The organism is Eubacterium multiforme (genome assembly GCF_030813415.1).
Lineage (GTDB): Bacteria > Bacillota > Clostridia > Clostridiales > Clostridiaceae > Clostridium > Clostridium multiforme.
In genome coordinates this window covers 57672-106193 of the sequence record NZ_JAUSUF010000011.1, presented here as the reverse complement: position 1 = coordinate 106193, position 48522 = coordinate 57672, and the positions used below count along the sequence as shown (strand labels likewise).

Genomic DNA, 48522 nt, shown 5'->3' with positions numbered 1-48522 from the left:
CCTGAGCCAGGATCAAACTCTCAATAAAAAGTTTAATCATACTCATAAAACTTACTTTAATAAAAAGAATTGCTGGTTCTAAATGTATTCTATATTCTGTTCATTTTTCAAAGATCAAATTAATCAATCGCTCTCAAGCGACTTTCTTATCTTATCATCTACTTGAATTTATGTCAACATGTTTTTATGTTTTTTTACATATTTTCATGTTTTCAATCAATCTCCCGTGACGACATGAACTATTCTATCATAGTATTAAATATAAATATAATTACAGAATAACATAATATTATATTATGTTTATTTTTCTCCATTTTATTCGATATTTCTCTATTTTTGTTATATAGATACACTTGGAAAGGTTTTTCTTGTTTTTTTATGCTTTTTATACTATTTTCAGGAGCCTTATATGTAAATAACCTTATTATTTGTCTTTAATATATTCTCTAGGAGTATATCCTGTATACTTTTTAAAATTTAAAGAGAAATTTCTATAATCAGTATATCCAACTTTTTCTGAAACAGTCTTTATACTTTTTTCCTCCTTTAATAATTTTATTGCTTTTTCTATTCTAAGTTTTGTTACATATTCATTAAAACCTACACCTATAGTCTTTTTAAATATTCTACTAAAATAACTTTCATTTAAAAATAGTTCTTTAGCTACATCTTTAAGTAAAATATTATTCATATAGTTTTCCTCTATTATACTTATAGCCTTTAATATGCTTCTATCCTCTATCACTCCATTATATTCTCTCTTTAAGTCTAAACATTTATTAATATACGTTTCTACTATAGCTTTTAAATTTTCTATTGTAATACCTTCATCTTTAATGTTTATCTCTTCAATTAAAGTATTATTTGAATTTAAATAGTCAATCTTATTTTTAAGTCTTAATAATATGTCTAAAGTTATTCCTTCACATTTTTTTCTGTCTACTCTAAATTCTTTAAGTTCTTTATAAAGCTCATCAACACTTTCTAATATTATTTTATAATTTTTGCTATTTATAAACATATCAATATTATTTATAATTTTAATAACTTCTTTATCACCACATTTATTTCTCTCTTTACAGTTTAATATTATGCTGTTATATCCTACATAAAATTTTTCCATCAAAAGATTTTTTCCCTCTTCATAACATCTATGAATATCATAAACATTAGAAGTATTTGTAATAGCTATAGAAGTTTCTTCTCCTATATTTTTCAATACAGCCCTTTGAATTTCTTCTACTATACCTAAATCATCTTTAAAGTTTCCTTCTCTAACAATTCCAATTCTATTATTATGAGGCTTAACTATATAATATTTTTTTATTTTACTCTTTTCCAACAAATACTTTACTTCACTAATTACACTTTCTATTAAAACCTCATCTTTTCTATTTATATCTAGTAATAATATAGATATATCCTCTTTTGAAAAATAATTTTTTATATCATTAGAGTCTGTTTCACCTCTCATAATATCCAATAATTTTCTTTCTGTTTTTACTACATTATTATGTACTTCTAAATTTGATATTGCTTTCTTTACAGCACTTATAAGCTCCTCTTCATTAACAGGCTTTAATATAAAATCAATTACATTTAATTTTATAGCTCTTATTGCATATTTAAAATCATCATACCCTGTTATTACTATTCCTTGAGCCTTTGGAACATCTTCTCTTATTTTTTCTATCATATCAAGACCATTTATTCCTGGCATATTAATATCTGTTACTATAATATTTGGCTGTTCTTTTTTTGCAATATTTATAGCTTCAACTGAATCACTTGCAACTCCACATATTAAGCAATTTAATTTTTCCCATGGGATAAGAACTTCCATTCCCCTTAGAGAATAAATCTCATCATCTACTAGAAGAACCTTCTTCATCTTTTGCCTCCTCTATTGGAATATTTATTTTAAATATAGTAAATCCATCTTCTTCATAATTAAAAATACCATAGTTTTTCCCATATTGAATCTTTATTCTCTCCTCTACATTTGATACTCCAATACCTTCTCCACTATGATTGCTATTTCCAACTCCAACTCCATTATCTTTTATTTCAAAAATAACTTCTGAACCTTTAATGTAACCTTTTATTATCAAAACCCACTCCCCTAATTTATTAGATAATCCATGGATTATTGCATTTTCTACAATAGGTTGTAATATTAGTTTTATAATCTTTTTATTTTCTATATCCTTATTAATATCTAAAGTTACCTTTAATTTTCCATCATATCTACATTCTTGTATTATTAAATAATTTTTTATTTCGTTAATTTCGTCTCTTATTAACACAGTATCATTATTATTTTTACAAGAATATCTAAATAATTTAGATAATGCATCTATCATTTTTATTACTTTTTCTTTTTCTCCAAGTTTAACCATCCAATTTATAGTTGCAAGGGAATTATATAAAAAATGTGGATTTACTTGAGATTTTAATGCTTTAAACTCAGCTTGTCTTATTAATAATCTCTTATTATAATCCTCTTCAATAAGTCTATTTATTTCTAAAATCATATTATTAAACTTATTACAAAGCTCTCCAAGTTCGTCATTTCCAATGTACTCAACCTTTACATCCCGATTACCATTTTCAACTTCTTTCATGGCTACACTCATCTCATGAATTGGTTCTGATATTTTCTTACTTAAAAAGTATATTACTATAATAGCTAAAATTATCGTTACTAAAAAAACTATCATAAATACTTTTATATTTTTATATAATTCTCCATAGAGACTTATCTTTGGAATTGTTGAAATAATTTCAAACCTTCCTGCTGTATCACTTGAATAATAAAGACTTTCTTTTTCAATACTATTTAAAACTTTATTTATATTTTTTCCTGTATCACTTTTATTTAATTTATCCGTTATTATATTTCCACTAAATTCAGTTATGTACACATTAGTTTCCTTAAAAAAACTAATATTATTTATGTACTGATCAAAGTATTTATCTAATATTTCTATAATTACATATCCAACTACATTTTTGTTTTTATCTAAAACTGCCTTTCCTAGTATAAAAACAACATCCCCACCTAATGTTTGATCATATCTTCTATAAATCTTTTGATGTACACTGTCTGGTTCTTTATTTAATATTTTATAAAAATCTTCCTTTGTATCTTCATATATAGGCTTATAATATTTAGTTGAGGAATATCTGCTAATTCCATTTTTATCCACAATATGTATTGGCATTTTTAAGGGCATTGTAGATATTAAGCTTGAAGTTACACTATATAGTTTTTGAGTATCTTCAAATCTTTCACTTTTTTTAACCTTATTATCTTTATTTAATATTTTTATAATTTCTTTATTTGTTGAAACTACATCCACCATATTACTAAAACCTATCATAGATTTATTAATATTTCTTATGCTTGTTTCCATGTTACTTACAGTAAATTCTCTTATTTCTTTTTCTGTAGATTTATAAACATAAATTATATTATATATACCAAATATTAAGAGTGGACATATGCCAACTAATATAAATGCTAGTGTTAATCTTTTTTTGAATGTGTGATATCGTTTACTCAAATTATAAATTTCACCTCATTTTCAGTTTAATTATATCAAAAAGTTAATAAATTTAATTATTTGTAAGTATTTGTTCATATTTATTTCACAATATACTAAAATAAGCAGCTAGAAATTTTTCTAGCTACTTATTTTATTCATCTATTAATTCTGTACTTACTATGTAATTACTTAAGGATAATCTACTTACTAAATTACTTAAATCTATGGATTTTGGTACTGAAACTGTATAAAGACAGTTTTCTAGTTCCTCTTCATCTTCTTCATTTTCTTTTATAGCAAATTCTATATTTTTAATTTTTATCCCATTTTGAAACATACATTGATTAACATATTTAAGCGCCTCTTCTTTATCTATATAAGTTATCTCAAACTTTGCAATTCCAGCTTGAGTTATAAACTTACTTTGAAACTTTTTCAAAACTCCAAGAACTAAAACTATAGTAACTCCACCAATTATACTTATTTCATAATAGCCCATTCCAATAGCTAGTCCAACACAGGCAACTACCCATATGGATGCTGCTGTTGTAAGTCCTCTTATGGCACCTTTATTATGAATGATTGTACCTGCTCCTAAAAATCCAACTCCTGTTATAACCTGAGCTCCAAGTCTTGCATAATCTACTTTTAGTACATTTGCAAGTTCTGGATGAAGAAATACATTATTTAATGCTGTATTTGCCATTTGTTGTTGAATAAGAGAGATTACTGTCGCCCCAATGCAAACTAAAATATGAGTTCTAAATCCAGCCGGTCTATTTTTAAATTCTCTTTCGTATCCAATTGCGCCTCCAATTAAAACAGCAAGGAGAATTCTTATTACTATATCATAAACTGGCATTATAATTCTCTTTAGAAATTATACTAAATGTAATATCTCTGGGTTGAAGTTTAACATAGCCTCTTCACCCTCTTCAAATTGTTCCTTTGCCTTTGGATTAGTAACCTCTATGCATATTTTTTCTCCATGAACATCAACAACATAATCTTGATATGATCCCATAAAAGTAGAACTAACAACCTTTCCTTTTAGTATTCCTTCTCTTCCAAGAGTTATTGCTTCAGGTCTTAATACAACAAATGCTTCTTCACCTTCACTCTTTTCTCCACTATATCCTAAAAGGAATTCTTCTTTTCCAATTTTAACTCTTGCTTTTCCATTTTCTATCTTTTCAACTTTTGTCTTTAAGAAATTTACATTACCTATAAATTCAGCAACAAACTTTGTTTTTGGTCTTTGATAAATTTCTTCTGGTGTTCCAACTTGTTCTATTACTCCATCTTTCATTATTATTATTCTATCTGAAAGACTCATAGCTTCTGACTGATCATGAGTTACATATAAAGCTGTTATTCCAGTCTTTTTTTGTATCTTTCTAATTTCAGTTCTCATATATACTCTAAGTTTTGCATCAAGATTTGATAAAGGTTCATCAAATAATAACACTCCAGGTTCCATAACTAAAGCTCTTGCAAGGGCAACTCTTTGTTGTTGTCCTCCTGATAATTGATTTGGATATCTATTTTCCATTCCTTTAAGTCCAACAAGTTCAATTATATTTTTACCCTTTTCTTCAATTTCACTTTTGCTCATCTTTTTAAGCTTTAATCCATAAACTATATTATCAAATATATTTAAATGAGGGAATAATGCATAACTTTGGAAAACCATAGCCGTATCTCTCTTATCTGGAGTTAAATCATTTATTCTATCTCCACCTAAATAAATATCTCCATCTGTTGGTATTTCAAATCCTGCAACCATTCTAAGAGTAGTTGTCTTTCCACAACCTGATGGTCCTAAAAGAGTAACAAATTCTCCAGCCTTTATTTCAACTGATATATCATCTACTGCTTTAAATTCTGAATTATTACTATGACTTAAATATATTTTTGTTAAATTCTTTATGTTTACGCCTTTGCTTCTATTCATATTAATACAACTCCTAACTATTAAATACCATTATCGCTTGATTTACTTACACCCATTTTGCTAAGTCCAAAATACATAAGTGCAATTGCTATATATACAATTACTATAAGTACTGTTGAATATGCAGCTGCAACTCCAAATCTTCCTGTATCAACTTGTGATAATATTGATGCTGTTAATAATTGATACTTAGGAGTTACTAAGAATACTACTGCACTTACTGCTGTCATACTTCTAACAAATGTGTAAACTAAACCACTAAAGAATGCAGATTTTATTAAAGGAAGTGTTACTGATGTAAATACCTTTTGTGAGTTTGCCCCTAAATCTTGTGCTGCTTCTTCAATAGCTGGATCAATTTGACCTAAAGAAGTAATTCCTGCTCTTATACCAACTGGTAAACTTCTAACAACAAAAGCTATTACAATAATTAAAGCTGTTCCTGTTAATAAAAGTGGTTTTGTATTAAAGGCATTTATATATCCAAGACCTAAAACTGTTCCTGGAACTGCCATTGCAAGTAATGATACAAATTCAATATATCCTCTACCAATAAATTTCTTTCTGGCAACTAAGAATGCAATTACCATTCCAAGTATTCCTGTTATTGGTGTTGCCCATAATGAAAGTATTGCTGTATCCTTTACTGCCTCAAATCCTAAATTAAATACATACTTAAAGTGATCTAAAGTTAACCTATAGTCAATTCCCATTACTTTAAAGAATCCACCAAGTGGTATTAATATATAAAATGCTAAAACAATTACTGTTATTATTAAACAGAATATATCTATTGGCCATACTATATGACTATCTTCTATTGGAATTCTATTTTTTGAAGCCTTTCCTGTTACAGTTACATAGGACTTCTTTTCTATCCAGCACTTTTCAAGTATAAATAATAATATTGAAAGTACTAAAAGTATAACTGCAATTGCAGCTCCTCCACCCATATCATAGTTACCAATTGCTTGCATATAAATCTTTGTTGCAAGAGTTGAATAGCTTCCTCCTATAACCATAGGATTTGAAAAGTCTGCAACTACTTCTATAAATGTAAGTAAAAATGCATTTGCAATACCTGGTAACATAAGTGGTAAAGTTACTGTTTTAAATGTTGTCCATCTTGATGCTCCCATACTTCTTGAAGCTTCCTCTAATGCTGGATCTATCTTTTGAAGTAATCCTATAAGTAAAAGATAAGCTATTGGGAAGAATGTCATAGTTTGAACTATTACAATCCCTTTAAATCCATAAATATTTGCATTTGTAATTCCAAGTAACTGTCTTGTTACTAAACCAAATTGTCCAAAAAGCATAATAGCTGATAATGCTAGAACAAAAGGTGGTGATATAATTGGTAATATTGATACTAATTTAAATAATTTCTTAAAATGTGATTTTAAATATGCATCTGCATATGCAAAAATAAATCCTATAATTGTTGATAATGCACCAACTGTTACACCTAATTTAATTGTATTCCAAAATGTTTCCCTAAAATCTAAATCATTAAGAACCTTTGTGTATGCATCTAGTGAAAAACTTCTTCCAGTGTCTATGAAACTTACCTTAAGTACTGAAAAAAGAGGATATAATATAAAAATTGATAAGGCAACAATTAAAAATATTATTGTTGTCATTAATATAGGGTCTCTCCATATTTTTTTCATATCTCTTAATTCATGTTGTAACTTTAATTTTCTTGTAGAAATTGCCATATAAGTAGAGTCTCCTTTCTAAGTCAGAATTAAATTAAAGAGAAAATCCTTAAAGAAGTTTTATTAAATATTACTTTCTAAAAGGATTTTCCTCCTTAAATATATTTACATATTAAAATTATTTCTTTATTGCTTTATTCCATTCTTCAACTAATTTACCTCTGTTGCTTCCTGCCCACTCTAAGTTGTAGTTGATAAGTTTTGTATCTTTAATTTCTTCTGCTTGTTTTGGTGTTCTAGCTTGTGGGTTAGTTAAGAATTGGTATGAACCAACTGTTTGTCCTATTTCTTCACCCTTCTTTGAAAGAACAAAATCTACAAACTTCTTAGCTGCTTCTTGATTTGGAGAATTCTTTATAATTCCAACAGCTCCAACTTCATAACCAGTTCCTTCTTTTGGTGTAGTTAAAACTAAATCGTTCATTCCTTCTTCTTTATATTTAATTGCATCATGTAAGAATGATATACCAACCATTACTTCTCCTTGACCTGCCATTCTAGCTGGAGCAGTACCTGATTTTTCATATGACTTAACATTTTTATTTAGCTTAGCCATATATTCCATTCCTTTTTTCTCTCCCATTATTTGAACTATTGTTGCAAGCATTGTATATGCTGTTCCTGATGAACCTGGATTTGCAACTGAGATTTGTCCCTTAAATTCTGGTTTTAATAAATCTTCCCAGCTAGTAGGTGCTTTAATTCCCTTTTCATCTAATAGTTTTTTATTTGAAGCAAAACCTAAATATCCAACATATATTCCTGTCCATAATCCATTTTTATCTTTATATTTTGCTGGAATTTCCTTAGCTTCTGGTGAAACATACTTTTCTAATAATCCTTCATCACCTGCTTGTACAAAAGCATCTGCTGGGCCCCCAAACCAAACTGAAGCCTTAGGATTTTCTTTTTCTGCTCTTATTCTTCCAAGTATTTCCCCTGATGACATTCTTACTGCTTGAGCATCAATTCCTGTTTCCTTTTTAAATTGTTCAACAGCCTTTACCATGTGATCTTCCATTAAGCCACAATAAATAGTTAATGAACCTTTTGATGCACTTTCCTCTTTTTTCTCTGCTCCTCCACAACCTGTGAATAATCCAATAGCCATTACAGCTGATAGTGTTAATGCAATTAAACTTTTCTTTTTCATTACTATTTCCCTCCTAAACTCTTATGAATTTATGATAACGTATTCAGAATTATTTGTGACAAAATAGGTAAAAAATCATTACTTAAGTGGTAAATTTTTATTACATTTAAAGTTATAATAAAAAAATCACTAAAATTTATACAAATGAATTAAGTATTTCAAAATAGTATTTTTCTTAAAATAAAAAAGCCCTCTGTTTTTACAGAAAGCTTTTTATAAAGTCATAATAGACTAAAATTAATTTCTTATAGCTTTAATTAATTCCATTTTATCTTCTACACTAAAGACTTTTTCATTATTTTTATCTATTTTATCTTCATCATTTTCCTTATCCTTATTTTGATTCTTATCCTTTAATTCCATTAAACTAACTAAATATTTATACCATTTTATTTTAACCATATATAAATAAGCTACCATATATGAAATTATTATTATTGATATACCTTCAAAAAGATAGGGTACCTTATCATTAAATACTGTAATAAAAGCAATAAATAACATTGCAATTGCAAATTGTACATCAAGAAAAAATATTATCTTAATTGTTGATATAACATTACATTTCAATATTAATATACTCTTTTTTATAGCTTTAATTATTCCTATATTTTCATCATCTATAAATATATACATTATTGAAAAAAATAATACTCTAAGTATGAAAAAATATAATAAACAACAAACAAGTATAAAAATAACTGTTCTTATTCTTTGAGGTGTATCATCAAAAGTTGTACCACTAAATAATTCTGCCATAATGTATGCTTTAGCCATTACCACAGGAATAAATACTACAGCCCAATATAATATATTAAACACCAATGCTTTACAATATACCTTAAATGTTATCTTACTATTTCTTAATCTAACTGGCTTATTTTCTTTTTCTGAAACTATATATAACTTTATTAACATAGTCATTAAAAATAAGCTAATTAAAGCATTTAAAGTATTTATACAATAAAATAAAATATAATTTTTAGGTAAAAATATTTTAATACTAAATATACTGTAGCCAAAAAACTTAAAATTATAATCATTATTTAGCAATACCGTTATAACAAAAATTAATAACAGAAAAATCGTTGTTCTCCATAAAAATCCCCATTTATTACTAAATATTAATTTTCTACTATCATAAAATGTTTTTTTTATTTGCTTTTTTCTGTTAGATTCCATTGTTTCCTCCTGAGTTTATGTTAAACATATTTATATTAACTTATATAAATTGCTTAATTCCCCTATAAAATCTTAAATATTCTAAATAAAGCAAAACCCTAACCTTATCCAGACTATAAAAATTATATCTTAATATTAAAAACTTAATTTTAATATTATATGTACTTTATTTTAAATAGTTAGTGCTTTTATAATCTAAATACTTGCTTTGACTAATATTTTTTTATATTAAAATATTATATATATTTCTTTAAAAGTATAATAATAAGCACTATCAAAACATTTAATTTTGATAGTGCTTAATAAAAAAACTTATTCTTCATTTTTTATATATCCTTATAAAATTTCTTTTAAAACTTATTCTACAACATCCTCTGCATCATAATCTGGAGATCTTCTTTTAACATCTCTAGTCTTAAAGCTTGTCCAACTATAAAATATTATTCCAAGACATGCCCAGCCTATAATTATCATCCATTCATATGGCCACCTAAGTCCAGATGGGAAACCTGGAAGATACATAATAAACATATCTAATGATAATAATACAGCTAATGTACCTACAATTTTAGGGTGTTTAACTTTATACGGCCTTTTCATATTTGGCTCTTTCTTTCTTAAAACTAAAAAAGAAATTGAAACTGTCATATAAGCTATAACTATAGTAAATCCACCTGCATTACTTAACCACACTAGCATATTTCTTCCAAGTAAAGGAGCTAATGTTGAAATTACTCCTATTAATATTATAGCGTTAGTAGGTGTTTTATATTTTGGATGTAGCTTACCTAAAAATTTAGGTAACATATCACATTGAGCCATTGAATATATTGCTCTACTACCACCCATAAAAAATGAATTCCAGCTTGTTAGTATTCCACCTAATCCTGCTAAAATTAATATTTTTGCAGCTAACTCACTATTTCCAAATACCTTTTTCATAGCATCTGCTGCTGTTAAAGTAGAATTTGCAATTTCAGTTGAATTTAATGCCCTTGAAGTTGCAAATATTATTATTGCATACCAAACTATTGCCATTACTACTGATAAAATTATTATTTTACCTATCTTTTTAAAGGGTACATTTATCTCTTCAGCAGCTTGTGGAAGTACATCAAATCCTACGTACATAAAAGGTGTCATTACTGTTACTGTTAAAACACCTGTAGCTCCATCAACAAAAGTTGGATCCATATTTTGAATATTTCCATTTACTAAACTTCCTCCAAATAAAGCTATTCCAACACAAGCTATGAAAAATGTAACTACACCCTGCATAACAGCTGCTGGTTTTACTCCAAAATAATTTATTATAGTTATTATTATAGAACTTACAGAACCTAGTATTACCCAAGAAAAATAAACTTGATATCCTGCAATAGAGTACATGTATCCCTTTAAGTAAGATCCTGAAAAGAAATACTCTAAAACTGTTGGAAAAGCAACAGATTCAAATGCTACTACTGAAACATATCCTAAAATAATTGCCCAAGTACATACAAAAGATGCATTCCTACCTAAAGCTCTATAGCTAAATACTTGTTCTCCACCGCATTTAGGCATTGCAGCTGTTAATTCAGCATATGTTAAACCAACAAAAAGTATCATTATTCCACCCATAATAAAAGCTAATATGGAACCTACACTTCCAGCCTTTTTAATCCAGTTACCAGTTAAAACAACCCAGCCCCAACCAATCATTGCACCAAAAGCTAAAGCAAAAACATCCTTTTTAGATAATACACGTTCAAATCCCTCATTATTAGAACTACTCTCCGAAGACATATATATTCCCCCTTTTTATACTAATATTTTTTAATTATATAAACACTGTCTTTAATTACTTTAGAAACTATCAATAAAAACCATTTTAAATATTACTTTCTAAAAAATAATAAAAACAATGAATAAAACAATTTATAATGCCTTCATTGCTATAAAAACTATATATTTATCTTTTACATATGGATACTAAAAATAATTATACAAATATTAATTCACTTAAACTAAAAACTAAACTGCTTAGCTATAATAACAAAATACTGACAACTTATACTCTTTAATTAAGTTGTTACTTTATTATATATTTTTTTATATTTTTTTGTCAATTTTATAAATACATATATTTAATTATTAAAACAATTAATTTAATAAAATATCTTCATTTTTCAGCTCTTTATTTCAAATTTTATAAATATATGTATTTTTTTCTACTATTTTACTATATTTTTCATATTTTTTAATAAACAAAAAAATATTACTGAAATTTAAACTTTTCAGTAATATTAAACTAATAAATATAAAACAAGTATATTAAAAACTCCATATTTTTATTTTGGTAAATTAGCATTTATTGAATTAATCTCCAAGTTTACATTAAGTAAACTTGTATCAATTGATTCTATTGATTTTCTAATTTCTAAAACTTCCTTTTTTAGATTACAATAATCCTCTTTAGCGTTGGAAACCTTTTCATTCATCTCATTAAGTTTTAAATAAATCTTTTCTAATAGTTCTACTGTTTCGTCATAATTTTGCCCTCCCTAATAATATACTTATAATATTCTATAAAACATATTAAATTCCTTTTTCTAAGTTACTATTAATTAAAGAATTTATTCTAATAAAAAATTAAGGATTGCAATAAAATTGCAATCCTCTTTATTGGTGCATCTAGCAGGAATTGAACCCGCGACCTTTGGAAACGAAAACTATCATTTTAATATTTTTTACATTATACTTAAACCTTGTTATATAGCCATTCTTATTTTAATTATTTTTAGTATTTTTTAAATAATCTTATTTTATAAGGGGTAAAAAAGGTGGTAAATATTAAACATTAATATATTTCATTTAGATTTTTTCCCACTGGTAACATCATAGTTTTATAAAAATAACACTATACCTTATTATTTTAATAGTATTTTGATAGTGTTTTTTATATTTCACTCTAATTTTACCACTTCTGCAGAGAAAATATATAAAACATAGGACTTTTTATTATATTAAAATCCTATGTTTTTCAAATTATATTATTATCATTTTAAGAGTTACCGAACTTTGCTAAAAAAGGCATCACATCTTTCATTTCTATTTTATGATTATTTGCCCCTCTTCTTTCATAATAATTATCATCATATAATATTGCTTCATCACAATCTTCTAGTTTCAGTATTATTACTAATTTACCATAATAATTTAAATATTTAATCTTACTAAGTATTTTAGACTTATATTTCTCCTCTATCGGTTCTTTTTCTATTTTTTGTGTTATTTTTTGATAATATCTATCATCATTTGTATTTAATATTTTAATATCATGGTTAACTCCAGTTATAAAATAATTATTAAACTTTAAACTTCTTTCACATGTTATAGCTTCCATTTTCTTTGCATCATCCTCTTTATCCGCAACACCAACTACTATATACCCCACTTCACCTTTTCCTCTATTAACCATTGCAGTTAATGTTTTTATTGCTTTACTAAATGTACTTTCTAAAAATTCTCCTTTATCTGGATTACAAAATCCAATTTTAAAATCAAATGATGCTTGTTCGGTAGTTGACTGATTTAAAATATTTTCTAATTCCATGCTCCATTGATAGATAGCTGGATCTTCTTTATTCTCTACAAAATTTTTCTTAATAATGCCGTAAACAGAACAAACATTATTTTCTCTTTCTCCTGCTGCCCATGTTCCGCCACCTTGACTTATATTAATATTTGATGCAATCCCTTTTAAACTATTTATTAGCCCATCCATTGAAGCAACTTTTTTATTTTCTACTACTAATAATTCGTGTAAAGCTAAAAACACTATTTGAAAATATCTTGGTATTTTATCTTTCGTATTTCCATTAAATATTAATTCATTAAATTTTTTATTTGATTTAGATAAAACAATCTTAATTACTTCTAATACATTATAGAATTGTTCTTTAATATTTTCTTTACCCCTCTTAGTTATTTCTTGTTCTATTTCTGCATGCCTTTTGCTTTTACTACCAGTAACTCCATATAATTCATTTAGCATCTTACTACTTGAAATTGGTTTATCTTTTAAAACCATATAAGCTATAAGATCAGCAATTATTTCCTCATCTTTTGATTCTCGAACCTGCTCTCTTCTTATTATTGTATTTTTAACCCAAAATACATCATCAACATTTATTCCATAATTAAGCTCTTTATTTGTAATACTAATTTTTTTCATGTCATTTAATAACAACTGATCTTTTAACGATGTATCACCTCTTACCTCACTGGATATAACTCTTACCAAACTAGCAAATGAACTTGTTGCTCCTGCTTGTCTTATCTCCTGTTTAGATAAATGTTTCCCATTTGAATTGATTCTTCTAAATATTTCATCAATTTGATCAGTTGTTTCCATTTTATATATAGATAACGGTAGCACATATGAAGCAATATTAGTACATTTTTCTCTATTTAAAGTTGGTTCTTTCTGTTGTAATTTTCCATCATCATATAGTAATTTACTTTCCGCCATTGCATTTAAGTCAAAGTATTCTCCTTGCACTGAAAATTCACCTTCTATAAACGACATTATTGCATTTAACCTCTGCATTCCATCAATTATTTCAAATGTACTCTTATTATTTTCATTAATCTCAGCTAATAATATTAATGGAACTGGATATCCTTTAATTAATGAGTCTATGAATGCTGACTTTTCTTCTATACTCCATACTAACTTTCTCTGATATCTTCTATTAACTAATAATCTATTCTCTATATAATATCTAAAAACTCTCTGTATATTTTCTGACCTTACCGTTAAATCTTGCATATATTCCCTCTTTTCTTTATTACTCGATTTAAAATTGAATAAATAATAATTTTATATAATTCTTATTATAATTTTTTTCTACCAATTTATGCAAGACATATTATTTAATTTTCCACTTATTCTATAGTATCCTATTTATTATTCTTATCCCTAAGCACTGCATATACTTATCTTAACAAATACTTGACTTCCTAATTTTCTTTTATTCTCCTCATCATTATTTCTCTATGCTCCATTATAATAGCCTCCTTAATTAATAGGTCATTAAATACTTTGCTCCCATATATAAATAAAAGGATAAGAACCTTAATCCTATCCTTAAATCAAATGTATTTATCTACTTCTATGCAGCAGTTATTTAAATCATCTATTATTTTATTTATTGCTTTAATCTTTATCCCTTTTCTACAATGATCTTCTGAAAAACCAACTACACTAGCTATTTGTTTCCATGTTAATTTTTCTTTACTTAAATATCTTAATTCTATAACTTTTCTTTCTGTTCCATTTAAATTACTTAAACACATATGTAAAATATTTTTAAGTCTAATATATTTATTTAAATCTTTATTTAACTTTATTAATTCCTCTTCTTTAGAATATTCATCATTTTTAACTATATCTATTTCTTTATTTATAAAATCAATCTTATATGATAATCCCTTATATTCTGTAATAGCTCTTTCAAACTTTCCAACCACTTCTTTATTACTCATTTACTCACTCCAACAAACCTAAATATTATAGGTACTATTCATATCAATACCTAAATCTATATTTCTTAATACTCTTTCAAAGGTTATATCTTCTCTATACCTTCTATTGTATTCAGCCTTAAACCACATACTGCTCCTTATCTTTCTTATAGCTTTTGACTTAGTTTTTCTTATATAATTAGAAGAGGCTTGTAATATATCTGCTATATCTTCTATTGATACCTGGTCCGTATCCCACCCATAATATAGCTTTAATACTTCTCTCTCATGTAATGTATTATAAGTATTCATTAAATCCTCTAACTCTCTTCTTAATTCTTTTGTATATAAATCATCTTCTATTTTTTCTATACAATTATCTTTGTTTTCTATAAGGTCCATTAATTCGCTCTGCTCTTCACCAACTGTTTTATTAAGGCTTGTTTCCTCGTTGGTATCTCTATTAGTTATAAACCTATGTATCTTTGAATATATCCAATGAAAAGCGTATGTAATAAATAAGGCTTTCTTTTCATTATTAATATCATATTTATTACAAGCTATAATAAAACCTATTGTACCCTCTTGTATTAAATCGTCTTTATCTATTGAGCTTATTCCCTCTGTATAGAACTTATTAGCAATCTTATATATAAACTTCTGATTATTCTCTATTAACTGCTCTAAGGCTTGTTTATTGCCTTGCTGATATGATACAACAAGTTCCTCATTAGTCATTTAATTCACCTCTTTATATATCTCCTTAAAATATATTGGAGCTATTATATTCTCATATACAAAATTAACATTGTTCTTATTAAGCATATCTTTTAATTCCTTAACTTTAAGTTTTTTTATTCTTCCATCAGCTACTTGCCAATATATAAAATCTAAAAAATATATTTTCTTACATATTTCTTCATACTTATTCCACCTCATATATTTAGGCTTACTAGGTATATTCCCTAATAAATTAAACATATTAACTGTATTTCTATTAATATCTCTTATATTCATTGTTCCAAGTTTATCTAAATCAAAATCAAGCTCAAATAAATTCTTAATGATCTTATACTTAATTACCTTTTCTATATTCCCGTCATATATATTAGTCCTATATGCATATACATTACGTTCTAAACAATTACTACAAGCAAACCTTCCAATACCTACTGGATATAAATACTTTCTTCTAGATCCACAATAAGGACATTTAAAAAATCTTTTAAATCCAAATCCTGTCTTTTGATATGCTACCTCTATTCTTTTACTTTCATTACTTATTGAATCAATACAACTATTTGCAACTATATTAATTAAAATAGCTTTTTCTAATGGACTATAATTCAGTACTACATAAAAACTCTTTGCTTCCATACTCTGCTTTATTGTAATAGGCTTATTCTCTTGTATTGATGTAATATCTACCCTCATACTTTTAACTCCTTATAGCCTAAATAGTAAGTTTATTTAAGATAGTGCATTACTTTTACCTTAATATTAAATCTTAAGGTTTCTTATGATAATGCCCTCTTAACCTTGACATTTCTCAACATAATACTCCGTTACTTTTGTATGCAACGTTACCTTTCTTTGTGTGCAACGCTCTTTATAAAAATAGTGAACGTTAACTATTTATAAAGAACGCTCACTATTAAAATTTATAGTCTAGTTTTGACTAGCTTATAATAAAGATTTATAGTATTAAGTAGTATAAATTAAATAAGGTTTTATAAGGTTATTTATATCTAATAGGTTAACAAAAGTTAACATATATAATACTAAGTTTTACTAAGTAATTAATCTCATATACATTACAACTACTAAATACTAAGACTTTTTAAATAAATAAGGACTATTTCTAGTCCAATTTATATTATTCTAAAACAATATCAAATTTTTCTATTTGATTTTTTATTCTATTCTCTATACTTCCATTTCCTTGATTGATAATAATATTAATCAAATCCCTATCTGCATAAACATTAGCTACTTGCCTATACTTATTTTCGTATCCATCAGCTTTAGTATATAACTCTAAGGCTATATCATTCTTTTTCTCTTCTAATTGATTTAAAGATAATGCTATTTCTTTTAATTCAGAAAATTTATTTAATAGTTCCTGACTTTTATTTTTTATTTCTGTAAAGTAATATTGTTCTATCTTTTTAGCCAATATCTCGTATTGATCCTTTTCCATGGATTTAACTTTCGAAACATTTTCCAATATTTCTTTATAATTTTCTATATCTTCTCTAGCTCCATTTATTAAAGCTTGTTGTTTTTTGCTATTAGTTAAATCTCCACTTTTTATATATTCTTTTCTTTTATTTATTGATGTCTTTATTGTTTGATTACATTTTTCTATTAACTCATTTAAATTATTTATTGTATTTTCAGTTTTCTTATTTAAATTACTTTCTATTTCTCCTCTTAATTGTTCATTAAATTCCATTTTTATTACTTCCTTTCTTCCTTAGCTTTACGCTCCCAATACTTTTCTTGATACTTTTTCATCTTATCTTTATTCTTCTTACGCCATTCTTTCATATAAGCGTTTCTTTCTTCTCTTGCCTTATCATTCACCCTGTATGCTCCTTTCTATTTATAAGCAACAAAAAAGCCACAGGAACAACACCAGTATTAATTACTGATTAATTGTTTCCCGTGGCTTTATATAACGCCTTCCACCTAATAGGTAGGGTACTTAAAATATTCTTTTCTCTTTATATTTATTATATCATTCTTCTTAATCTAATACAAACATACGTTTTACATAATACTATCTAACTTACTTTTTACATCATTTATAATTTTCATCTTTTCCCCACTATCCTTTACTATATCGGGGTGATATTTCTTGGCCATAGCTCTAAAGCCTAACTTTATAAATTCTTTTGCTATATCTTTTGTAGTGTCATCAAAACTTATAGAACTTGTACCACTACTGAAACCACTAGAATATGAATTATAATACTCTCTATATTCCTCATATTCTTTTTGCTGCTTTTTATATTCTTCCTCTTGCTTTTCTCTCTGTTTCTCTAATATCTTACCCCTAATATCTAAATACTTGTCATATACTAGGTCTTGCTCTATCTCATTAACAATATCTTTTTCACTTAAAACCTTTTTTATATGCTTTGCTATGGTACTTATTCTTAAATCTGTAAAATCAATTTCCTGTAGTGTCATTATATATTTATCACTACTTTTTACCTTCCCAGTTTCCTTATCTCTATATCTATTACATAAATAAAATTTATATATATTTCCGTATTTATCTTTCCCCCTTTTTACTGAACAAAACATACTATTTCACTCCTTTTGTAGTGTTAATAAACCTATATCACTACGTTTTATTTAAATAATAAGGCTCGACTTAATGTCGAACCCTTTATTAAGCTACGCCCTTTATGGTCGCTAACCTACTCTATATCAATATATATCCTTATATATTTACCTTTCTCATAAGGCTTACTAATCTTTTTTATCTTTGTTCCAGTTGATAAAGCCTTAATGATCCTTTCTCTTTCCTGTATTGTTTGATAGCTTATCATTATCTTACTCATTTGCTATGCCCCTAATTTATATCTATTCATCTCAGTTAAATCATTTAGATAATCCAGAGCTCTTGCTTGGCCACTTTCATTTAATGAGTTAAACTTCTCTATGAGAGTTGATTTAGCATTCTCTACTTTCTTAAACTCTTTTATTAAATTATCTTTGAATAAATGTTCTTCTTTCTCTGATTGTTTTTTTCTATAAAATTCAAGTTTCTTATGAATTTTTATTAATTTACCAAATCTATTTACCATTGCTTTCCTTGGATTAGCTAAAGCAAGTTCTATTTTTCCCGCTACATTACCCATTCCAACAGTATCTATCCATTTTCTATTAATAACTAAATCAAATCCACTAACTCCATTGATAGTACGAAATGTAATATAAAACTTTTTATTATCTCCTTGAAAATCTAAAGCTGATATATAAAATATATTTCCATTAATCTTTCTAATCATTTTTAAATTCCTCCCACCATTTAAATATTAAAGTAACATCATTGACTTATACTCGCCTAAAAATTTAAGGCTATCTAATCCAGCTTTTACACCTTCTTTAAAATAATGTCTTTGCTCTAAACAAGCCATATTTGCATTTATATCATTCAATTCACTTACCATATTAAAATATTCATCTGATAGGGTTTCTTTTAACCTCTCCAATATTCTATCCTGTTCCTTTGAATATTCCATATATTCTACATATTCATTTGTTATATCCTCTATTTCAGTATCTTGGGTATGTCTATATTCATTTTCTATTATATTTTTAAATAATTTAACTTGATCTTTAACCTTCATTTTTAAATTCCTCCAATATTTCTTTTGTTTTCCTCTTGATTTTATTGGAGCTACTATGTTACCTTTATGTTGCGAGTATAAGGGTAACATAATAACCCTAAAGGCTGATGTATGTATTTACATTAGTCTTTTTTTAATATAGCCTTTGATTATACTGCTCTCCAACAATATCTAATAATCTACCTTTAGACATTTCTATAATCCTTGAAGTTATTGCTTTATCAATCTTTAATAAATTTTCACTTAGATATTCACTTGATATGATTATAGGCAGCTTATTTATATATCTATGATTTATTATTTTAAATAACAATCTTATTTCAGCCTCACTATATCCTCCTTTAAATACATCATCTAAAAATAATATATTGCAATTTTGATATTTATTTAATTTCTCATTGTACTTAATTTTATCTGATACTCTTAAATCAATTAATAAATCAATACAATCCCTATAAGGAAAATATACTGGTCTAAATCCTTTCTTAAGGAGTTCTAATGATATAGCAACACAAATATGTGTCTTACCAGTTCCAGGCTCTCCTAGGAATGCAATTGAACTATTATCATTAAACTGTATATTTTCATAATTTGAAATATAGTCTTCTGCTAATTCTTTCATTTTCTTAGATAAAGTATTTTTACTATTATCGAATTTATTTAATGTCAAATCATTTCTATTTGGATTAAATCCACTTTCTATCCATTCAGTTCTTAGTCTTTCTTTATTTCTACAAGCACACTCTTTAATTATTGGTTGAGCGTGTAATTGCTCTATTATTATTTGTCCTGTATCTCTACAGATAGGGCATTTATATTCTATCTTTTCAGCTTTAGACTTACATCTATCAATTATTTCATTGATTTTATTAAAATTAACTCGTTCCATATTAATCCCACCCTCTTAATTTAGTTGGTGTTTCTAATGGATTAACCTTTATATTTTTAGGATCCAACTTTGAAATGTTATTTTTATTCTTCTCCCATTCTTCATAGTTAATCTTATTAGAACCTTCTTCCATAAATGTACTTATGCCATTCTTTCTATTTAAGAAATCGCTTAAGCTCCATTTATAATTAAAGTAAAACTGACTATTTAATATTTCACTATAAGTATTTATAGCTTGGACTATTTCATCTAGCTTATAATTCTTTAATACCTTCTCTATTGCCTTTTTAATTACTGGACTTAAAGTCTTATGCTTAATGATCCCTTTAGAGTTCCAACAATTAAATATAGTTTTTATATCTTTGCTGCAATCTTCTTTTATTTCTTTTTTCTTAGATTTTAAATTCTTCTCTAACTCTTTTAATAAATCTAAATTACTAAGACCTTTATCTTTAAGTTTTTCTAATTCATCTTTTATAAGTTCTTTAGAATATTTACTTTTTATTCTCTTAAGTAAATCTTCCTCTAATTCTTTATTAATTTCATTAACATAAGTTTCACTATCTAAAGGACTATATATATTTAATTGTTCTTTCATTGTTAATTCATTGTTAGTACCCTCATTTTGACGGTTATCATCACTGTCATTTAAGCAGTTATTATTACTGTCATTTTGTAGGTTACCGTCATTTAAGCAGTTACCGTCATTTTGTAGGTAATCTCTTAATAATAGTTCTATATTTAATTGATAATAGTTTCTCCTTTTTATTGTTTGCTTAGAAAATATATTCTTTTCTTTTAAACTTTTTAAAGCCTTAATAACCTCTCTATCATTATGATAAAACCATTCTTTCTGTATAGTTCTTATTGATGGCTTACATATTCCAGTTTTCCAATTATTATGGTTAATTAAAGATATTAAAACCATTTTTTCTACTCTATTAAGCTCTACTGGTATATCGTTATAAACAATTCTATTCATAATCAATAAAGCATTAACATTACTATTCAACACCTCCTTACTCATTCTCAACACCTCCACTTATCTTATGCAAATATACCTCTAAATCTTCTAACGCCTTCCCACGTAGGTTCTTTATGTAATTCAATACATAAATCTATATACTTCTTAAATAGCTTAAAATTCATTTTAAACACCTCTCTATCTACATAATTTATCTGCCCAATCCTGGAGCTTATTTTTATTAATATAAATTCTTCCACCTATATATACACTAGGAAAATTTTTATCCTTGCATAGTTCATATATAGCATTTGTTCCTACACCTAATAGATCCTTTGCCTCTTTAGGCTTAATTAATATCTTTTCTTCTATTTCCATATATCTCCCTCCAATTCATTTAATATCTTTCGCAACTTATTGCGATACTTTAAGACTAGAATACTAATAGAGCTTAGTCCGTCTTACTTGGTTACTAGATGTGTTTTCTAATGTTGATTAAACCAACTTTTAAATAATTTTAGATATCGTTTAAACCGATATCTAAATTATTCCTCTCCTGAAATAATCTCTGTTACATCAATACTTAAAGCCTTAGCTATTAGACCTACAGTTTTAGGTGTAGCTTTAGCTTTTCCATTTAATGTTTTTGATATAGTAGCTCTTCCAAGACCTGTTCTATTAACTAACTCATTAACGGACAAACAAGACCTTGCTTGTGCTAATTTTAATTTATTTAAGTCTAATTTCATAACTTCCTCCTTTTTTGAATACATTTGTGTGAAATATTTTATAATTTAATTATATTCACACAAATGTATTCAGTCAAGCATTTTTTATTATTTTTGTTTACATTTGTGTGAAAAAAATATAAAATTAGTTTAAGGAGTGATTCTACATGAATTTAGGAGAAAGAATTAAATTTTTTAGAAAGAAAATTAATTTATCGCAAGAAGAATTCGGTAAAAAATGTGGTCTTTCAAGAAATGCAATTTATAATTATGAAAATAATAAAAGGAAGCCTACTATAGAAACTTTAGAAAAAATGGCTAAAATTTTAAATATAACTACTCATCAATTATTAATAACGGATGAATCTCTAAAAGTCTTAGAAGATCTATTAAATGAAGTAGATATTAAGTCGGGTTCTGAATTAGTTGAAAAAAAATCTAAAGAAATACGTTCTAAATATGCTGAAAGTGAAGAGTTCTGTTTATTTGATATTGATCGAATGTTTCTTTCAACTATTTTAGACATAATGTCAGAAGCATGCACTAGCAGTGCTTTAGATTATAGTATTAAAGATTTTTCAATGGATGAACTTAATGAAATATCTGATTTTGTATTTAATTCATATAAATTAAAAATAAACGAAATATTAGAACGCCATAAACTAGAAAACCAAAAAGAAATATTAGAAAAAGGTTTTAAAATAGCAAATAATATATTAAAAAAGAAAGAAAAAAAATAATAATTTAACCAGTCCAATTTTGAATTGGGTGTTATGCTCCAGGAACATAGTAAATTTACTAAACGTAATTTTGCGTTAAGCAGATAGCTCTTAAACATTAAGGTGAACTTAAAGTAATACCATTTAACTAAGCCTAGAATTAGGCTCGGTAATTTTTCACCCAGTTATGGTCTAAATCCTTTAGAAGGATTTAGAGATTCTGCAACAAATAGCAGAAAATTTTATATTAAGGGGGTAGGCGTTTCACGACCCCCTTAGATATTCCCCACTTATGGAGAAAATATATTGTAGTGTTACACATAACTTATCACTACACTAAAGAAATGAGGTGATATTATGGCAAAAACAACTTTTAGAAAAAGAGTTATAAATAATAAAGAATATTACTTTTTTAGATTAAGGCATAAAAACTTAAAAGCTCCTAAGGATCTATATGGAACTACTGTTAAAGAATTAAATAAAAAAATTAAAGATTTAACTTATGAACTGGACCATAATGTAATAAATAACAAAGAGAGTTTTGAACACTTCTTTGAGAATTGGTTATTTGAAGTAAATTTCATAAATAAAAAACCCTCTACCAAAGAAAGGTATGAGGGTTTATATAGAAACTATATTAAAAGTAGTTCTATATCAAATATAAACATTAAAGATATTAAACAAACTGATATACAAAAATATTATAACTCTTTAATAAAGAAAGGTATTTCAGCAAGTACAATAATACAGTTAAATAAAATAATAGCTCCTGGTATTAGATATGCTTATAACAATAATCTAATCATTAAAGATTTTACAAGAGCAATAGTATTACCTACTAAAAAAGAAGAGGATAAATTAAATGCTAAAAATAATATTCACCCTTTTACTTTGGAAGAGCAGCAACAATTTATAAAAGCTATAAAGGGAACTAAATTTGAATTATTATTTACTACTGCTCTTAATACTGGTTTAAGGCAAGGAGAATTATTAGCTTTAACTTGGAATGATATAGACTTTGATAATAATATAATATCTATCAATAAAACTGCTAAATATATAGCTAGTGTTGATAAAAACGGACGTAATAAAGGTTCTATAATAATACAGACACCTAAGACTATAAACAGTATTAGAACCATTCCTATTCCTTTATTCCTAGTTAATAAACTAAAACAATATAAAAGGTCACAATTAGAAAATAGAATTAAACTGGCTAATTTATATGAGAATAATAATATTGTATTCTGTAATACATATGGTAAATATTTAGATAGTAGCAGATTAAGAAAAGAGTTTAAAAAGGTTCTTGTAAATAATAATTTAGAAGTTAGAAAATTTCACGATTTAAGGCATACATTTGCTACACGATTATTTGAATTAGGAGAAAACCCTAAGACTGTTCAAACATTACTAGGACATAGTAATATATCAACAACATTAGATACTTATACACACGTTTTGAATAACGTAAAAGAAAATGTATCAAGTAAATTAAATGATTTATACTTATCAATGGACGTTAAATAACGTCCTTTTTTGTGGTAAAAATACCTTATAAAAAGCTATAAGGGGTAAAAAGAGGGGTAAAGTTTACACCTTACTCCTCTCACATATTGGTATTGGTGCATCTAGCAGGAATTGAACCCGCGACCTTTGGATTCGAAGTCCACCGCTCTATCCAACTGAGCTATAGATGCATACAATATATATTATAATGATTTAAAACTAAAATTTCTATAAAAATTATCAAAAATTACTTTATAGGATAATTTTTACATATAGTCTTAAAAAAGTATCCACAATTTAAATGTTAGATTATCATTCCTTGTGGATATAATTTCACTAATTGTGGATTTTATCAATCAAATTCTCTATTTTAGAGATAAAAAAAACAACTAAATACTAGTTGTTTACTGGAGCGGGTGAAGGGAATCGAACCCTCGTGGCTAGCTTGGAAGGCTAGAGCTTTACCATTAAGCAACACCCGCGTATCTGGAGCGGAAGACGGGACTCGAACCCGCAACATCCACCTTGGCAAGGTGGCACTCTACCATTGAGTCACTTCCGCATTTTTATAATTTAATTATGGTGCAGGTGAAGGGAGTCGAACCCCCACGCCTAAGGCGCTAGATCCTAAGTCTAGTGCGTCTGCCAATTCCGCCACACCTGCACATTTTTAATTAAATTGGTGGCTCACCCGGGAATCGAACCCGGGACACCATGATTAAAAGTCATGTGCTCTACCGACTGAGCTAGTGAACCATATATTTGGCAGGGATAGCAGGATTTGAACCTACGAATACCACAGTCAAAGTGTGGTGCCTTACCGCTTGGCGATATCCCTTCATGGGGTGAACGATGGGACTCGAACCCACGACAACCAGTGCCACAAACTGGCGCTCTACCAACTGAACTACATTCACCACTACAAAAAATTGGTGCGCCATCAGGGATTCGAACCCTGGACACCCTGATTAAGAGTCAGGTGCTCTACCAACTGAGCTAATGGCACATAAATGGTGCGTCTTAAGGGATTCGAACCCCTGGCCCACGCCTTAGAAGGGCGTTGCTCTATCCAGCTGAGCTAAAGACGCATATTATGGAGCGGGTGAAGGGAATCGAACCCTCGTGGCTAGCTTGGAAGGCTAGAGCTTTACCATTAAGCAACACCCGCATATTTGGAGCGGAAGACGGGACTCGAACCCGCAACATCCACCTTGGCAAGGTGGCACTCTACCATTGAGTCACTTCCGCATTTTTGTAATTTAATTATGGTGCAGATGGGGAGAGTCGAACTCCCACGCCTAAGGCGCTAGATCCTAAGTCTAGTGCGTCTGCCAATTCCGCCACACCTGCACGTTTTTAATTAAATTGGTGGCTCACCCGGGAATCGAACCCGGGACACCATGATTAAAAGTCATGTGCTCTACCGACTGAGCTAGTGAACCATATATTTGGCAGGGATAGCAGGATTTGAACCTACGAATACCACAGTCAAAGTGTGGTGCCTTACCGCTTGGCGATATCCCTACATGGGGTGAACGATGGGACTCGAACCCACGACAACCAGTGCCACAAACTGGCGCTCTACCAACTGAACTACATTCACCATATGGTGCGTCTTAAGGGATTCGAACCCCTGGCCCACGCCTTAGAAGGGCGTTGCTCTATCCAGCTGAGCTAAAGACGCATATTGGAGCGGGTGAAGGGAATCGAACCCTCGTGGCTAGCTTGGAAGGCTAGAGCTTTACCATTAAGCAACACCCGCAGGTATTAAATTATTTAAAGTGGTCGGGGTGACAGGTCTCGAACCTGCGACCTCATGGTCCCAAACCATGCGCGCTACCATCTGCGCCACACCCCGAAATGGTGCGTCTTAAGGGATTCGAACCCCTGGCCCACGCCTTAGAAGGGCGTTGCTCTATCCAGCTGAGCTAAAGACGCATTTCAGAACGTTTATAATTGTAAACCATTCTGTCTTTTTTGTCAAGAGCTTTTTTCAAAACTCTTTTTCAAAGTGGAGCGGGTGAAGGGAATCGAACCCTCGTGGCTAGCTTGGAAGGCTAGAGCTTTACCATTAAGCAACACCCGCATATCTTGTTTATTCTACTTTAAATCACTTAAGATTTATTAAGTTGAATAAGCAACCTGCCTTATTATTTATACAGGTTTTATAAGAATTTGTCAACATCTAATTTAACAAATTTAAAGTGGTCGGGGTGACAGGTCTCGAACCTGCGACCTCATGGTCCCAAACCATGCGCGCTACCATCTGCGCCACACCCCGTAGAGTCATTGATTGCTTACGTCCAACATTCTTATTTACTGTTGTCGCTCACAACGACAATGACTATTCTACATTATCAAAACTAATTCGTCAATACCTTTTTTTAATAATTTCTAATTTAATTTAATAGTTTTTTATTTATAAAGTATATTATCACTATATAATCAAATTATTAATACAATAAAACCATTATTAATAAACCTATCTAAAGGTTATTTACTCAATTGTTTGTAGATATACTTCAGGTTCTTTTCCCTCTTCTAATTTTATAAATCCAATATGTCTACCGTTTCCTCTTGGAAGAGAAACACTTCCAGGATTCATAAGTGTTATACCATTTTCATTAATAATTAATTCCTGATGTGTATGTCCAAATAACCCTATATTAGCTCCTACTTCTTGTACTCTATAATATAAATTATTTAATCCATACTTAACATTATATGCATGACCATGGGTAGCTAATATTTTAACCCCATTTAATTCTATTATTCTTTCTATAGGGTAATCATTAGAATAATCACAATTTCCTGTTACAGCATATACTTCCCCCTGAAATCCTTCTGAAAGGTCAATAACATCATCTACATTATCTCCTAAATGTATTAATACATCTACGCCTTGTAAATGTGTTTTAACGGCTTCTATATACTTTTTTATTCTATGTGTATCACTAATTACAGCTATTAACATAACTCCTCCTACAATACCTCTGAAATTCTATTTTTTAATTCTTTTAAGGCCACTCCTCTATGACTTACTTTACTTTTCTCTTCTAAACTAACTTCCCCAAAAGTTTTTCCAAATTCCTCATAGTAAAATAGAGGGTCATACCCAAAACCACCATTTCCATTTAACTCATTGACTATTATTCCTTTAACTTCCCCTCTAATATCTAAAGTTTTACCTTCTGAATTAATAAGAGTTAAATGACAAACAAATTTAGCTCCTCTTTTTTCTCTTGGAACTCCTTTAAGGTTTAATAATAATTTTTCATTATTTTTCTCATCATTTCCATGTTCTCCAGAGTATCTTGCTGAATATACTCCAGGTTCTCCATTTAAATAATCAACTTCTAAGCCAGAATCATCTGCCATAACAACAAAATCTTCTTCTCCTCTTTTATTTAAATAATCTCTTATCTCTCTTGCCTTTTTATTAGCATTTTCTTTAAATGTTGTTCCATCTTCTATAACATCAATATCTATATTTTCATCCTTTAAAGATTTAACATCTAAATTTAAATCTTTTAAAATTTCTTTTATTTCTTTTATCTTCTTTTGATTATTACTAGCTAAAATAAACTTTTTCATTTATCTTCCTCCTGTTCCAATCCATAAAGCATCCATCTTTAATGAATTTTTTTGAACAGCTATCATTTGTCTTAAACCTTTTTCTCCTAAGTCTAATAATTCATTTAGTTCACATCTAGTCATTGGAGATTCTTCTGCAGTTCCTTGAACCTCAACAAATTCTCCTTCACCTGTTCCTATAACATTCATATCAACTTTAGCATTTGAATCTTCTTCATAGCATAAATCTATAACCTTTTCTCCATTAACTATACCTATACTAGTTGCTGCCACGAAATTTCTTATAGGATAAATCTTAAATGGTTTATCTTTATGAAGTTTGTTAACTGCATCAACCATAGCTATAAATGCTCCTGTTATTGAAGTTGTTCTTGTTCCTCCATCAGCTTGAATAACATCACAATCTATCCAAAGAGTTCTCTCTCCTAATGCTTTTAAATCCACAACTGATCTTAAAGCTCTTCCTATTAACCTTTGAATCTCCATTGTTCTTCCATCTATTTTAAGTCTTGCAATATCTCTAATCTTTCTAGTACCTGTAGCTCTAGGCAGCATGTTATACTCTGCTGTTATCCATCCTTCTCCTGTCCCCTTTAAAAATGGCGGTACTCTTTCTTCTACTGATACATTACAAAGAACTTTTGTATCTCCAACTTCTATATAAACTGATCCTTCTGCATACTTTGTGTAATTTCTAGTTACTTTAGTAGCTCTTATTTGATCATTTTTTCTTCCATCAAATCTCATTACAATTTGCCTCCTTATATTACTATTTAAATTTTCCCTATTTTATAGTAATTTAAATCATTTTTTAGTTTTATGCAATTTTTTTAAAGTTTACTCATATTAATTATTATAAGAATTATATTATGAGGTGAAATATTTTGAGATATATTGGGCCATTTTTTCGTATGAATAGCTTATCACAGGATGAAATATGTGGTCAGCTTTTTCATCTATCAAAAGAAGCTGTTAAAATACTTGCCCTAAATTCTAAATGTGGCTATATATTCCCAGCAAGGAATTCTAAAAAAAGTTCATCTACAAAAGATATTAGCATATTAAGTAAATTTTCACCAGTATTGTGCTTATATAAAAAATCCTCTCCAGTATTTATGCACAACAAAACTTCTCACGGCTTTGATTCCTCATCTTTTAAGCGAGAAGTAAACCCAGCAACTAATGCTTTTATGACAATGTGTTTATTAGAAATGAGTGATTATTATTCTTACTTTAATAAAAAATCTGATGAAAGATCTCTTAAAGACGCTTATAGATTTCTTGCCCGTGAACAATTAGACTTTTACTATGATAATTTAAGAAATACAGAAGGTCTTTTTATTTCTAAAAAAAGTTTATTTGAAAATGGTGCTAAAGAAAGTAATCTAATAAATAAAGATAGAAAATTTTTATTTAGTGATCAGGCATTTATGATGAATGCTTATTATTTATATTCAATTTATGAAGAAGATAATGACGCTAAAAAAGAATATGAGGATTTTTCATCAGAAATACTACAAATGTTTTTAGATTATAAGGAAGCATTATACAATCTATCCTTTGATGAAGGTATTAAAACATTATTAGCATTTAATATATACTATGATTATTCTAAAAATAATGAAATTATAGAATTAATTATAGATTTAAGTGAATTTTTAATTGGTAAGTTTGATGAAAAAGATTATTACGTAGAATCATTAGATACTTGTGCATTATTTGCAATTAATTTAATGAATTCTTATGAACATACTAATTTAATTACATTTAGAGAAAAGTATTGTGAAATAATGGATAGGTTAATTTCTCTTTACGACAAGGATAATAACATACTTCAAAAACTTACTGATAAAAAAGAAATTAAATACACTTCCTTTGATATTTGTTTTTATTTAATATCTCTAATAATGTTTGCTAATAAATCAGGTAATATTAGAGAATATGCACCTTACATTTCAAAAATATATAAAAAATATGTTTTAAATTCGAATTTAGTTACTAGTTGGCCAGATGCACCTGATTTGGATAATCAGGAAAGATATAAAAACTTTAGTATGCTTTCTAAGGATATGTTAGATGAAACATTTTTTAGAATGCCTAATCTACCAACTTTAGCTAGTACTGGAATGTCTCCTATATTTTTAAAAAATGTAACTTATTCAAGGAAGAAGGATATATTTACTTTTTCAAATAGAAGATCCTTTGATAGTTATAAAAATATGTTTATCTTCTATACTATCATTCATACATTTAAGAATGATTTTTTTGATAAATTGGAACTTAGAGAAACTCCCCTTAGAAATAGTATAAAATTAGATGCTACTAAATCTATTGAAGAAAATAACTTTATAGAAGATACAGCAGAAAATTTATCAGGCAATGATAAAACCACTAAAGAAACTACTAAAAAATCTAATAATGAATCTAGTTCTAAATAAGTATATTCTTTTATTTAAGACTATGTTTTTAACTAGTGTTGATTTTAGATAGTATCTAAATATCTAAAATCAACACTTATCTAAAACATAGCCTTATTTTAATATTTGAAATTTTATATTTCCATACCAGTCAAATTCAATATTATTTACTTCTTTAGATATTGCAACTGCCTTATTTTCAAATAATAATGGTAGTATCGTATAGTTATTAAAAAGTGTTTCTTCTAATTCATTAAAATTTTTATTTTCTTTCTTATATAACTTTTCATAAATTTTCAATTCATTTTCTGTATAATAGGATTTTAAGTTTAAATAAAACTCTTTTTTATTATTTGAATTAGAAGTTTCATCTATTATTAAAATATCATATCTTTTTCTAAGTTCTAAATTTTTAAATTCTGTTTCTGTTGCAAGAGTATATCTTATATTTGTGTTTGTATTTTTGTTAAACCAATTTTGAAGTTGCTTAACTATTCCTCTATTTTCATTAGTATCCTTTGCAAGTATAGTTATTATTTCCGGAAGCTTTCCATCCATATTATTTGTCATAACTTTTCTTGACTGTAACTTATCTAAATTATCTTTATCGTCTCTAAAGTAGCTGCTCTCTGCAAGTTCTATATAATTTAAGTTTTGTTCTTCATATTCTATCATTGCAGAATTTATATTAAAATAAAGGGTCTTTCTAACTGATAGAGGTAAATTCTCTGATTCTGAATTTAATGAAATATATTTTCCCTTTTCAGAGGGTAAGGTTTTAAGACGACCTTCGCTTTGTAATCTATTTAGCTCTGTACTTGGAGGATTAATAACAATATCCCTCTCACCTATTTCGAAGGCAGCCATGGACAGTTCTTCATTTTCATCTGAAATTATTTTTATATTTTCAGTAGAATCACTTTTACTTTTGCTATTCTTTTTAAGCTCTATACCATCACTACTAACCTTACTTATAAAGTATTCTCCTGAATATACTATTGTTTTATAATTTCTTTCAATATCATTCCACATTAATAAATACTTTCTAATTCTATATTGAGTCTTTGTAAGCTCATCTAAAAACTTATCATCTTTTTTGTTTAATCTAATTGTAAGTTTATCTTCCTCTGAATTAATAGCTACTCCCTGTTCAAAGGTTGTCTTTCCATTTCTAAATTCTTTTGCTCCATAAACATTTAAAAATGGTATTATATTTTCATCCTTTTCTTCTTTTAATAATTCTTTAAAAAAGTTTTCTATATCCTTTGCTGTAATTCTACTTCCATCACTCCAATAGGCATCATCTACTATTTTAAATTCATATTCAACTCCATCATCTTTTATTTTGACTTCTGTTGCTAAAGATGGCACTAACTTACCATTACTATCCTTCTCCATAAGCCCTCTACTTGTGGCACAAATTATATCCTCTTCACCTACAGTAAGTTTACTTACATCCTTTAACTCATTAGGCATAGTATTAACGGCATATAAAAGGGATTCATTCCCATTAACTTCATCTATTTTCTCTATTTCTATAAAACTTAAAAGGATTATTATAGATATAATAAAACTCGGTATTATTAACTTCTTCAAAAGCTTTGCCTCTCCTTTTTTCTTAACTTATCATAATTATTGTCATTGCCTAATTATTTTAATCACACCTTCGAATATTTTTTGATCCTTTGGTTAAATTTATAAAATAATTATGATATAATTAACCTATATTTGGAGGAGGCGTTAATATGACATTCTTAGTTGGTGCGGTATCCATTATAGGAATACTTTTTATGTTAACTTTTATGTTTATTGGTATATGGCTTTTCATTATAGCCTTAAAAGCCTATAATCAACTTCGATATAAAAATTATATACTTGAAAAAATGAATCAAAAATTGGATGCTCTTTATGTTAACAAAGGAAATTATTCTTATGATGACTTTTTAAATGAAGAAAATTCTGAAGACTTTAATATTCATGATTTAGATAATGTTAAGGATTTTGAGAAGAGAGACCATAAATAAAAAAACTTCTATGAAAACTCATAGAAGTTTTTTTATTTATTATCTTATTGTACCAAATATAAAGCAAACTAAAGATACTGATATACCTAAACTTAAAAGTGTATAAAATATCTTTCTCCTACCAATTTCACTTATCCAAAACCTAATAGCCCATAAACCCATTGTTATTGCAACTATAATTTGGACAGGTAAATATGAATCAAAGATTTCTCCTATATACATAAATTGATATGAAGTTAAAAAAGTACAAATTATAACTATACAAGCTACTATACTTGAAGCAATGCTTAATATATTTATTATTTTCTTCAAATTCTTTAACCTCCTATCATTTCTTCAAATTCATCTTCACTAATAACTTTAACACCTAATTCTTGTGCCTTAGTAAGTTTTGATCCAGCTTCCTTTCCTGCTACAACATAATCAGTTTTTTTACTTACACTTCCTGAAACTTTAGCTCCAAGAGTTTCTAATTTTTCTTTAATTTCTTTCCTTGAGTACTTCTCCATAGTTCCTGTTACAACTACAGTTTTTCCTTCAAATACACTTTGTATTATTTCCATTTCTTCAAATATAGGATTAACTCCAAGTTCTAAAAGTTCGTTAATTGTTTCTATTACTTTATCTTCATTAAAGAATTCAACTATACAACTTGCAACTATATCTCCAACATCAGGAATTTCAACTAACTCTTCAAAAGTAGCCTTTTTTAAGCCCTCAATTGACTTAAATCTATTTACTATATCCTTTGCAGTTTTTACTCCTACATTTTTAATTCCAAGGGCATATATAAATGCATCAAGAGTACAATTTTTACTATTTTCAATTGAATCTAAAAGATTTTGTGCTTTCTTAGGTCCAAATTTCTCTAATGTTACTAACTCATCCTTATTTAACTTATATAAATCACATATTGACTTTATATTTAGTTTTTCAAATAATGCTTCTGCTGTCCTTTCTGAAAAACCTGCAATATTCATAGCTTCCCTTGAAGCATAATGAACTATTGTCTTTACAAGCTGTGGTTTACATGAAAGAGTATTTTCGCAAAATATATGAGCTCCCTCTTCTATTAAATGGCTTCCACAAGCTGGACAATTAGTTGGAGGTATTATTTCAGTTGAATCTTTTAAACTATCTGGAACTACTCCCATTATTTCAGGAATAACATCATTGCTTCTTCTTACAAAAACTTCTGCTCCAACTCTTATACCTTTTCTTTTTATATCATCCATATTATTTAATGTTGCTCTCTTTACAGTAACTCCTGCAAGTTCAACTGGCTCTAAAATAGCTGTTGGTGAAACTCTTCCTCTTCTTCCAACATTCCATTCAACTTCTAAAAGCTTTGTAGTTGCCTCTTGTGCTTCAAACTTATATGCAATAGCCCATTTAGGAAACTTTATAGTATATCCTAAAAGTTCTCTTGTTCTAATATCATCTATAACAAGTACAAGCCCATCTATATCATAATTTAAATCAAATCTAATATCTCTAATATAATCTATCTCTTTTTGAATATCTTCAATTGTATAACATTCTTTAATATAATCATCTACTGGAAAGCCCATTTCTTTTATGAAGCCCATCATTTCCATATAATTTTTAAATTGTTTTCCTTCTTTATATCCAACATCATAGAAAAATGCAGAAAGGTTTCTTCTTGCTGTTTCACGAACATTTAAATTTCTTAAAGCTCCTGCTGCACCATTTCTTAAATTCTTTAATGGAACATCTGCTTCGTTGTTATATTTTTCAAAGGCTTCAGTAGTCATAATTGCTTCTCCATGTACTTCAAATACATCTTTGCAATTTACTTTAAGAGGAATACTTTTTATTGTTTTAACTTGAGCTGTTACATCCTCACCAATAGCTCCGGTTCCTCTAGTTGCTCCAACTACTAATACTCCATTTTCATCATAAGTTAAATTTACTGTTAATCCATCAAACTTTTTTGTTGCTATATATTTTAAAGGAGGTAGGTCTTCTCCCTTTTCTCTCATTTCATTTACAAATTTAACATTTCTATTATGCCATTCTTTAATTTCTTCAATACTTTGAGCTTTTCCTAAACTCCAAAGTCTTCCTTTGTGAGTATATTTTTTAAAGCCATCTAAAACCACATCACCAACTCTTACAGTAGGTGAATATGGTAATACTTCATTAAGTTCCTTTTCTAATAGAACAAGCTCATCATATTTCTTATCATAATCTTTATCACTAACTGATGGATTATCTAAAGAATAATATTCATATGCATATCTATTTAGCTCATCTACAAGAGCCTTCATTTTTTCTCTCTTATCCATAGATACATTTCCTCCTAGTATTATAAAAGTTCTAAGTTTGCCATTGATAACAATAATACTTTAACACCTTGTTTATCAAATGCTATTGTAAGCTTTTTATCACTTCCAGATGGTAGTATAGAAACTACTGTTCCTTCTCCAAACTTTGGATGTTTAACTTTTCTTCCAAGAGTAATCTCTGAGCTATCTACTGACATCTTTGCATTATTTGGAGAAACATGTGAAATTCCACTTGGTGACACAGCTCTATTTTGAGTATTTCTTCCCATAGAATTTCTTAAACTGTGAGGGTTATTAAAGTTTGGCTTTGAAGGTGAATTAAACATACCTTCCCTTGCAGCTCCATTTGTACTTCTTTCATTTACATACTCTTTTAAATCAGTTTTTATTTCACCTATAAAATCTGATTGGCTATAAGACATTGTTCTACCAAAAACTCTTCTAACTTCTGCTGAAGTCATATATAAAGTTTCCTTTGCCCTTGTTATTCCAACATAACAAAGTCTTCTTGCCTCTTCCATTTGATCTTCTTTATCAAAATCGCTCATACTTGGGAAAAGACCATTTTCCATTCCAACCATAAATACATGAGGGAACTCTAATCCCTTTGCACTATGAAGGGTCATAAGTACTACTGAATTTTCTTCTTCATCCTCATTATCAATATCTTGAACTAAAGATACCTTTTCTAGGTAAGCAGTTAAACTTTTATCTTTTTCTTCACTCTTTTCAAATTCAACAGCATCTGAAACTAACTCTTGAAGATTTTCTATTCTACTTTTATCTTCTATTTCATTTGATTTTTTAAGTTCATCTAAATATCCAGTATCTTTTAATATAGTTTCAATTAAAATAGAAACTGGCATAGTTTCTGCCATTATCATAAAGTTATCCATAAGTTCTGTAAACTTTTCAAGTGATGTACAGTTTCTTGCAGTTAAGCTTGGAATACTTCTAACTTCTTGAAGGGCATCCCAAAGATTTAACTCATAAGCATCTGAAAAATCTTGAACTTTATTTACTGTAGCATCTCCTATACTTCTTTTTGGAACATTAATTATTCTCTTTATACTTATATCATCTTGAGGATTTACAAGAACCTTTAGGTAAGCTAACATATCCTTAATTTCTTTTCTGTCGTAGAATTTTGTTCCTCCAACAATTTTATAAGGTATTCCTCTTCTTCTAAAGGTTTCTTCAAATAAACGTGATTGTGCATTTGTTCTATATAAAACTGCAAAATCTTTATTTTCTGCTCCATTTTTAGATTTTATATCTAGTATTTGTCTAGCTACAAAATCCCCTTCTTCTTTATCTGAATATGCTCTATAAATCTTTATTTTACTTCCTGGATCCTGCTCTGTTCTAAGGGCTTTACTTTTTCTTCTTGAATTATTTACTATAACAACATTTGCTGCCTCTAGTATGTTACCTTTAGATCTATAATTTTGTTCAAGTTTTATAACTTTACAATTTGGATAGTCTCTTTCAAACTCAAGAATATTAGTTACATCTGCACCTCTCCACGCATAGATACAATTATGAACTACTATATCATTTGCAATATAGTTTCTTACACCTTTTATATTTAAATCATATAACTTACCACTATATTCTTCTATCTCTACCTTAACTACTCTGTCTTCTACTATTTTATCTCCATTAAATATTGGAACTATCATATCTTCTTTTATACTTCCAATAGGCATTAACATAAAACTTTTTTCTTCTGTTAAATTAGCCTTTTGTAATATTTCAAAATTATTTTCCACATTCATTAATGATTTACTAAAATCATAGGCTTCATCATACTGGGCTCTTTCTGTTTCAATTCTAAAAGTATTTCTTTGTCCGTCTCTAACATTGAATCCAGCTTCTATAAATTTCTTTTTACTTTCCTCATCTGATGTATTAAGTCCTATCCTATGACTATATATTCCATGCTTATTCTTTCTGCCTCCAAAGAAAGTTAAGTTTATTCTCTTTCTTATACTTTCTCCTCTAATTATGGCTGAACTTACATGGTGAGGGAAATCTTTGTAAAGGTATTGTTCCTCCATAAGTTTATCTGCTCTATTTATTGTATCTATCTCTTTAAATAATTCATTTATTCTTTCCTGTGATATGCTAAGTTCTCTTCCTCTAGCATTAAATACTATTGTTGGAAGTCCATATTTTGTTGCAAAATATTCTTCATAATAACTTGCATCACCTATGCTATCACAAACTTTAAGTATCCACATCTTGTCGGCTTGCTCCCCATTTAACCTTACAGCTAAGCCATTTGTGTCACCTTTTCTACTTCTAATTGAAGAAGTTCTACCAACTCTATATCCATAACCTTCCTTATACATCAAATAAACATAATATTTATCAGGAACTATATCTAATTTACTAAATCCAATATGACTTGGAGTACCTTTAATAACTTTTCCACTTTCAGTTGTTATTTTTACTATTTCACCTTTATATTCCTTTGCATTAACTTCATCTACTTCTTTAATAGCTTTTTCAGAATTACCTATGGCTACTAATATTTTGTCGCCTTTTTTTATATCTTCGATTTTTAGTGTTCCTTTTTCGCTATTAATTAAAGTGCCTTCAGTTAAACACTGATCATCGTCTCCTACCACACAGATATTTTTATATCTTTTAGCTAAAAGTCTTACAAATTCATATTGTGCTCCATTTGTATCTTGATACTCATCTACCATAATGTATTTAAATTTATTTTGATAAAATTCTAAAACATCTTCATGATTTTTAAATAATTCTACTGTTTTAAATATAAGATCATCAAAATCTAAAGCATTATTTTCTTTAAGTCTCTTTTGATACATCTCATAAACATCTGCAATTTTCTTCTCCCTAAAATTGCTTTCATGTTCCCTCATAAAACTTGCAGGGCCTTGCATATTATCCTTAGCTCTACCTATCTTTCCCATAATTTCTTGAAGGGTAATATCTTTATCATTTATATTTAAAGCTTTCATACACTCTTTTAAAAGAGTCTTTTGATCTGAAGTATCATATATAGTAAAACTTGATTTATAACCAAGCTTATCGATTTCTCTTCTAAGTATCCTAACACAAGTTGAGTGGAAAGTAGATATCCACATATCATTTGCTTTCTCTCCAACTAAAGATTCAACTCTTTCTCTCATTTCCTTAGCTGCTTTATTAGTAAATGTTATTGCTAAAATGCTCCATGGCTTTATTTCTAAATCTTCAATCATATGAGCCATTCTATATGTTAAAACTCTAGTTTTTCCAGAACCTGCACCAGCTAATATCAAAACTTGGCCTTCAACTGTAACTGCGCCCTCATACTGTTCTTTGTTTAATAATGATTTTAAATCCAAATCATCATCCTCCCTTCCTAGTATTAAAATATTATATCACACATCATCTTTTTATTGTTGCCTTAAAATGCGATTATTAACGAAAATATGATACAATATCTTTATTAAATTTTATTGATTTATGTGGGGGTTTTTTATGAAATTAAAAAAGTTTATATGTATTTTAATTGGAAGTATTTTTATAATTTCTTTAGTAGGTTGCTCTTCAAAAATTGATGAGTCTTCTATAAAAAAATATTCAGATTCTATAACGGAAAATATCCTTTTTTCAATGAGTGATTTAAACTATGATGAATTTAAAAAAGATTTCGATACACAAATGGATGAATTAGTTCCTGATAAAGCTTCTTTTATTAATTTGGTTATGCCTATTCAAAATGCTGTTGGAACTTATGAAAAAGGTTCATTACAATTTGTACAAGCAAAAAAAGGTAAAGATATTATAAGTATTATTTATAGAGCTAAATTTACAAAAGAAAAAGAACCAGTAAATATATCAATATCTTTTAAAGATGATACTTCTAAACATAAAGTTTGCAATTTATATTTTAGCTCTCCAAAAATAAAGGAATTACCTAAAAAATAACTATAAAATAAGCTACTGTCACTTTAACAGTAGCTTATTTCTTTACTAATTATATTTCAAAGCATAAAATTATTTCGTATACTGCAAATAACAATAAGTCAATTCCTATTACTATAGGTGCAACTGCTAATGCAATTATTGGATATATAATTACTAAAACTCCTAGTACGATTAGTATAATTGTATATATTGTTTTGAAATTAAATCCTGCTGTCTTTAATTGGAATTTCTCACATAGTAGTGATATTCCTTTTATTATTTCCCAAACTCCAAAGAATATTACAAAAAATTCTGAAGAATATAATGGTGAGAAACAAAGAGTTAAGCCAAATAGTATATCAATTACTCCATTAAATATAAAGAACCCTTTAGTATCTGACTTAAATGCCTTAACTATTGACATAATACCTGCTACAACTACAAATATTCCTAAAATAAACATAAAATTAATTAATGTTTCTAATGGATATCTTAAAAATATTACTCCTAAAATTGCTAATAAAATTGCTTGTAAAACAAAAGGCCATTTTTTCATATATACCATCTCCTTGGCTTTTAGTTTACTCTTTTTTCCCTTCAATAACCATTTATAAATTCTATCATTTGTTAATTTTTATACTCTAATATATTAATTATTAGTAATATATTTTTAATGCATTAAATTAATATAAGTTATAATTTTTAAAGTAATCCTTTGCAAAATCAACACATTCTCTTTGACTAAATAATTTAATATTAGCATTACCTATTTTATCCAATTTTACATTACATTTCTCTTCAAATTCTTCACCAGCAAACATAAATAATTCTGTCTTAAATTCTATATCATTATACCTTTTAAATATTCTTTCTCCATTTTCTATTATTGGAGATATATTTATAGCCTCAGTATAATTTTTAGCTCTATATTCAGCTAAATGGAAGGATGTATTGCTATCATAATCAACTCCAAGTAATAATACCTTTCCATCTAAATCATAAAATCTAGCAAGAGGTGATTTTTCCCCAAGGGAATATTCTAAACTATGATTTTCTACTATAAAGTCTGAATCCTTACCCCAAGCTGCAAAAGATACTGTTGGGTGATAGCTTCTCTTTACATTTTGAAAATTTCTAAAGCTTTCAACTATTTTACCCATCCCCCATGTTGGAGTTATTTTAGGATCAAAGGCTGGCATTTCTTTTCTTATATTTTCATACCAAGAATCTGGTACTGCTGGTTCTCCCCAAAATATAGGATCACAGTAATCAGCACTATGGGTTGGCATAACTATAGTTCCTTCCTCTGTTATTACTTCCATTAATGCCTTTACAACTGCAACTTCACCTCCACAAACCCATCCTAACTTACTTAAAGCTGAATGAACTAATACTTTATCTCCTTTTTTTAAACCTATTCTTTTAAACTCATCCTTTAAATAACTTATAGTTATAGGTCTTTTTGTATTTTCTATTATTTTTTCTATATTTTCCATAATTCCTCCTAAATATTTTCTTTAGTAAATTATTTTATAATAATATTAAATTCATCAAGTAATGCTAAAACTTCTGGCATACTGAAAACTGCCTTTTTTATATTATTATTTTGAGGATTTATTTTGTAATCCATAGCCTCTTTAAAATTTGCCTTTGAAAGATTTGTACCTTCAAATATGCTATCTTCAAGACTTGATTTTGAAAAATCTGCCCCTCTTAAATCACAACTAATAAAATCACTTGATGTTACATTACATTCCTTAAATTTAGTTTTTGGTATTTTAAGTTCTGCAAAACTACAACTTTGAATAAGTGACTTGTAAAACTCAAAATCTATTATAAATCTATCACATTTAGTAAAATCTACTCCAACTATTTTACAATCAATAAACTTAACTCCTCTAAGTTTTGAATAATAAAACTTTGAAAGAGTTATATTGCACTCCTTTAAAGTACAACTATCAAAAGTTACTTCTAAAAAGTTTGTTCCTGAAAAATCACATCCATTAAATATACATCTTTCAAAATTCACTTCCCTTATTTCTCTATTCCTAATTTTAATTTTTTCAAAAACTTCATCATAATAATCATATTCAAAAAATCCATCTTCCATATATTTTCACCTTACCCTATTTATATTTTAAATTTCAAATTATACTCTTGTTATTTTTCTAATTCACTAACTTTTATTACAAACTTACTATTTGGTAATATTTAATATCTTTTATTTTAGGAATTATTATATTAATTAAAGTTATTTTACTACAAACTACTACTAATAGAATTAATATCAAATATTTTTTTGATATTTTTCCTTTAACTACTTTTACTAAATTAATTACAATTGAAACTACTATAAATATAATTGCCAATATTTGAAAACATAAAACTGATATAAAATTCATAAAAGCCTCTCCATCTCAATTTACATATAATAATATAAATACTATTGTTTATTCTTTATATCATTATAGTATATAATTGATAAAAAAATTATCTAGTAATATAATTTCTATATATTATGTAAGAGGTGATTTTATTGGAATACAATTCTTTACTAAAAAATTGTAATCTTTGTATGCGTAGATGTAATGTAAATAGATTAAAGGGAGAAGTTGGCGTTTGTAATTCTTCTGACAAAATAAAAGTTGCAAGAGCTAAGCTTCATATGTGGGAGGAACCTCCAATATCTTTAGATAATGGTTCTGGTACAGTTTTCTTTTCTAACTGTAATTTTAAATGTGTATTTTGCCAAAATCATGAAATAAGTCAAGAACACAAGGGAGCATTTATAACAGTTAATGAACTAGCTAATATATTTTTAAGACTTCAAAAAGAAGGAGCAAACAATATTAACCTAGTTACTCCAACCCATTATGTTCCTCAAATAATAGAAGCTTTAAAAATAGCAAAAAAAGAAGGATTGACTCTTCCAATACTTTATAATACGAATGGCTATGATTCTTTGGAAACAATAAAGGCTTTAAAAGGATATATTGACGTATATCTTCCTGATTTTAAATATTTTGATGATAAATATGCTATTAAATATTCTAAAGCTCCAAATTATAGAGAAAATTTAATAAAAATATTAAAAGAAATGTTTTCTCAAGTTTCTAAAAATAAATTTGATAATAAAGGAAGAATGATTAAAGGAATGATAATTAGACATCTTATGCTTCCAGGACTTTTATTTGATTCAAAAAAAGTTATAGATACTATATATTCTCTATTTGGAGATAATGTGTACATAAGTATAATGAATCAATATACACCTATGTTTAAAGCTTTTGAATTTAAAGAAATCTCAAAACCTTTAAATCCTAAAGTTTATGATAGTTTAATTAATTATGCTGCTGAAATCGGGATAAAAAATGCATTTATACAAGATAATGGCACAAATACTACTGATTTTGTTCCCTCATTCAACTTAGAAGGTGTTTTTGAATAACTTCTAATTAGATTATTAACAAAAAAAATAATATAATTATATTAATAAATATAAATTTACAAAGTAATCTTTATTATTTTGTATTTTAATTAATATATATTTATTAAATAATATAATTAAGAGGTGATATTTATGGAAGGAAAAAAATTTACTTTAAAACCTTTACCTTACGCTTACGATTCTTTAGAACCATTTATTGATGAAAGGACTGTAACTATTCACCATGATAAACATCAGCAAACTTATGTTGATAATTTAAACAAGGCTTTATCTAAACATCCAGAACTTTTTAATATGTCCTTAGATGACATACTTAAAAATATTGAACTTATTCCTTGTGATATAAAGCAAGCAGTTATAAATAATGCTGGTGGTGTTTATAATCATGAGTTTTACTTTGATGGAATAGGTCCAAATAAAGGTGGAGAACCTGAGGGAGCTTTAAAAGAAGCTATTTCTAATACTTTTGGATCTTATGAAAACTTTAAAGCTAAACTAAAGGAAGCTGCCTTAGGTCAATTTGGATCAGGTTGGGGCTGGTTAGTTTTAAATAAAGATAATAAACTTGAAATCATATCCACAGCTAATCAAAATAATCCACTATCAAATAGACAAACTCCACTATTAACTGTTGATGTTTGGGAACATGCATACTATTTAAAATATCAAAATAGACGTGCTGATTATTTAGATGGTTTCTTTGAACTTATAAACTGGGATGTAGTTAGTGATCGTTTTAAAAAAGCAACAAATTTATAATAAAAAATAATATATATAATAATAAAAAGGCAAAATTATAAATCTTAGTAAATTATATTTTTCTAAGAATTTTATAATTTTGCCCTTTTCTCTTTTAAAATAATAATCTTTTAATATAATTATTTTCTAAATATAATCTTCTAATTTTCTAAAGGAGTATCCTTCCTTTTTTAAATTACTTATAACTACCTTTACTCCCTCAAAGGTTTGCCCTTTAGGTTTATTCATATGATAAATTAATATAGAACCTCTTTTAGCTTTTTTACCTTGAGCTATAATTTCTTTTTTTGAAAAGGTAGCTCCTGCATCTCCTAATACATCAAAACCTCCTATTTCATAACCTAAATCCTTCGCTATCTTTACAGATATATCATCATAATAGGCAGTTCCTGATCTAAAAAACTTTGGTTTCTTTCCTGTAAGTTCAGTTATTTTCTTATCATTTCCCATAATTTCATTATAAACCTCTTTAATGGAAGTAGTTCCTTTTATATTATAAACTTCCCTTCCATTTACACTTAAAGGTCTATGCAATGTTCCATGATTTTGAATTGAAAGTAATTTATTACTAGCTAATTCACTAAATAATTTTTTATTACTATCAATCCATCTGCTATTAATAAATAAAGTAGCTTCTATTTTTTCTTTCTTTAAATAATCTATAAGCTCCTTATCATAATCACTTCCATATTTACCTCCACAGGCATCAAAGGTTAAAAATACTACTTTATCCTTTGTTTTTATATGATTTAATACTCCAGTAGTTTTTTCACTAAATTCCTTAGGGGTTTTTCCTTTATACTTTTCTTCTATTTGTTCTAATGTAACTGTATTTTCTTCTTTATTATCTTTTTCTTCCTTTGAAATATTATTAGAAATATTCTCCTTATTATCTACCTTTACATCTGTTTCCTTTTTAGCAGAACATGACATTAAATTAATAGTTATAAAAGTAATACTAAGTGCTATTGCTATCTTTTTTAAGCCTTTCATAATTCCTCCCTTAAAACCATAATATAATTAAATTTTATACTAATTTTAAAATATTATCTATTTTAACTTGGATAAATAAAGTTATGCTTTATTTTTTTTCTATATTAGATTAAAATTAAAGGTAAATGTATAATATATAGACATAGATTAGAGGTTGTTTTTAATAGCCCTATTTAAAATATACTTAACAGGAGGGGTAATATTTATGTCAAACGATATAAATTCTTCTAACTTCATAAGAAATATTATTATTGAAGATTTAGAAAGCGGTAAGCATGATAGTATAATTACTAGATTTCCACCTGAACCTAATGGTTATCTACATATAGGTCATGCCAAATCAATTCTTTTAAACTTTGGACTTGGTGAAGAATTTAAAGGAAGAACAAATTTAAGATTTGATGATACAAATCCAGTTAAAGAAGATACTGAATATGTACAATCAATAGAAGAGGATGTAAAATGGCTAGGTTGCCATTGGAGTGAACTTCACTTTGCATCAAACTATTTTGATGAAATGTATAAAAGAGCTATACTTTTAATAAATAAAGGATTAGCATATGTTTGCGATTTAACTCCAGAGGAAGCTAAAGAATACAGAGGAACTTTAACTGAACCTGGAAAAGACAGTCCTTACAGAAATAGAACTGTAGAAGAAAACCTTGAACTATTCGAAAGAATGAGAAAAGGTGAATTTAAAGATGGTGAAAAAGTTTTAAGAGCTAAAATAGATATGGCTTCTCCTAACATGAATATGAGAGATCCTATAATATATAGAATTGCTCACATAGCACATCATAATACAGGTGATAAATGGTGTATATATCCTATGTATGACTTTGCTCACCCACTAGAAGATGCTATTGAAGGAATAACTCATTCAATTTGTACTTTAGAATTTGCAGATCATAGACCTTTATATGACTGGATAGTTAAAGAGTGTGAAATGGAAAATGTTCCAAGACAAATAGAATTTGCAAGACTTAATATGACTAATACTGTTATGAGTAAAAGAAAACTTAAACAATTAGTTGATGAGCATGTAGTTGATGGATGGGATGACCCAAGAATGCCAACTATATCAGGACTTAGAAGAAGAGGATATACTCCTGAATCTATAAGAAATTTCTGCACTGCTATTGGAGTTGCTAAAAATAATTCAATAGTTGATTCTCAAATGCTTGATTATTTCTTAAGAGAAGATCTTCAAACTAAAGTTCCTACTGCAATGGCAATAACAAAACCACTTAAGGTTATTATAACTAACTACCCAGAAGGACAAACTGAAATGTTACCTGTAGATAATAATCCTAAGAATCCAGAACTAGGAACTAGGGAAATTCCATTTTCTAGAGAAATATATGTTGAAAGTGATGACTTTATGGAAGTTCCTGTAAAGAAATACTTTAGACTATTCCCTGGAAACGAAGTTAGACTTATGGGAGCATATTTCATAAAATGTAATGATGTTATAAAAGATGCTAATGGAAATGTAGTTGAACTTCATTGTACTTATGATCCTGAAACTAAAAGTGGATCAGGATTTAAAGGAAGAAAAGTTAAAGGTACAATTCACTGGGTTAATGCAGCTTCTGCAGTACCAGCTGAATTTAGATTATATGAACCTTTAATATTAGATGATTTAGAAGGAAATGAAGGAAAACATTTCTTAGAACAAATAAATCCAGATTCAATGGAAGTATTACAAGGATTTGTAGAGCCTGTTGCAATTAAAGATGCAAAGCCTTTAGATAAATTCCAAATGATTAGAAATGGTTTCTTCTCAGTAGATACTAAAGATACTACTGATGAAAAGTTAGTATTTAACAGAATAGTTCCTTTAAAAAGCTCATTTAAACTAAAGTAAAATATTATTATAATTATAAAGCAACTCTAAAATTTTAGAGTTGCTTTTTTAAATTAAATATATTATAGGTTAATAAATTTATTAAATCTTTCGCGAACTTTATCTTCACCCATAATTTGCATTATTGTATAAAGGTCTGGAGTATTTGTTCTATGGCTAAGTGCTGCTCTTACTGCACCTGCTACATCTGAAACCATTCCTTTAAATTGTTCTGGATTTTTCTTATATTCTTTTCTGTTTGTTGCATATCCAAGTTCTACTGCTAATGCTTTAAGTTCTTCAAACCAAGTTTCTTGATCTGTATTGAAGTTATATATTTTAGCATAGTTTTCTATTATATTCTTTGCTGCTTCTAATTCTAAAGTTTTTGGAAGTTCAACATCTTCTGCTGTTTCTTTATCAAATAATTCGTCAAAAAAGTAGAAAATCTTTTCTTTAACTTCATTCCACTTACCAAAATCTTTTCTAGGCTTTGGACCTTCTTTATCTATATTAAATACTTCCTTCATCATAGCTTCATTATTAGTTACAAGTTCAAACATTTCTTTATCAAAATCTTTTGCCCAAGCTATGTAGTAATTATAAACATCTTCTGCTTTCATTTTGCAAATAACATTTTTACTTACATCATGAAGTTTTACTATATCAAATAATGCACCTGATTTACTCATCTTATCTAAAGCTACAGGGAATTCATGATAATCAGCATCTGTATTTTCTGCTCTCCATTCTTCAAAAGTTGAATTTATAATATTTAAAAGATATTCAATAACTGAAACAGCTGGATATCCTTCTTCTCTATAATAACTTACTGCACTTTCTGGATCTTTTCTCTTTGAAAGTTTTCTCTTTGAACCATTTTCTGATTTCATTATTGTTGGAACGTGAGCATAATTTGGTCTCTTAAATCCTAAAACATCAAATAATTGAAGATGTATTGGAAGTGATGATAACCATTCTTCTCCTCTTATTACATCTGTAGTATGCATTAAAGCATCATCTATAGCATGTGCAAAATGATAAGTTGGAAGTCCATCTGATTTAATTATAACTATATCTTGAATATTTTCTGGGAATGAAACATCTCCCTTTATTAAATCATGACATTCTACTCTATTTTCTTCTTTTCCTGGTGATTTTAATCTTAAAATATATTCTTCACCATTTTCAATTTTCTTTATTGCTTCTTCTACTGGAAGATCTCTATAAATAGCATACTTTCCATAATATCCTGGAGTAATTTTTTCTGCCATTTGCTTTTCTCTTATTTCATTTAATTCTTCTGTAGTACAGAAACATGGATAAGCTAATCCTTTTTCTACTAAATCTTTAGCAAATGTATGATATATTTCTTTTCTCTTACTTTGTCTATATGGACCATATTCTCCCTTTGAAGTTTCTTCTCCTGTCATACCTTCATCAAAGTTCATTCCAAAGTTATGCATAGTAGCTATTGTATCTTCAATTGCTCCTTCAACTTCTCTTTTTTGGTCAGTATCTTCTATTCTTAAATAAAAGATTCCTTCACTTTGATGAGCAAGTCTTTCATTTATAAGAGCTGCATAAACTCCTCCAATATGTTGGAAACCTGTTGGACTTGGTGCATATCTTACAACTCTAGCGCCCTCTTTTAAATTTCTTTCTGGATATTTTTCTAAATAATATTCTGGAGTTTGTAGTTCTTCTTTAAATATTAAATTTGCTAGTTTTTCTCTACTCATTTCTTCATCGCCTTTCTAGTTTTTAGTAAAATAAAAAAAAGCCCCTAAGTCCTAATATTTTAGGACGAAAAGACTACACTTTACGCGGTACCACCTAAATTAGTTTGAGAAAATTTTTCTCTAAACTCACTTTATTCTCTATAAGGGGAGAAACCCAAATATCTACTTTTATATTTATTATATTTTCGATATTATGCTCCAAAGCTTCTTTCTATGAAATTACTTACAAAGTTTCCACCATACCTTTGCTCTCTTTAAAGTAATTTTTCATATACTCTTCTTTTTCATAGCATTATTTCTTTAATTTAGTTTATTTAATTATACATTCATTAAATATTATTGTAAACCTATCTTTTAAAAGACAAATTTATATTTAATTCATTTCTACTAATTTTTGCAATAAATATTTCATTATATAAATATAATGATTTTTTTTATTCATTTATAGCTAATTATACTATTCACTTATTTAGTATATGAAAGTATCAATAAAATTATTTGCATATACTCATTATTTTAGAGCACAAAAAACGCAACCCTTGGGGCCAGGTTGCGTTTTAGCAATAAGCAATAAATAAAAAGGGGGCTATTTATTCCTTTTATTTATCCTTGCACTAGTATTATATGTTAATGCATTATAAAATGCAAGTAAATTTACGATTTTTACTTATTTTCTAGGTATAATTGAATGATTTTCTTGCAAAATTATTCTTTATTCGTTAAAAGCTTTTTAAATGTAGTAATTCATCTTCTGTCAATTCTCTATATTCGCCTTCCTCTAACTCTTCATCTAAAGGTAATCCACCAAACTCTATTCTTTGAAGATATACTACATTCTTATTAACAGCTTCAAACATTCTCTTAACTTGATGGTATTTTCCTTCTTGGATTGTTACATGAATTTCTGAACCTTCATCTGATGCATTTATTATTTCTAAAATTGCTTCCTTGCAAGTATATCCATCATCTAATGTAATACCTTTTTTAAAAGCTTCTATATCTTCTTCTGTAACTTTCTTATCAATTTTTGCATAATAAACCTTATCAACCTTCCACTTAGGTGATATTAATCTATGATTTAATTCTCCATCATTAGTTAAGAATAATAATCCAACAGTATCTTTATCAAGTCTTCCTACTGGAAATGGTTCAAAGGATTGATGATCTATTTCTAAAAGATCTACAACAGTTTCTTCCTTTGAATCATAAGTTGCAGAAACAACT

44 protein-coding genes, 21 tRNA genes and 1 other annotated feature (1 of these 66 cut by a window edge) are annotated in these 48522 nt (G+C 27.7%); of the genes, 8 read left to right on the top strand and 57 right to left on the bottom strand.

What is annotated here, in order from left to right:
- Positions 1 to 424 precede the first annotated feature (424 nt).
- From J2S18_RS13110 to J2S18_RS13005, 22 genes are all read right to left on the bottom strand, one after another.
- The gene (locus tag J2S18_RS13110; protein ID WP_307487416.1) at positions 425 to 1891 is read right to left on the bottom strand and encodes a response regulator transcription factor; all 1467 of its coding nucleotides are present in this window, start codon (positions 1889 to 1891) and stop codon (positions 425 to 427) included.
- Complete coding sequence (locus J2S18_RS13105; protein ID WP_307487415.1) at positions 1866 to 3566, bottom strand: sensor histidine kinase; 1701 nt, start codon at positions 3564 to 3566, stop codon at positions 1866 to 1868. Before J2S18_RS13105 ends, J2S18_RS13110 begins: the two co-directional genes overlap by 26 nt.
- A 133-nt stretch (positions 3567 to 3699) precedes the next feature.
- On the bottom strand, positions 3700 to 4410 hold the full coding sequence (locus tag J2S18_RS13100; protein WP_209797798.1) for an MgtC/SapB family protein: 711 nt from the start codon (positions 4408 to 4410) through the stop codon (positions 3700 to 3702).
- An 18-nt stretch (positions 4411 to 4428) separates the two neighbouring features.
- The gene (locus tag J2S18_RS13095) at positions 4429 to 5502 is read right to left on the bottom strand and encodes an ABC transporter ATP-binding protein (protein WP_307487414.1); all 1074 of its coding nucleotides are present in this window, start codon (positions 5500 to 5502) and stop codon (positions 4429 to 4431) included.
- Between the two features lie 20 nt (positions 5503 to 5522).
- On the bottom strand, positions 5523 to 7223 hold the full coding sequence (locus J2S18_RS13090) for an ABC transporter permease (RefSeq protein ID WP_307487413.1): 1701 nt from the start codon (positions 7221 to 7223) through the stop codon (positions 5523 to 5525).
- 118 nt (positions 7224 to 7341) lie between these two features.
- The gene (locus J2S18_RS13085) at positions 7342 to 8376 is read right to left on the bottom strand and encodes an ABC transporter substrate-binding protein (protein ID WP_307487412.1); all 1035 of its coding nucleotides are present in this window, start codon (positions 8374 to 8376) and stop codon (positions 7342 to 7344) included.
- Between the two features lie 237 nt (positions 8377 to 8613).
- Positions 8614 to 9558, bottom strand: a complete 945-nt coding sequence (locus J2S18_RS13080; RefSeq protein WP_307487411.1) for a hypothetical protein — start codon at positions 9556 to 9558, stop codon at positions 8614 to 8616.
- Between the two features lie 357 nt (positions 9559 to 9915).
- Positions 9916 to 11343: an APC family permease gene (locus J2S18_RS13075; protein ID WP_307487410.1), complete on the bottom strand. Its 1428-nt coding sequence runs from the start codon at positions 11341 to 11343 to the stop codon at positions 9916 to 9918.
- A gap of 1258 nt (positions 11344 to 12601) precedes the next feature.
- Positions 12602 to 14371, bottom strand: a complete 1770-nt coding sequence (locus J2S18_RS13070) for a GmrSD restriction endonuclease domain-containing protein (RefSeq protein WP_307487409.1) — start codon at positions 14369 to 14371, stop codon at positions 12602 to 12604.
- A 323-nt stretch (positions 14372 to 14694) separates the two neighbouring features.
- Positions 14695 to 15087 carry a DUF722 domain-containing protein gene (locus J2S18_RS13065; RefSeq protein WP_307487408.1) on the bottom strand — a complete coding sequence of 131 codons (393 nt, stop codon included), beginning with the start codon at positions 15085 to 15087 and terminating at the stop codon, positions 14695 to 14697.
- Between the two features lie 18 nt (positions 15088 to 15105).
- Positions 15106 to 15804, bottom strand: a complete 699-nt coding sequence (locus tag J2S18_RS13060) for a sigma-70 family RNA polymerase sigma factor (protein WP_307487407.1) — start codon at positions 15802 to 15804, stop codon at positions 15106 to 15108.
- Positions 15805 to 16500, bottom strand: a complete 696-nt coding sequence (locus J2S18_RS13055; protein WP_307487406.1) for a hypothetical protein — start codon at positions 16498 to 16500, stop codon at positions 15805 to 15807. It lies immediately after the preceding gene.
- Positions 16501 to 16942: 442 nt separating this feature from the next.
- Positions 16943 to 17521 (bottom strand): hypothetical protein, encoded by a 579-nt coding sequence (locus tag J2S18_RS13050; RefSeq protein WP_307487405.1) that lies wholly within the window; start codon positions 17519 to 17521, stop codon positions 16943 to 16945.
- A gap of 5 nt (positions 17522 to 17526) precedes the next feature.
- On the bottom strand, positions 17527 to 17652 hold the full coding sequence (locus J2S18_RS13045) for a hypothetical protein (RefSeq protein WP_307487404.1): 126 nt from the start codon (positions 17650 to 17652) through the stop codon (positions 17527 to 17529).
- Between the two features lie 186 nt (positions 17653 to 17838).
- On the bottom strand, positions 17839 to 18378 hold the full coding sequence (locus J2S18_RS13040) for a molecular chaperone DnaJ (RefSeq protein WP_307487403.1): 540 nt from the start codon (positions 18376 to 18378) through the stop codon (positions 17839 to 17841).
- Positions 18379 to 18494: 116 nt separating this feature from the next.
- Positions 18495 to 18638 carry a hypothetical protein gene (locus J2S18_RS13035; protein ID WP_307487402.1) on the bottom strand — a complete coding sequence of 48 codons (144 nt, stop codon included), beginning with the start codon at positions 18636 to 18638 and terminating at the stop codon, positions 18495 to 18497.
- 3 nt (positions 18639 to 18641) lie between these two features.
- Positions 18642 to 19088 (bottom strand): hypothetical protein, encoded by a 447-nt coding sequence (locus tag J2S18_RS13030; RefSeq protein ID WP_307487401.1) that lies wholly within the window; start codon positions 19086 to 19088, stop codon positions 18642 to 18644.
- Between the two features lie 27 nt (positions 19089 to 19115).
- Positions 19116 to 19430 carry a DUF6809 family protein gene (locus J2S18_RS13025; protein WP_307487400.1) on the bottom strand — a complete coding sequence of 105 codons (315 nt, stop codon included), beginning with the start codon at positions 19428 to 19430 and terminating at the stop codon, positions 19116 to 19118.
- A gap of 133 nt (positions 19431 to 19563) precedes the next feature.
- Positions 19564 to 20319 carry an ATP-binding protein gene (locus J2S18_RS13020; RefSeq protein ID WP_307487399.1) on the bottom strand — a complete coding sequence of 252 codons (756 nt, stop codon included), beginning with the start codon at positions 20317 to 20319 and terminating at the stop codon, positions 19564 to 19566.
- A 1-nt stretch (position 20320) separates the two neighbouring features.
- Positions 20321 to 21346 carry a helix-turn-helix domain-containing protein gene (locus J2S18_RS13015; RefSeq protein WP_307487398.1) on the bottom strand — a complete coding sequence of 342 codons (1026 nt, stop codon included), beginning with the start codon at positions 21344 to 21346 and terminating at the stop codon, positions 20321 to 20323.
- A gap of 135 nt (positions 21347 to 21481) precedes the next feature.
- Positions 21482 to 21661, bottom strand: a complete 180-nt coding sequence (locus tag J2S18_RS13010; RefSeq protein ID WP_307487397.1) for a helix-turn-helix domain-containing protein — start codon at positions 21659 to 21661, stop codon at positions 21482 to 21484.
- Between the two features lie 167 nt (positions 21662 to 21828).
- Entirely contained in the window at positions 21829 to 22032 is a 204-nt protein-coding gene (locus tag J2S18_RS13005; RefSeq protein WP_307487396.1) for a helix-turn-helix domain-containing protein, read from the bottom strand.
- A 146-nt stretch (positions 22033 to 22178) separates the two neighbouring features.
- Between J2S18_RS13005 and J2S18_RS13000 the strand changes: the two genes are divergently transcribed.
- Entirely contained in the window at positions 22179 to 22751 is a 573-nt protein-coding gene (locus J2S18_RS13000) for a helix-turn-helix domain-containing protein (protein ID WP_307487395.1), read from the top strand.
- 336 nt (positions 22752 to 23087) lie between these two features.
- Entirely contained in the window at positions 23088 to 24260 is a 1173-nt protein-coding gene (locus J2S18_RS12995; RefSeq protein WP_307487394.1) for a tyrosine-type recombinase/integrase, read from the top strand.
- Between the two features lie 93 nt (positions 24261 to 24353).
- Here J2S18_RS12995 and J2S18_RS12990 read toward each other — a convergent pair.
- The 24 genes from J2S18_RS12990 to rph form a co-directional block, all read right to left on the bottom strand.
- Positions 24354 to 24430, bottom strand: a tRNA-Arg gene (locus J2S18_RS12990).
- 217 nt (positions 24431 to 24647) lie between these two features.
- Positions 24648 to 24721: transfer RNA gene (locus J2S18_RS12985), tRNA-Gly, on the bottom strand.
- A gap of 5 nt (positions 24722 to 24726) precedes the next feature.
- Positions 24727 to 24801 (bottom strand) — tRNA-Gly (locus J2S18_RS12980).
- Between the two features lie 18 nt (positions 24802 to 24819).
- Positions 24820 to 24903 (bottom strand) — tRNA-Leu (locus tag J2S18_RS12975).
- A 16-nt stretch (positions 24904 to 24919) separates the two neighbouring features.
- Positions 24920 to 24995, bottom strand: a tRNA-Lys gene (locus tag J2S18_RS12970).
- Positions 24996 to 25002: 7 nt separating this feature from the next.
- Positions 25003 to 25077: transfer RNA gene (locus tag J2S18_RS12965), tRNA-Gln, on the bottom strand.
- 3 nt (positions 25078 to 25080) lie between these two features.
- Positions 25081 to 25156 (bottom strand) — tRNA-His (locus tag J2S18_RS12960).
- Between the two features lie 13 nt (positions 25157 to 25169).
- Positions 25170 to 25245: transfer RNA gene (locus J2S18_RS12955), tRNA-Lys, on the bottom strand.
- Positions 25246 to 25250: 5 nt separating this feature from the next.
- Positions 25251 to 25327: transfer RNA gene (locus J2S18_RS12950), tRNA-Arg, on the bottom strand.
- A 6-nt stretch (positions 25328 to 25333) separates the two neighbouring features.
- Positions 25334 to 25407 (bottom strand) — tRNA-Gly (locus J2S18_RS12945).
- A 5-nt stretch (positions 25408 to 25412) separates the two neighbouring features.
- Positions 25413 to 25487 (bottom strand) — tRNA-Gly (locus J2S18_RS12940).
- Between the two features lie 18 nt (positions 25488 to 25505).
- A tRNA-Leu gene (locus J2S18_RS12935) sits at positions 25506 to 25589 on the bottom strand.
- A gap of 16 nt (positions 25590 to 25605) precedes the next feature.
- Positions 25606 to 25681, bottom strand: a tRNA-Lys gene (locus tag J2S18_RS12930).
- A 7-nt stretch (positions 25682 to 25688) separates the two neighbouring features.
- Positions 25689 to 25763: transfer RNA gene (locus J2S18_RS12925), tRNA-Gln, on the bottom strand.
- Between the two features lie 3 nt (positions 25764 to 25766).
- Positions 25767 to 25842 (bottom strand) — tRNA-His (locus J2S18_RS12920).
- A 4-nt stretch (positions 25843 to 25846) separates the two neighbouring features.
- Positions 25847 to 25923, bottom strand: a tRNA-Arg gene (locus J2S18_RS12915).
- A 4-nt stretch (positions 25924 to 25927) separates the two neighbouring features.
- A tRNA-Gly gene (locus J2S18_RS12910) sits at positions 25928 to 26001 on the bottom strand.
- Between the two features lie 20 nt (positions 26002 to 26021).
- Positions 26022 to 26097 (bottom strand) — tRNA-Pro (locus J2S18_RS12905).
- A 3-nt stretch (positions 26098 to 26100) separates the two neighbouring features.
- Positions 26101 to 26177: transfer RNA gene (locus J2S18_RS12900), tRNA-Arg, on the bottom strand.
- Between the two features lie 74 nt (positions 26178 to 26251).
- Positions 26252 to 26325, bottom strand: a tRNA-Gly gene (locus tag J2S18_RS12895).
- Between the two features lie 119 nt (positions 26326 to 26444).
- Positions 26445 to 26520 (bottom strand) — tRNA-Pro (locus J2S18_RS12890).
- Positions 26521 to 26736: 216 nt separating this feature from the next.
- Positions 26737 to 27213: a YfcE family phosphodiesterase gene (locus J2S18_RS12885; RefSeq protein ID WP_307487393.1), complete on the bottom strand. Its 477-nt coding sequence runs from the start codon at positions 27211 to 27213 to the stop codon at positions 26737 to 26739.
- Between the two features lie 8 nt (positions 27214 to 27221).
- Positions 27222 to 27833, bottom strand: coding sequence for an XTP/dITP diphosphatase (locus J2S18_RS12880; RefSeq protein WP_307487392.1), 612 nt, complete (start codon positions 27831 to 27833; stop codon positions 27222 to 27224).
- Complete coding sequence (gene rph, locus J2S18_RS12875) at positions 27834 to 28580, bottom strand: ribonuclease PH (protein ID WP_307487391.1); 747 nt, start codon at positions 28578 to 28580, stop codon at positions 27834 to 27836. It abuts the gene before it with no gap.
- Between the two features lie 137 nt (positions 28581 to 28717).
- Here rph and J2S18_RS12870 point away from each other — a divergent pair, with 137 nt between their 5' ends.
- Positions 28718 to 30271, top strand: coding sequence for a hypothetical protein (locus tag J2S18_RS12870; protein ID WP_307487390.1), 1554 nt, complete (start codon positions 28718 to 28720; stop codon positions 30269 to 30271).
- A 93-nt stretch (positions 30272 to 30364) separates the two neighbouring features.
- Here J2S18_RS12870 and J2S18_RS12865 read toward each other — a convergent pair whose 3' ends face one another.
- Positions 30365 to 31846, bottom strand: a complete 1482-nt coding sequence (locus tag J2S18_RS12865; RefSeq protein ID WP_307487389.1) for an ABC transporter substrate-binding protein — start codon at positions 31844 to 31846, stop codon at positions 30365 to 30367.
- 149 nt (positions 31847 to 31995) lie between these two features.
- Here J2S18_RS12865 and J2S18_RS12860 point away from each other — a divergent pair, with 149 nt between their 5' ends.
- A complete protein-coding gene (locus J2S18_RS12860) occupies positions 31996 to 32274 on the top strand; it encodes a hypothetical protein (protein ID WP_307487388.1) in 279 nt (92 codons plus the stop codon).
- Positions 32275 to 32313: 39 nt separating this feature from the next.
- On the opposite strand, the gene J2S18_RS12855 is transcribed toward J2S18_RS12860, so the two are convergent.
- The 3 genes from J2S18_RS12855 to J2S18_RS12845 are packed head-to-tail and all read right to left on the bottom strand — an operon-like array spanning position 32314 to position 37945.
- Positions 32314 to 32586, bottom strand: a complete 273-nt coding sequence (locus J2S18_RS12855) for a hypothetical protein (RefSeq protein WP_307487387.1) — start codon at positions 32584 to 32586, stop codon at positions 32314 to 32316.
- 5 nt (positions 32587 to 32591) lie between these two features.
- On the bottom strand, positions 32592 to 34583 hold the full coding sequence (gene ligA / locus J2S18_RS12850) for an NAD-dependent DNA ligase LigA (protein WP_307487386.1): 1992 nt from the start codon (positions 34581 to 34583) through the stop codon (positions 32592 to 32594).
- Positions 34584 to 34603: 20 nt separating this feature from the next.
- Positions 34604 to 37945, bottom strand: a complete 3342-nt coding sequence (locus J2S18_RS12845; RefSeq protein ID WP_307487385.1) for a UvrD-helicase domain-containing protein — start codon at positions 37943 to 37945, stop codon at positions 34604 to 34606.
- Between the two features lie 136 nt (positions 37946 to 38081).
- Here J2S18_RS12845 and J2S18_RS12840 point away from each other — a divergent pair, with 136 nt between their 5' ends.
- Entirely contained in the window at positions 38082 to 38531 is a 450-nt protein-coding gene (locus J2S18_RS12840) for a hypothetical protein (protein WP_307487384.1), read from the top strand.
- A gap of 49 nt (positions 38532 to 38580) precedes the next feature.
- On the opposite strand, the gene J2S18_RS12835 is transcribed toward J2S18_RS12840, so the two are convergent.
- From J2S18_RS12835 to J2S18_RS12820, 4 genes are all read right to left on the bottom strand, one after another.
- Positions 38581 to 39066, bottom strand: a complete 486-nt coding sequence (locus J2S18_RS12835; RefSeq protein WP_307487383.1) for an HdeD family acid-resistance protein — start codon at positions 39064 to 39066, stop codon at positions 38581 to 38583.
- 127 nt (positions 39067 to 39193) lie between these two features.
- The gene (locus J2S18_RS12830; protein WP_307487382.1) at positions 39194 to 40006 is read right to left on the bottom strand and encodes an AAC(3) family N-acetyltransferase; all 813 of its coding nucleotides are present in this window, start codon (positions 40004 to 40006) and stop codon (positions 39194 to 39196) included.
- 29 nt (positions 40007 to 40035) lie between these two features.
- Positions 40036 to 40620, bottom strand: coding sequence for a pentapeptide repeat-containing protein (locus J2S18_RS12825; protein ID WP_307487381.1), 585 nt, complete (start codon positions 40618 to 40620; stop codon positions 40036 to 40038).
- Between the two features lie 76 nt (positions 40621 to 40696).
- Positions 40697 to 40912, bottom strand: a complete 216-nt coding sequence (locus tag J2S18_RS12820) for a hypothetical protein (RefSeq protein ID WP_307487380.1) — start codon at positions 40910 to 40912, stop codon at positions 40697 to 40699.
- A 134-nt stretch (positions 40913 to 41046) separates the two neighbouring features.
- On the opposite strand from J2S18_RS12820, the gene J2S18_RS12815 reads away from it, so the two are divergent.
- Complete coding sequence (locus J2S18_RS12815; RefSeq protein WP_307487379.1) at positions 41047 to 41958, top strand: radical SAM protein; 912 nt, start codon at positions 41047 to 41049, stop codon at positions 41956 to 41958.
- A 132-nt stretch (positions 41959 to 42090) separates the two neighbouring features.
- On the top strand, positions 42091 to 42717 hold the full coding sequence (locus J2S18_RS12810) for a superoxide dismutase (protein WP_307487378.1): 627 nt from the start codon (positions 42091 to 42093) through the stop codon (positions 42715 to 42717).
- A gap of 126 nt (positions 42718 to 42843) precedes the next feature.
- Here J2S18_RS12810 and J2S18_RS12805 read toward each other — a convergent pair whose 3' ends face one another.
- Positions 42844 to 43710, bottom strand: a complete 867-nt coding sequence (locus J2S18_RS12805; protein WP_307487377.1) for a polysaccharide deacetylase family protein — start codon at positions 43708 to 43710, stop codon at positions 42844 to 42846.
- Between the two features lie 205 nt (positions 43711 to 43915).
- Between J2S18_RS12805 and J2S18_RS12800 the strand changes: the two genes are divergently transcribed.
- Positions 43916 to 45577: a glutamine--tRNA ligase/YqeY domain fusion protein gene (locus J2S18_RS12800; RefSeq protein WP_307487376.1), complete on the top strand. Its 1662-nt coding sequence runs from the start codon at positions 43916 to 43918 to the stop codon at positions 45575 to 45577.
- Positions 45578 to 45639: 62 nt separating this feature from the next.
- Here the strand turns inward: J2S18_RS12800 and gltX are convergent, their stop codons facing one another.
- Positions 45640 to 47298, bottom strand: a complete 1659-nt coding sequence (gene gltX / locus J2S18_RS12795; RefSeq protein ID WP_307487375.1) for a glutamate--tRNA ligase — start codon at positions 47296 to 47298, stop codon at positions 45640 to 45642.
- Between the two features lie 57 nt (positions 47299 to 47355).
- Positions 47356 to 47595 (bottom strand) — a binding site (T-box leader).
- A gap of 422 nt (positions 47596 to 48017) precedes the next feature.
- A protein-coding gene (locus J2S18_RS12790) for a pseudouridine synthase (protein WP_307487374.1) crosses the window boundary here: on the bottom strand, positions 48018 to 48522 show its 3' portion. The gene runs 212 nt beyond the window's last position; the window shows 505 of its 717 coding nt (coding positions 213-717); its start codon lies off the right edge, out of view; the stop codon is at positions 48018 to 48020.

What these genes read in the sequence shown, in the direction of transcription:
- J2S18_RS13110 (WP_307487416.1), bottom strand. Translation starts at nt 1,891, where the DNA reads ATGAAGAAGGTTCTTCTAGTAGATGATGAGATTTATTCTCTAAGGGGA.
- J2S18_RS13100 (WP_209797798.1), bottom strand. Translation starts at nt 4,410, where the DNA reads ATGCCAGTTTATGATATAGTAATAAGAATTCTCCTTGCTGTTTTAATT.
- J2S18_RS13095 (WP_307487414.1), bottom strand. Translation starts at nt 5,502, where the DNA reads ATGAATAGAAGCAAAGGCGTAAACATAAAGAATTTAACAAAAATATAT.
- J2S18_RS13090 (WP_307487413.1), bottom strand. Translation starts at nt 7,223, where the DNA reads ATGGCAATTTCTACAAGAAAATTAAAGTTACAACATGAATTAAGAGAT.
- J2S18_RS13085 (WP_307487412.1), bottom strand. Translation starts at nt 8,376, where the DNA reads ATGAAAAAGAAAAGTTTAATTGCATTAACACTATCAGCTGTAATGGCT.
- J2S18_RS13080 (WP_307487411.1), bottom strand. Translation starts at nt 9,558, where the DNA reads ATGGAATCTAACAGAAAAAAGCAAATAAAAAAAACATTTTATGATAGT.
- J2S18_RS13075 (WP_307487410.1), bottom strand. Translation starts at nt 11,343, where the DNA reads ATGTCTTCGGAGAGTAGTTCTAATAATGAGGGATTTGAACGTGTATTA.
- J2S18_RS13070 (WP_307487409.1), bottom strand. Translation starts at nt 14,371, where the DNA reads ATGCAAGATTTAACGGTAAGGTCAGAAAATATACAGAGAGTTTTTAGA.
- J2S18_RS13065 (WP_307487408.1), bottom strand. Translation starts at nt 15,087, where the DNA reads ATGAGTAATAAAGAAGTGGTTGGAAAGTTTGAAAGAGCTATTACAGAA.
- J2S18_RS13060 (WP_307487407.1), bottom strand. Translation starts at nt 15,804, where the DNA reads ATGACTAATGAGGAACTTGTTGTATCATATCAGCAAGGCAATAAACAA.
- J2S18_RS13055 (WP_307487406.1), bottom strand. Translation starts at nt 16,500, where the DNA reads ATGAGGGTAGATATTACATCAATACAAGAGAATAAGCCTATTACAATA.
- J2S18_RS13050 (WP_307487405.1), bottom strand. Translation starts at nt 17,521, where the DNA reads ATGGAATTTAATGAACAATTAAGAGGAGAAATAGAAAGTAATTTAAAT.
- J2S18_RS13040 (WP_307487403.1), bottom strand. Translation starts at nt 18,378, where the DNA reads ATGTTTTGTTCAGTAAAAAGGGGGAAAGATAAATACGGAAATATATAT.
- J2S18_RS13035 (WP_307487402.1), bottom strand. Translation starts at nt 18,638, where the DNA reads ATGAGTAAGATAATGATAAGCTATCAAACAATACAGGAAAGAGAAAGG.
- J2S18_RS13030 (WP_307487401.1), bottom strand. Translation starts at nt 19,088, where the DNA reads ATGATTAGAAAGATTAATGGAAATATATTTTATATATCAGCTTTAGAT.
- J2S18_RS13025 (WP_307487400.1), bottom strand. Translation starts at nt 19,430, where the DNA reads ATGAAGGTTAAAGATCAAGTTAAATTATTTAAAAATATAATAGAAAAT.
- J2S18_RS13020 (WP_307487399.1), bottom strand. Translation starts at nt 20,319, where the DNA reads ATGGAACGAGTTAATTTTAATAAAATCAATGAAATAATTGATAGATGT.
- J2S18_RS13015 (WP_307487398.1), bottom strand. Translation starts at nt 21,346, where the DNA reads ATGAGTAAGGAGGTGTTGAATAGTAATGTTAATGCTTTATTGATTATG.
- J2S18_RS13010 (WP_307487397.1), bottom strand. Translation starts at nt 21,661, where the DNA reads ATGGAAATAGAAGAAAAGATATTAATTAAGCCTAAAGAGGCAAAGGAT.
- J2S18_RS13005 (WP_307487396.1), bottom strand. Translation starts at nt 22,032, where the DNA reads ATGAAATTAGACTTAAATAAATTAAAATTAGCACAAGCAAGGTCTTGT.
- J2S18_RS13000 (WP_307487395.1), top strand. Translation starts at nt 22,179, where the DNA reads ATGAATTTAGGAGAAAGAATTAAATTTTTTAGAAAGAAAATTAATTTA.
- J2S18_RS12995 (WP_307487394.1), top strand. Translation starts at nt 23,088, where the DNA reads ATGGCAAAAACAACTTTTAGAAAAAGAGTTATAAATAATAAAGAATAT.
- J2S18_RS12885 (WP_307487393.1), bottom strand. Translation starts at nt 27,213, where the DNA reads ATGTTAATAGCTGTAATTAGTGATACACATAGAATAAAAAAGTATATA.
- J2S18_RS12880 (WP_307487392.1), bottom strand. Translation starts at nt 27,833, where the DNA reads ATGAAAAAGTTTATTTTAGCTAGTAATAATCAAAAGAAGATAAAAGAA.
- rph (WP_307487391.1), bottom strand. Translation starts at nt 28,580, where the DNA reads ATGAGATTTGATGGAAGAAAAAATGATCAAATAAGAGCTACTAAAGTA.
- J2S18_RS12860 (WP_307487388.1), top strand. Translation starts at nt 31,996, where the DNA reads ATGACATTCTTAGTTGGTGCGGTATCCATTATAGGAATACTTTTTATG.
- ligA (WP_307487386.1), bottom strand. Translation starts at nt 34,583, where the DNA reads ATGGATAAGAGAGAAAAAATGAAGGCTCTTGTAGATGAGCTAAATAGA.
- J2S18_RS12840 (WP_307487384.1), top strand. Translation starts at nt 38,082, where the DNA reads ATGAAATTAAAAAAGTTTATATGTATTTTAATTGGAAGTATTTTTATA.
- J2S18_RS12835 (WP_307487383.1), bottom strand. Translation starts at nt 39,066, where the DNA reads ATGAAAAAATGGCCTTTTGTTTTACAAGCAATTTTATTAGCAATTTTA.
- J2S18_RS12830 (WP_307487382.1), bottom strand. Translation starts at nt 40,006, where the DNA reads ATGGAAAATATAGAAAAAATAATAGAAAATACAAAAAGACCTATAACT.
- J2S18_RS12825 (WP_307487381.1), bottom strand. Translation starts at nt 40,620, where the DNA reads ATGGAAGATGGATTTTTTGAATATGATTATTATGATGAAGTTTTTGAA.
- J2S18_RS12820 (WP_307487380.1), bottom strand. Translation starts at nt 40,912, where the DNA reads ATGAATTTTATATCAGTTTTATGTTTTCAAATATTGGCAATTATATTT.
- J2S18_RS12810 (WP_307487378.1), top strand. Translation starts at nt 42,091, where the DNA reads ATGGAAGGAAAAAAATTTACTTTAAAACCTTTACCTTACGCTTACGAT.
- J2S18_RS12805 (WP_307487377.1), bottom strand. Translation starts at nt 43,710, where the DNA reads ATGAAAGGCTTAAAAAAGATAGCAATAGCACTTAGTATTACTTTTATA.
- J2S18_RS12800 (WP_307487376.1), top strand. Translation starts at nt 43,916, where the DNA reads ATGTCAAACGATATAAATTCTTCTAACTTCATAAGAAATATTATTATT.
- gltX (WP_307487375.1), bottom strand. Translation starts at nt 47,298, where the DNA reads ATGAGTAGAGAAAAACTAGCAAATTTAATATTTAAAGAAGAACTACAA.